Here is a 57,671-nt window from a genome sequence, read left to right as displayed (position 1 = left end):
CTTCCTGAGAGGCTTCCTGCGCCAGACGCTGATCTTTCTGCTCCAGCCAGGAGGAGTAGTTGCCTTCCCACGGAATACCTTCGCCGCGGTCAAGTTCGAGGATCCAACCGGCGACGTTATCGAGGAAGTAACGGTCGTGGGTAATTGCCACCACGGTGCCTTCGAAGTCGTGCAGGAAGCGTTCCAGCCAGGCGACGGACTCGGCGTCCAGGTGGTTGGTCGGTTCGTCGAGCAGCAGCATGTCTGGTTTTTCCAGCAGCAGGCGGCACAGCGCGACGCGGCGGCGTTCACCACCGGAAAGATTGGCGATTTTCGCATCCCAGTCCGGCAGGCGCAGGGCGTCGGCCGCGCGCTCCAGCTGTACGTTCAGATTGTGGCCGTCGTGCGCCTGGATAATCTCTTCGAACTTGCCTTGCTGTGCGGCAAGCTTATCGAAGTCTGCATCCGGCTCGGCGTACTTGGCATAGACTTCGTCCAGACCCTTCAGCGCGTTAACCACTTCGGCGACCGCTTCTTCAACGGACTCGCGCACGGTGTGCTCCGGGTTGAGCTGCGGCTCCTGCGGCAGGTAGCCGATTTTAATGCCAGGCTGCGGACGCGCTTCACCTTCGATCTCGGTGTCGATACCGGCCATGATGCGCAGCAGGGTAGATTTACCGGCGCCGTTCAGACCGAGCACACCGATTTTTGCGCCAGGGAAAAAGCTGAGGGAGATATTTTTCAAAATATGACGTTTCGGCGGAACCACTTTGCCGACACGATGCATGGTATAAACGAATTGAGCCACGTTGGACTTCGCCTCTTTCTATTTTGATAGATAGTTCAAAGCCGAAGTGTAGCCTTTTTCGCGCGCTAATCCCAGCGAGGCGACAGGATTCACAGAAGCGTAAAAAAATGTTCAGGACATGGCGCGTTTAGCGTTGTCTGATTAGCATAAGTAAAGCCGCCTGCCGAACCGGCAGGGGCTTTTAAGCGGCACGATGCTGCGAAAATGCACCTGAAAGAGGAAGAGCTTGTGGAAAAAGCCAAAAAAATGGCGTGGCATCTTTTGGCTGCCAGCGTTGGTCTGTTGGCGTTGAGTCAGCTGGCGCATGCGGATTCACTGGATGAACAGCGCAGCCGCTACGCACAAATTAAGCAGGCGTGGGATAACCGGCAGATGGATGTGGTTGACCAGCTGATGCCCACGTTAAGCACCTATCCCCTGTATCCCTATTTGCAGTACCGGCAGATTACCGACGATCTGATGAACCAGCCGGCGCTGGTGGTGAAAAACTTTATTGACGCCAACCCGACGCTGCCCCCCGCGCGTTCATTACGTTCGCGCTTCGTGAATGAACTGGCCCGGCGCAGCGACTGGCGCGGCTTGCTGGCGTTTAGTCCCGATAAGCCGACCAGCACCGAGGCGCAGTGCAACTACTACTACGCCAAACTGAGCGTGGGGCAGTCGCAGGAGGCCTGGAGCGGAGCGAAAGACCTCTGGCTGACGGGCAAGAACCAGCCCGGCGCCTGTGAACCGCTGTTCAGCGCCTGGCGCGACTCCGGCCAGCAGGATCCGCTGGCTTATCTCGAACGGATCCGCCTGGCGATGAAGGCCGGCAATATCGGGCTGGTGAAATCGCTGGCCCAGCAGATGCCCGCCAACTACCAGAGCATCGCCAGCGCCGTGGTCGCTCTGGCTAACGATCCTAACAGCGTCCTGACCTTTGCCCGCACCACCGGGGCGACGGACTTTACCCGCCAGATGGCCGCCGTCGCCTTCGCCAGCGTCGCCCGTCAGGATGTGGAAAATGCCCGTTTGATGATCCCTTCGCTGGTGCAGGCCCAGCAGCTCAATGAGGATCAGACCCAGGAGCTACGCGATATTGTCGCCTGGCGCCTGATGGGGAACGATGTGACCGAAGAGCAGGCCATCTGGCGCGACGATGCGATTATGCGATCGCAGTCCACGCCGCTGGTGGAGCGGCGGGTGCGGATGGCGCTGGGGACGGGCGATCGCCATGGCCTGAATACCTGGCTGGCGCGCCTGCCGATGGAGGCGAAAGAGAAAGACGAATGGCGCTACTGGCAGGCGGATCTGTTGCTGGAGCGCGGCAGGGACGAGGAGGCGCAGGCGATCCTCCGGTCGTTGATGCAGCAGCGCGGTTTCTACCCGATGGTCGCCGCACAGCGTCTCGGCGAGGAGTATACCTTCCGCATCGATAAAGCGACTGGCACGCTCGATCCGGCGCTGGCTTCCGGTCCGGAGATGGCCCGGGTACGCGAGCTGATGTACTGGAATATGGATAACACCGCGCGCACCGAATGGGCGAATCTGGTCACCAGCCGCACGAAATCTCAGCAGGCGCAGCTGGCGCGCTATGCCTTCGATCAACACTGGTGGGATCTGAGCGTGCAGGCGACGATCGCCGGCAAGCTGTGGGATCAGCTGGAGGAGCGCTTCCCGCTGGCCTATAACGATCTGTTTGCCCGCTATATCAGCGGTAAAGATATTCCGCAGAGCTACGCGATGGCCATTGCCCGCCAGGAGAGCGCCTGGAACCCGAAAGTGCGTTCGCCGGTCGGCGCCAGCGGGCTGATGCAGATTATGCCGGGCACCGCGACGCATACCGTCAGCATGTTCCGCATTCCCGGCTACAGCGGCCCGTCGCAGCTATTGGATCCGGAAACCAACATCAACATCGGCACCAGCTATCTGCAGTACGTTTACCAGCAGTTCGGCAATAACCGCATCTACGCCTCGGCGGCCTATAACGCCGGGCCGGGTCGGGTACGCACCTGGCAGGGGAACAGCGCCGGACGGATCGACGCCGTGGCGTTTGTCGAGAGTATTCCGTTCTCGGAAACCCGCGGCTACGTGAAGAATGTCCTCTCCTATGACGCCTACTACCGCTACTTTATGGGACAGCAGGATAAGCTCTTCAGCGATGCGGAGTGGCGGCAGCGTTACTGATCGCCGGGAAGTATGTTATGCTTTGTACTCGTTGAAGAGTACATTCGACGGGCAGCGTAAGCTGCCCGTCTCAATATGGTGGCGCGATATGACCCAACAATCTCCCTATTCCGCGGCCGTTGCCGAACAACGTCATCAGGAGTGGCTGCGCTTTGTGGCGCTGCTACAGCAGGCCTATGCGCAGGATCTGCATCTGCCGCTGCTGCAGCTAATGCTAACCCCTGATGAGCGCGAAGCGCTGGGAACCCGGGTGCGCATTATCGAAGAGCTGCTGCGCGGCGAGATGAGCCAGCGCGAGCTGAAAAATGAGCTCGGCGCCGGCATTGCGACCATTACCCGCGGGTCGAACAGCCTGAAGTCGGCGCCGGTTGAGCTGCGCCAGTGGCTGGAGCAGACGCTGCTGGCTAGCGATAAATAGCGTTGTGGAACGGGCTTAACGCCAGCACGACCGCCTGATGGTAAACGCTGCTGCGGGTTAATTTGCCGCCGGTGAAAACCCCAATCGCCCCCTCTTTACGACCGATCTGATCGATGCCGGTATACTGCGACATGACCGGCCCGAGGGCTTCGCCAGCGCGAACCTGCTCAAGAATAACGTCAGGCAACGGCAGCGTGGCTGAGCGCGCTTCTCCGCGCTGGCAGGCGCTTTCGATGACCACCCAGCTAAAGGTACTGCCATCGTCAATTCCGGCTTCGATGGCGACCCAGAAATCGGCATGGGGCTGGGCGAGGCGCGCATTGGCGACGCGATTTCGTGCGCCAGCGCGCGTTTCCTCGCTGCCGAAGGGCTGTTCCGGCACGCCGCTCTCGACGGATACGGACTCAATGTGGCAGGATCCTTCGCCGAAAATCTCGTCAAAAGCCTGCAGAATTGCCTGAATTTTGGCGGGATTAGTGGTCGCTGAGACAACATGGTGCATAATCAAAACAACTCAGAATAAACTAACGTCATCGCAGTATACTCTAAATCACCCCCAGGGCAGGCGGTAATGCCCGAAAGCGGTCGATAACGAGTTCAGAACGGAAAAAAAGCATGTTACAGGTATACCTTGTTCGCCACGGTGAAACGCAGTGGAACGCCGAGCGACGTATTCAGGGTCAGTCCGACAGCCCGCTGACCGCACACGGTGAGCGCCAGGCCTGGCAGGTTGGCGAGCGCGCCAGAACGCTGGGGATCACCCATATCATTACCAGCGATCTGGGACGAACCCGCCGCACAGCAGAGATTATCGCCGAAGTCTGCGGCTGCAGCGTGATCGCCGATGCGCGCCTGCGCGAGCTGGATATGGGGGTGCTGGAGAAGCGCCATATCGACTCGCTCAGCGAAGAAGAAGAGGGCTGGCGCCGCCAGCTGGTCAACGGCACGCCGGATGGTCGTATTCCTCAGGGCGAATCGATGCAGGAGCTTAGCGAACGTATGCATGCGGCGCTGGCAGCCTGTCTGGAATTACCGGCCGGTAGTCGACCGCTGCTGGTGAGTCATGGTATCGCGCTGGGCTGCCTGGTGAGCACGATTTTAGGGCTGCCGGCGTACGCAGAGCGTCGGCTGCGTCTGCGCAACTGCTCTATCTCGCGCGTCGATTATCAGCAGAGCCCGTGGCTGGCTTCCGGCTGGGTGGTGGAAACGGCGGGCGACGTCTCGCATCTTGACGCCCCCGCGATGGACGAGCTGCAGCGTTAACGGCGGATCGGGATCAGATATTCGCAGCGCAACTGAATCGGCGTGGCCTGATCCCGGCTTTCATCTTCAGGATAGAAGCGTTCAATATCCAGCCCCTTGCGACGCGTCAGGTTCAGCATCGGCATGCAGGTGCCGTAGACCGTCAGGATGAATTCCTGCAGGCCGGTACCCAGCCCTTCATATGTAAACATGACATACTCGCCGCCCTCCAGCGTCACCGGATGGGCGTTCTGCAGGTGGCCGTTAGCCATCTCCGGCGTCAGCGCGGTGGTATAGAACACTTCCTGTTCATCGTCTTTCTCCAGGCTCGGACGCGGTTCATGCAGCCCATAGAGCACCGGGGGGATCGACGGCGAGTTGCCGAGGAAATCGCGCCAGAACTGGACCCGCATCTGGTTGCGGAAGTCGGAGATTTCCTCCAGCTTACAGGTATAGCTCTGGGTTACCCCCAGCAGTTGAGTCGTGGGCAGGGCGACAAATTCATGTTTCGGCAGGGTAAACTCGCCAAGACGCAGCGGCGGACGCATACCGAACGAGCTCCAGTCCGGCGAGCGGCGGTAGAGCGCCGGCGTCAGCGAGAACTGCTTCTTAAACGCCCGGGTGAAGGTCTGCTGGGAGTCGAAACGGTACTGCAGCGCAATATCAAGGATTGGACGGGCGGTAAGGCGTAATGCGACAGCTGATTTCGACAACCGGCGCGCGCGAATATAGGCACCGATGGCATGGCCGGTGACATCCTTAAACATTCGCTGCAAATGCCACTTGGAATAACCCGCCTTCGCCGCCACATTGTCCAGAGAAAGCGGCTGATCCAGGTGACCTTCCAGCCAGCTAAGGAGATCGCGAATAATCCCTGCTTGATCCATAAAATGTCCCCATCCTTAAACACAGGTGCCTGATATTAAAGTAGCGGATAATAGCATTTTTTGATGTTTTAGCATTCAGTGTTTTTTTTGCTTTTAAATGCGGTAGGTCCGTGGATCTGAACGAAAATTTTGTAAAGCTGTGATCTATAAACCTTTTCCGCAAAGTGCGTGATAATCACTCAGCTATATTTTTTAAGAATGGTAACAATATGAAATACAAGAAGTTTGCGATGGGCCTGCTGCTGCTGGCCGGCTGCCAGGTCGCTCAGGCGGAGCAGATTGGTTCCGTGGATACGGTCTTCAAATGGTTAGGGCCGGATCACAAAATTGTCGTCGAAGCCTTTGACGATCCGGATGTGCAGAACGTGACCTGCTATATCAGCCGGGCGAAGACCGGCGGGATCAAAGGCGGGCTGGGTCTGGCGGAAGATACCTCCGACGCGGCCATCTCCTGCCAGCAGGTCGGGCCGATTGAGCTGACGGACAAAATCAAAAATGGCAAAAGCCAGGGCGACGTGGTGTTCCAGAAGCGCACCTCGCTGGTGTTTAAAAAGCTACAGGTCGTTCGCTTCTATGATGCGAAACGCAATGCGCTGGTCTACCTGACCTATTCGGATAAAGTGGTTGATGGTTCGCCGAAGAACGCCATCAGCGCCGTGCCGATTATGCCCTGGAATAAATAAACGGGAGCGCGCATGCAGCAGCCACGGATTTGGTTAGTTGAGGATGAACAGAGTATCGCCGATACCCTGGTTTATATGCTCCAGCAGGAGGGCTTCCAGATCACCGTCTTTGACCGCGGGTTGCCCGCGCTGGAGGCGGCGGCGCATCAGGCGCCCGATGTGGCCATCCTCGACGTCGGCTTGCCGGATATCAGCGGCTTCGAGCTCTGTCGGCGCCTGCTGACGCGCTTTCCGGCGCTGCCGGTGCTGTTTCTGACGGCGCGGAGCGACGAGGTCGATAAGCTGCTGGGGCTGGAAATCGGCGCTGACGATTACATAGCCAAGCCGTTTTCGCCGCGCGAAGTCTGCGCGCGGGTGCGCAGCGTGCTGCGGCGGCTGAAAAAATTCGCCGCGCCTTCGTCGGTAGTTCGCGTCGGCGAGTTTGTGCTTGACGAGCAGGCGGCGTCGATAAGCTGGTTCGGCCAGCCGCTGAACCTGACGCGCTATGAATTTCTGCTGTTGAAAACGCTGCTTCACGCGCCCGGTCGCGTCTTCTCCCGCCAGCAGCTGATGGAGCTGGTGTGGAGCGATGCCTGGGAAAGCCTTGACCGCACCGTCGACACCCACATCAAAACCCTGCGCGCTAAATTGCGGGTCGTTAATCCTGAGGTGGCGCCAATCAATACCCATCGCGGGATGGGCTACAGCCTGGGGCGCGGCTGATGCGCATCGGCATGCGCCTGCTGCTGGGCTATTTTCTTATCGTCGCGATCGCCGCGTGGTTTGTACTGTCGATCTTTGTCCAGGAAGTCAAGCCGGGCGTGCGCCGGGCCACGGAGGGGACCCTCAACGATACCGCCACCCTGCTGGCGGCGCTGGCGCGTGAGGACCTGCTGGCGGCAAACCCGCAGCAGGGCAGGCTGGCGCAGGCCTTTCACCAGCTCAACCAGCAGCGGCTCAACGCCAATATTGGCGGAATTAAAAAGGTGCGGAATGAGTACCGCGTCTATCTGACCGATGCCCGGGGCAAGGTGGTGTTTGACTCGAGCGGAGAGGCGACAGGGCAGGACTATTCACGCTGGAACGACGTCTGGCTCACCCTGCGCGGCCAGTACGGCGCGCGCAGTACGCGCAGCGATCCGCATGATGAAGCCAGCTCGGTGATGTATATCGCCGCGCCGGTGATGGATAAGGGACGGATTATCGGCGTGCTGAGCGTCGGTAAACCCAACCTGGCGATGACGCCGGTCATTCAGCGCAGCGAGCGGAGGATCCTTTGGGCCGGCGGCGCTCTGCTGGGCATTGCCCTGTTGATTGGCTGCGGCGTCGTCTGGTGGATCAATTTCTCTATCGGCAAGCTGGTGCGCTATGCGGACTCGGTGACCGCTGACCGCCCGCTGCCGCTGCCGGAGGTCGGCAGCAGCGAACTGCGTAAGCTGGCCCAGGCGCTGGAGAGCATGCGGGTGAAACTCGAAGGCAAAAACGCCATCGAAAACTATGTCTATGACCTGACTCACGAGCTGAAAAGTCCGCTGGCGGCCATCCGCGGTGCGGCGGAGATCCTGCGCGAAGAGCCGCCGCCTGCGGTGGCGGCGCGGTTTACTGAGAATATCCTCGCGCAAAATACTCGCATGCAGCTGTTGGTGGAGCGGTTGCTCCAGCAGGCGCGACTGGAAAGCCGGCTGGAGATAAAGCCGCAGCCGGTGTCGATAGATGCGCTATACCAACGCCTGGCGGAAGAGCGCGACATCGCCCTGGCGGCGAAAGCCATCACCCTGCGCTGGCAGGAAAGTGGGATGCTGGTCAATGGCGATGGCGAACTGCTGTCCCAGGCGCTGGGCAATCTGCTCGACAACGCGATTGATTTTACCCCCCAGGGGGGCGAGATCGCCCTGGCAGTAGAGAAACGAAATGCAGAGGTGCGACTGAGCGTAACGGATAACGGATGCGGTATTCCGGAGTATGCCCTGACGCGGATCTTTGATCGGTTCTACTCGCTGCCGCGTGAAGACGGCCATAAGAGCAGCGGCCTTGGGCTGGCCTTCGTTCGTGAAGTCGCGCGCCTGCATCACGGCGATATCCGTCTACACAATCGGCCCGAAGGCGGCGTGGTTGCCACGTTGAGACTTCACCGTCCCTTCACATAGCTTCAAATTCCCCCCACACAACCGCCCTATTGTGAGGCCATCACGATAGGGAGAAAGCTATGTTGAAATCACCGTTATTCTGGAAAATCACCACGTTAATAGGCTGTATTGTGCTGTTATCTCTGCCTTTGATGATAGTCAGGGAGCTCATCAATGAGCGGGCTGATTATCGCAGCGAGGTTGTGGATGCCATTGAACAGAGCACCAGCGGCCCGCAAAAACTCGCCGGGCCGCTGATCGCTATTCCGGTAACCGAGACGCTGACCCGCAGGGAGAACCAAAAAGAGGTCGAATATCAGCGGAGCTGGGAGTACTACTGGCTGCCGGAGTCGCTGGCGGTCACCGGCAAACAGACCGTGGAGTCGAGGAGGGTGGGCATCTACAGCGGACAGGTCTGGCATAACGCCCTGCAGATCAAGGCCACCTTCGATCCGCTGCGTCTGGCGTCATTGCGAAAAACGAATATCTCCCTGGGCCAGCCGCGGCTGGTGGTGAGCGTCGGCGATGCCCGCGGCATTGGCGCCATCCATGCCCCGGAAGTTAACGGCAGCGTATTAAGCGTGGAGCCTGGGCTGGGGATCAGCGGCGATGGGGCGGGCATCCATATGCCGATGCCTGCGCTGGCGGAGGACAACAAGCCGCTTGAGATCGCTTTTTCGCTCGATCTGAACGGGACGGGCGCATTTTCACTGGTGCCGCTCGGGCGCAACAGCGAGCTGCAGCTGACCAGTAACTGGCCGCATCCCGGCTTTCTCGGCAGCTTCCTGCCAACGAAACGCGAAGTGAATGCTGCCGGCTATCGCGCCCACTGGCAAAGCAGCTGGTTCGCCAACGATATGGGCAGCTATTTCAAGGATGATATGGAAATCCCGTGGTCGCGCCTGCCTGCGTTCAGTGCCGATGTCATGTCGCTTGCCGACCAGTATCAGCTAACCGACCGGGCGACAAAATATGCCATCCTGTTAATTGGGTTGACGTTTATGGCCTTTTTCGCTTTCGAAAGCCTGACCCATCGCCCCCTGCATCCGATGCAATATTTGCTGGTGGGCCTATCGCTGGTGCTGTTTTACCTGGTGCTGCTGGCGCTTTCGGAGCACATTGGCTTTACCGCCGCCTGGCTGGCCGCCAGCCTGTCCGGCGCGGTGATGAACGGGATCTACCTCCAGGCGGTGCTCAGGGGATGGCGTAACAGCCTACTGTTTGTCGCGGCGCTGCTGCTGCTGGACGGGGTGATGTGGTTTCTGCTGCATTCCGAGGACAGCGCGCTGCTGTTGGGTACCGGGGTGCTGGTGCTGGCGCTAAGCAGTCTGATGTTTTTGACCCGGCGAGTGGACTGGTATGCGTTATCGTTACCGAAAGGCAGTGTGCCTCCGCCGCCGTCTGCCGATGACGACAAACTGCGCCTCTGGAAAGAGTGACGGCATAAAAAAACGGCGCCCTCGGGGCGCCGTTTTCACATCATGGCTGCGGAATAAATCGCATTATTCCTGCAGATCGCCACAGAAACGGTAACCTTCACCGTGAATGGTAGCGATGATTTCCGGGGTATCCGGAGTGGATTCGAAGTGTTTACGAATCCGACGAATGGTCACGTCAACGGTACGGTCATGCGGCTTCAGCTCGCGACCGGTCATTTTCTTCAGCAGCTCGGCACGAGACTGAATTTTGCCCGGGTTTTCGCAGAAGTGCAGCATCGCGCGGAATTCACTGCGCGGCAGCTTGTACTGTTCGCCGTTCGGGCTGACCAGGGAACGGCTGTTGATATCGAGTTCCCAGCCGTTGAACTTGTAGCTTTCAACGCTGCGACGCTCTTCGCTCACGGTACCGAGGTTCATGGTACGGGAGAGCAGGTTGCGCGCGCGGATAGTCAGTTCACGCGGGTTAAACGGTTTAGTGATATAGTCGTCAGCGCCGATTTCGAGGCCAAGGATCTTATCCACTTCGTTGTCGCGACCGGTTAAGAACATCAGCGCGACGTCAGCCTGCTCGCGCAGCTCGCGCGCCAGCAGAAGACCATTTTTACCCGGCAGGTTGATATCCATGATCACCAGGTTGATATCATTTTCAGACAGGATCTGATGCATTTCCGCGCCATCGGTCGCTTCGAATACATCGTAACCTTCTGCTTCGAAAATACTTTTTAACGTGTTGCGTGTTACCAACTCGTCTTCAACGATAAGAATGTGCGGGGTCTGCATGTTTGCTACCTAAATTGCCAACTAAATCGAAACAGGAAGTACCAAAGTCCCTGACCTGCCTGCTGCATGTCGCAAATTAACATGCGCGGCGTAACATGACTAAAGTACGTAATTGCGTTCTTGATGCACTTTCCATCAACGTCAACAACATCATTAGCTTGGTCGTGGGTACTTTCCCTCTGGACCCGACGGTGTCAAAAACGGCTGACATCCTAACCATTTTAACAGCAACATAACAGGCTAAGAGAGGCCGAACACCCAATAAAACTACGCTTCGTTGACATATATCAAGTTCAATTGTAGCACGTTAACAGTCTTGTGAAATCATTGCATCGCCATGCTCTTTATAGTCACAATCTTTACCCGGCTCAACTAGTTGCGTGGATAAATTAATAAATACAGTGAATCCAATGCCTGGAACGATGCGTCAGGTGAAATTTCATTGCCCATCATATGGATAAATGGGTTCTGTTAACATACTCCTTGTCATGGCCTCCTGAGAACAGTTTAGATTTTTTTATGGGTAAGAAAACGCAATTTTAGTGATTTTTGTTGCAAATTTGTAAATTTTCACCGCGTAAAATGGGGGGCTCCGCGCCTCGACAACGCCTGAGAGAGAGAAAAAAACCGCAATGCGTTTAACGATTATTTTAGTCGGTCCTGCCCGGGCCGAGAACGTCGGCGCCGCCGCCAGGGCGATGAAAACCATGGGATTTCGCGATCTGCGGATCGTGGACAGTGAAGCCCATCTGGCGCCGGCGGCACGCTGGGTGGCGCACGGCTCAGGCGACATCCTCGATGGCATCACCACCTATTCCACCCTTGCCGAGGCGCTGCACGACGTCGATTTTACCGTCGCCACCACCGCCCGCAGTCGCGCGCGGTTTCACTATTACGCCACGCCGCAGCAGCTGTTGCCGCTGCTGGAGGAGAAGGCGAACTGGATGACCCATACCGCGCTGGTATTTGGCCGTGAAGACGCCGGATTGACCAATGAGGAGCTGGCCCTGGCCGATGTGCTGACCGGCGTGCCGATGGCCGCGGATTATCCTTCGCTAAACCTCGGTCAGTCGGTGATGGTCTACTGCTATCAATTAGCATCGCTTATGCAACAACCGGCGCCCGCCGCCGCCGCGGCAGACCATCATCAGCTGCAGGCGTTGCGCCTGCGCGCCCTGGCCTTGCTTTCGCGTCTGGGCGTGGATGATGATGCCAAACTGGCCGACTGGCTGTCGCAACGAATGGGGCTGCTGCAGCAGCGCGACACGGCAATGTTGCATCGTTTGCTGCATGATATTGAAAAAAACCTGCCAGAATAAAGCTCTGCCATATATTTTAATTTTGGTTGTATGTGCTGTTTTTGCGGGAGGTACTCCGCCGATCTGGATGTTTTTCCTTGTCGGGGTGGCGCAATACGTAAGCTCGCTGAAATGGGGTTAATTGAGAAATTCATTGACTTAAGAGGGCAGATACTTTAACCAATATAGGCAGGACACACAGACAGATAAAAATACAGAGTACACAACATCCATGAATCGCATCGGCATGATTACCACCATTATCACCACCATCATTACCACAGGTAACGGTGCGGGCTGACGCGTACAGGAAACACAGAAAAAAGCCCGCACCTGAACAGTGCGGGCTTTTTTTTTGACAAGAGATCAAGGGGTAAGAACCATGCGAGTGTTGAAGTTCGGCGGTACATCAGTGGCAAATGCGGAACGGTTTCTGCGGGTTGCCGATATTCTGGAGAGTAATGCCAGGCAGGGGCAGGTAGCGACCGTCCTGTCTGCCCCGGCGAAGATCACCAACCATCTGGTAGCGATGATTGAAAAGACCATTGGCGGCCAGGATGCCCTCCCCAATATTGCCGACGCTGAACGCATTTTTACCGAACTTCTTCAGGGCCTTGCCGACGCCCAGCCCGCTTTCCCGCTCGCCCAGCTGAAAGCCTTTGTTGAGCAGGAGTTTGCTCAGATTAAGCATGTCCTGCACGGTATCAGCCTGCTGGGTCAGTGCCCGGACAGCGTCAATGCCGCGCTGATCTGCCGAGGCGAAAAGCTCTCCATCGCCATCATGGCGGGTCTGCTGGAAGCCCGTGGTCATAAAGTCAGTGTGATTAACCCGGTGGAAAAACTGCTCGCGGTGGGCCACTATCTGGAATCCACGGTCGATATCGCCGAATCCACCCGCCGCATCGCCGCCAGCCAGATCCCGGCAGACCATATGATCCTGATGGCCGGGTTTACCGCCGGCAATGAGAAGGGGGAGCTGGTGGTGCTGGGGCGCAACGGCTCCGACTATTCGGCTGCGGTACTGGCCGCCTGCCTGCGCGCCGACTGCTGCGAAATCTGGACCGATGTCGACGGCGTGTACACTTGCGACCCGCGCCAGGTGCCGGATGCGCGTCTGCTGAAATCGATGTCTTATCAGGAGGCGATGGAGCTCTCCTACTTTGGCGCGAAAGTGCTGCACCCGCGCACCATCGCCCCTATCGCCCAGTTCCAAATCCCATGTCTGATTAAAAATACTGGCAACCCGCAGGCGCCGGGAACGCTCATCGGCGCCAGCCGCGACGAGGACGATCTGCCGGTCAAAGGCATCTCTAACCTCAACAACATGGCGATGTTCAACGTCTCCGGGCCGGGGATGAAAGGCATGGTCGGCATGGCGGCCCGCGTCTTCGCCACGATGTCCCGCGCCGGCATCTCGGTCGTGCTGATCACCCAATCCTCTTCCGAGTACAGCATCAGTTTCTGCGTGCCGCAGAGCGACTGTGCGCGTGCTAAACGGGCGATGGAAGATGAGTTTTATCTCGAGCTGAAAGAGGGGCTGCTGGAGCCGCTGGCCATTATGGAGCGTCTGGCTATTATCTCGGTGGTGGGCGACGGAATGCGCACCCTGCGCGGTATCTCGGCAAAGTTTTTTGCCGCGCTGGCCCGCGCCAATATCAATATCGTGGCGATTGCCCAGGGTTCATCCGAGCGCTCCATTTCGGTGGTGGTCAGCAATGACGACGCCACCACCGGCGTGCGCGTGACCCATCAGATGCTGTTCAACACCGACCAGGTGATCGAAGTGTTCGTCATCGGCGTCGGCGGCGTCGGCGGCGCGCTGCTGGAGCAAATCAAACGCCAGCAGAGTTGGCTGAAGAGCAAACATATCGATCTGCGCGTTTGCGGCGTGGCCAACTCTCAGGCGCTGCTGACCAGCGTGCATGGTCTGAATCTGGAAAACTGGAGTGAGTCGCTGGCGGAGGCGAAAGAACCCTTTAATCTTGGCCGCCTGATCCGCCTGGTAAAAGAGTACCACCTGCTGAATCCGGTGATCGTCGACTGTACCTCCAGCCAGGCGGTCGCCGATCAGTACGCCGACTTCCTGCGCGAAGGTTTCCATGTGGTCACGCCGAATAAAAAGGCCAATACCTCTTCGCTGGATTATTATCATCAGCTGCGCCATGCCGCGAGCAGCTCGCGCCGCAAGTTCCTCTATGACACTAACGTTGGCGCTGGCCTGCCGGTGATTGAGAACCTGCAGAACCTGCTCAACGCCGGCGATGAACTGCGCCATTTCTCCGGGATCCTCTCCGGCTCTCTGTCGTTTATCTTCGGCAAGCTGGATGAGGGCGTGAGTTTCTCGGCGGCGACGGCGATGGCCCGTGAGATGGGGTATACCGAGCCGGATCCGCGCGACGATTTATCCGGGGTGGATGTCGCGCGTAAGCTGCTGATTCTGGCCCGTGAGACCGGACGTGAACTGGAGCTGTCGGACATTATCGTCGAGTCGGCGCTGCCGGCGGACTTCGACGCCAGCGGTGATGTTGAGACCTTTATGGCCCGCCTGCCGTCGCTGGATGATGCGTTCGCCTCGCGGATCGCTAAGGCGCGCGATGAAGGTAAAGTCTTGCGCTATGTCGGTAATATCGAAGAGGATGGTACCTGCCGGGTGAAAATTGCCGCCGTTGACGGCAACGATCCGCTGTTCAAAGTCAAAAATGGCGAGAACGCGCTGGCCTTTTACAGCCACTATTATCAGCCATTGCCGCTGGTGCTGCGCGGCTATGGTGCCGGGAACGACGTCACGGCGGCCGGTGTTTTCGCCGACCTGCTGCGCACCCTTTCCTGGAAGTTAGGAGTTTAAGATGGTCAAAGTATATGCCCCGGCTTCCAGTGCCAATATGAGCGTCGGGTTTGATGTGTTGGGCGCGGCGGTCACGCCGGTCGATGGCACGCTGCTGGGCGACAACGTTACTGTCGAAGCGGCGGAGCAATTCAGCCTGCAGAATCTGGGACGCTTCGCCAGCAAACTGCCGACGGCGCCGCAGGAGAACATTGTTTACCAGTGCTGGGAAAGCTTTTGCCGGGAGATCGGTAAAACGGTGCCGGTGGCGATGACCCTGGAAAAAAACATGCCGATTGGCTCCGGGCTGGGCTCCAGCGCCTGCTCGGTGGTCGCCGCGCTGGTGGCGATGAACGAGTTTTGCGGTAAGCCGCTGAACGAGACGCGCATGCTGGCGCTGATGGGGGAGATGGAAGGGCGTATCTCCGGCAGCATTCACTACGACAACGTGGCGCCGTGCTATCTTGGCGGTATGCAGTTGATGATCGAAGAGAACGGGATTATCAGCCAGCAGGTGCCCGGGTTTGATGAGTGGCTGTGGGTGCTGGCCTATCCGGGGATTAAAGTATCCACCGCCGAAGCGCGGGCGATTCTGCCGGCGCAGTACCGCCGTCAGGATTGTATCGCCCATGGTCGCCACCTCGCGGGCTTTATTCACGCCTGCTACACCCGCCAGCCGCAGCTGGCGGCAAAATTGATGAAAGATGTGATTGCCGAACCGTACCGAACCAAACTGCTGCCGGGCTTTAGCGAAGCGCGTCAGGCGGCCATGGAGATGGGCGCCCAGGCTTGCGGCATCTCCGGCTCTGGCCCAACGCTGTTCGCGTTGTGCGATAAGCCGGACACCGCACAGCGCGTCGCCGACTGGCTTGGCGCGCACTATCTGCAGAATCAGGAAGGCTTTGTTCATATTTGCCGGCTGGACACGGCGGGCGCACGCGTAGTGGGATAACCAATGAAACTGTATAACTTAAAAGATCACAATGAGCAGGTCAGCTTTGCGCAGGCCGTTACCCAGGGACTTGGCAAGCATCAGGGCCTGTTCTTTCCGCACGATCTGCCGGAATTCAGCCTGACTGAAATCGACGACATGCTGGCGCAGGATTTTGTCACCCGCAGCGCCAAAATTTTATCCGCCTTTATCGGCGATGAGATCCCGCAGGATGTCCTGCAGCAGCGGGTCCGCGCGGCGTTTGCGTTTCCGGCGCCGGTGAGCAAGGTTCAGGAGGATGTCGGCTGTCTGGAGCTGTTCCATGGCCCCACGCTGGCCTTCAAGGATTTCGGCGGCCGCTTTATGGCGCAGATGCTGACCCATATCGCAGGCGATAAGCCGGTCACCATCCTCACGGCAACCTCTGGCGATACCGGGGCGGCGGTGGCGCATGCTTTCTACGGACTGCCGAACGTTAAGGTAGTGATCCTCTACCCGCGCGGCAAGATCAGCCCGCTGCAGGAGAAGCTGTTCTGTACTCTCGGCGGCAACATTGAAACCGTGGCGATTGACGGCGACTTCGACGCCTGCCAGGCGCTGGTGAAGCAGGCGTTTGACGATGAAGAACTGAAGGCGACGCTGGGGCTCAACTCGGCTAACTCCATTAACATCAGCCGCTTGCTGGCGCAGATCTGCTACTACTTCGAAGCGGCGGCGCAGCTGCCGCAGGAAGCCCGCAATCAGCTGGTGATTTCCGTGCCGAGCGGCAACTTCGGCGATCTGACCGCCGGTCTGCTGGCGAAGTCGCTGGGTCTGCCGATCAAACGCTTTATCGCTGCCACCAATGCCAACGACACCGTTCCGCGCTATCTGCAGGGCGGCGAGTGGGCGCCAAAAGCCACCCAGGCGACGCTGTCCAACGCCATGGACGTCAGCCAGCCGAACAACTGGCCGCGTGTCGAAGAGCTGTTCCGCCGTAAAATCTGGCGTCTCAGCGAGCTGGGCTATGCCGCGGTCGATGATGAGACCACCAAAGCGGCAATGCGCGAGCTGAAGGCCATCGGCTACATCTCTGAGCCGCACGCGGCGATTGCCTGGCGCGCGCTGCGCGATCAGCTGCAGCCGGGAGAGTACGGTCTGTTCCTCGGCACCGCCCATCCGGCGAAGTTCAAAGAGAGCGTGGAGGAGATCCTGCAGGAGACCCTGCCGCTGCCGAAAGAGCTGGCCGACCGCGCCGACCTGCCGCTGCTGTCTCACAACCTGCCGGCGGATTTCGCCGCGCTGCGTAAGCTGATGATGGGCTAAATCCTTACCGTCCCCCTGTTGCGTCGATCGCCGTAGGGGGACCGTTTACTTACTGCTCGTGGCGTTTAAACACCAGTTCGCCTTTCTCCGACGCCTCCGCATCAAAGAAATAGCCTTCGCTATTAAAGGATTTCAGCTGTTCCGGCTGGGTTAAGCGGTTTTCAATAATGTAGCGACTCATCAGGCCACGGGCCTTCTTGGCATAGAAGCTGATCACTTTGAATTTGCCGTTCTTCTCATCGAGGAATACCGGCTTGATCAGCTGGCCCTGCAATTTTTGCGTTTTCACCGATTTAAAATATTCATCGGAAGCCAGGTTGATGACGATATCGTCGCCCTGAGCCTGCAGCGCCTGATTCAGCTTCTCGGTAATGGTCTCGCCCCAGAACTGGTACAGATCTTTGCCGCGGGGGTTTTCCAGACGGATCCCCATCTCAAGGCGGTAGGGCTGCATCAGGTCCAGCGGACGCAGCACGCCATACAGGCCGGAGAGCATGCGCAGGTGTCGCTGGGCGAAGTCAAAGTCGTCCTCCGTGAGCGTCTCTGCCTGCAGGCCGGTGTAGACATCGCCCTTAAAGGCGAGGATCGCCTGACGGGCATTTTGCGGCGTAAAGTCAGGGTGCCAGTCGTGGAAACGGGTGGCGTTCAGATCCGCCAGCTTGTCGCTGATGCTCATCAGCTTGCCGATTTGCGGCGCGGTCAGCTGACGGGCGATGCTGATAAGCTGTTGAGAATACTCGAGGAGTTCGGGCTGGGTATAGCGAGTCGTTGCCAGCGGGCTTTGATAATCGAGCGTTTTAGCAGGTGAAATCAGAATCAGCATATCCAGTCCTTGCAGGTAATTTCGACGAATTTTAACAAAAAAAGTGCATGGTGGGATCGATAGCTGCGATTGCCGCGCTATTCGCGCGGCAGTTCATTCCACGCGCCCGGGGCCAGCTGTTGGTGAATCTCAGGATAGCGCGACGCATCGAAAGTAGGCTGAATGCCCAGCTGGCGCTGACGCAGATAATCACTGACGATAATCCGCACCGTCGGGGAGAGCAGCAGGATGGCCGTCAGGTTGGTCATCGCCATCAGCGCCATAATGATATCCGCGCTCTGCCAGACGACCGGCAGGCTAACCAGGGTTCCCAGCAGCACCATCAGGACGGTAAGTATCCGCAGCGCCCAGATATAGCGCGGCTTATCCAGACGCAGAAAGACCAGATTATTTTCCGCGTACAGGTAGTTGGCGACGATAGAGCTAAAGGCGAACAGCAGCACGATGAAAGCGATAAAACCCGCCCCCCAGCCCCCGACCAGCATGCTCATCGCGTGCTGCAGGGCCTGGATGCCGTTGAGCGTATACTCATTGTCAGGGTGGGGCGCCAGCATGACGATAATCGCGCTGGCGGTACAGATGACGATGGTATCGATAAACACGCCAATCATCTGCACGATACCCTGCGCCGCCGGGTGCGGCGGCCAGGAGGCGGCGGCTGCGGCGGCGTTAGGCGAAGAGCCCATTCCTGCTTCATTGGAGAACATGCCGCGCTGAAAGCCGCTGGTCAGCGCCTGGCTGATGGTGTAGCCCACCGCGCCGGCGGCGGCTTCCTGCCAGCCGAAGGCGCAGCGAAAGATGGTGGCGAAAATCGTCGGCAGGGCGGTGATATGCCACAGGCCGATAAGCAGGCTGGTGGCGATCCACAGCAGCGCCATGATGGGGACGATCCACTGCATCAGGCGCGCCACGCCGCGTAAACCACGGCGGATAGCCAGCAGAACGACAACGGCCAGCACGCCGCCGCTGACTGCCGCCGGCAGATCGAACGCATAGCGCAGGGCATGGGCCACGGAGTTGGCCTGTACGGTATTGAAGATAAAGCCATAGGCCAGCAGCAGGAGGATCGAAAACAGAACGCCCATCCAGCGCATGCCGAGCCCGCGCGCCATATACCAGGCTGGGCCGCCGCGAAACTGACCGCGGCTATCGCGCTCTTTATACAGCTGGGCAAGGGAACATTCGGCGAAGCTGCTGGCCATGCCGAGCAGGGCGGAGACCCACATCCAGAATACGGCGCCGGGCCCGCCGGCGGCGATAGCCAGCGTGACGCCGGCAAGATTGCCGCTGCCGACTCGCGCAGCAAGGCTGGTACAGAGCGCCTGAAAGGAGGTTAAACCGCCCGGCTGCGGGTGCAGGCTTTTTTTCAGGCTGCGGCCAAATTTGCGCACGTAACGGAACTGAATACCCCGGGTTTGCCAGCTAAACCAGATACCGGCGCCCAGTAGCAGATAAATCATCACTGAGCCCCAGAGTATTTCATTGATAAATGAGAGAAAATCAGGCATTAAACATCCTCTTGTCCATGCCGGCACGCCAGTGTAAGCGTTACCAATTAAGTGACAATCCTTGCGCTTTCAGCAAATTAATCTGCATAGTTTATCACACTCTGCGCTCTTCTCTCGTCGGCGGTTGCGCTGACCCGGCAGCGTGTTATCATCTGGGCAGACCGGTTACATCCCCTTAACTGCTGTTTAAGAGAAATATATCATGACGGATAAATTAACTTCTCTGCGTCAGTACACCACTGTCGTCGCTGACACCGGAGATATTGCGGCAATGAAGCTGTATCAGCCTCAGGATGCCACCACCAACCCTTCCCTGATCCTCGGCGCGGCTCAGATCCCTGAGTACCGTAAGCTGATTGACGACGCTGTGGCCTGGGCTCGTAGCCAGAGCAGCGATCGCGCGCAGCAGATCCTCGATGCTTCCGACAAGCTGGCGGTGAACATCGGTCTCGAAATTCTGAAACTGATCCCGGGCCGTATCTCCACCGAAGTGGATGCGCGTCTCTCCTACGACACCGAAGCGTCTATCGCTAAAGCCAAGCGCATCATCAAGCTGTATAACGACGCGGGCATCAGCAACGATCGTATTCTGATTAAGCTGGCTTCCACCTGGCAGGGCATTCGCGCCGCTGAACAGCTGGAAAAAGAGGGCATCAACTGCAACCTGACGCTGCTGTTCTCCTTCGCTCAGGCTCGCGCTTGCGCCGAAGCGGGCGTCTTCCTGATTTCGCCGTTCGTTGGCCGTATCCTCGACTGGTACAAAGCCAACACCGATAAGAAAGAGTACGCGCCGGCTGAAGATCCGGGCGTGGTGTCCGTCAGTGAAATCTACGAGTACTACAAGCAGCACGGTTATGAAACCGTGGTGATGGGCGCCAGCTTCCGTAACGTTGGCGAAATTCTGGAACTGGCTGGCTGTGACCGCCTGACCATCGCCCCGGCACTGCTGAAAGAGCTGTCCGAAAGCGAAGGCGCCGTTGAGCGTAAACTGGTGTATACCGGTGAAGTGAAAGCGCGTCCGGAGCGTATTACCGAATCTGAGTTCCTGTGGCAGCATAACCAGGATCCGATGGCGGTAGACAAACTGGCGGAAGGTATCCGTAAGTTTGCGATCGACCAGGAAAAACTGGAAAAAATGATCGGCGAACTGCTGTAATCCCGCAGGTGGCCGACGCCCGTCGGCCACATTACACTGTCTGTCCCGCCAGCAGCAGTGTATCATTTCGTTTAACGCCACAGTTTGAACGGAATAACCATGAATACCTTACGAATCGGCTTAGTTTCCATTTCCGATCGCGCCTCCAGCGGCGTCTATCAGGACAAAGGCATCCCGGCACTGGAAGAGTGGCTGGCGCGTGCCCTTACCACCCCTTTTGAACTGCAGACTCGCCTGATTCCTGATGAGCAGATCATTATTGAGCAAACGCTGTGCGAACTGGTTGACGAGATGGGGTGCCATCTGGTGCTGACTACCGGCGGCACCGGCCCGGCGCGTCGCGATGTGACGCCCGACGCCACGCTGGCTGTTGCCGATCGCGAGATGCCGGGCTTCGGCGAGCAAATGCGTCAGGTTAGCCTACACTTTGTGCCGACGGCGATCCTTTCCCGGCAGGTCGGGGTGATCCGCAAGCAGGCGCTGATCCTCAATCTTCCCGGACAACCGAAAGCGATTCAGGAGACCCTGGAAGGGGTGAAAGATGCTGACGGCAACGTGCTGGTGCACGGTATTTTCGCAAGTGTACCTTATTGTGTACAGTTGCTGGAGGGGCCTTATGTGGAAACCGATGGCCGTGTGGTAGAAGCATTTCGTCCCAAAAGTGCCCGACGCGAAACTTTATCCTGAATTTGATGCATTTGTGACATAACATGCATCACTGATGGTGTGCCGTTTTATTTACGATATAGTGCTGTTTACTTTACACACTATAAAATACGCTGCACGCCTCAGGATGAAATCGCGTTATGTCATATGCAAACCGACCGCTCAACCGCCAGGATTATAAAACGCTGACGCTGGCCGCCCTTGGCGGCGCGCTGGAGTTTTATGACTTTATCATCTTCGTTTTCTTCGCCGCCGTCGTCGGCGAGCTCTTCTTCCCCGCAGATATTCCGGAATGGCTTCGCCAGGTACAGACCTTTGGGATTTTCGCCGCCGGTTACCTGGCGCGTCCGCTGGGAGGGATCATCATGGCCCATTTTGGCGATCTGGTTGGCCGCAAGAAAATGTTTACCCTCAGCATCCTGCTGATGGCGCTGCCGACCCTGGCGATTGGTCTGTTGCCGACCTACAGCTCGGTGGGCATCGTCGCGCCGCTGCTGTTGCTGCTGATGCGTATTCTGCAGGGGGCGGCGATCGGCGGCGAGGTGCCTGGCGCCTGGGTGTTTGTCGCCGAGCATGTTCCGGAAAAACGCATTGGTATCGCCTGCGGCACGCTGACGGCCGGCCTGACCGTAGGCATCCTGCTGGGATCGGTGGTAGCGACGCTTATCAACACCAGCCTGACGCCGCAGGGGATCCACGACGTCGGCTGGCGGATCCCCTTCCTGCTGGGAGGCGTATTTGGTCTGGTGGCGATGTATCTGCGCCGCTGGCTGCAGGAGACGCCGATTTTTCTTGAGATGCAGCAGCGCAAAGCGCTGGCGCAGGAGCTGCCGGTAAAAGCGGTCGTCCTCAAGCACCAGAAGGCGGTGGCGGTCTCTATGCTGCTGACCTGGCTGCTGTCGGCAGGCGTGGTGGTGGTGATCCTGATGTCGCCGGTCTGGCTGCAGAAACACTATGGCTTCGCCCCGGCGATAACCCTGCAGGCCAACAGCATTGCCACGATTATGTTGTGCATCGGCTGTCTGCTCGCCGGGCTGGCGGCGGACCGCTTCGGCGCCAGCCGCACCTTTATCGTCGGCAGCCTGCTGCTGGCGGTTGCCAGCTGGGCGTTTTACCACCTGTCTGGCGCCAGCCCGCAGCGGCTGTTTCTGCTCTACGGCACGGTGGGACTCTGTGTGGGCGTGGTGGGGGCGGTGCCTTATGTTATGGTGCGGGCCTTCCCGGCGGAAGTGCGCTTCACCGGCATCTCCTTTTCCTACAATCTGTCGTACGCGATTTTTGGCGGCCTGACGCCAATTGCCGTCACGATGCTGATGGGGGTGTCGCCGATGGCCCCGGCCTGGTATGTGCTGGCCTTGTCGCTGATGGGGCTGGGATTAGGTATCTGGCTGCGTCAGGGGCTGACGGCGGCGAGGTTGCCGGAAGGGGAGCTGCAGCGCTAAGCAGGTTTGCCGATGATGACCAGCCGCCGCCCTGTTACAGGGCGGCGGCGGAAGATTAACGCGGTTCGCCGATCGGCAGCACGGTGCGGCCGAACTGCTCGTTCAGCACTTCGCCCATCGCCAGGTAAATGGCGCTGGCGCCGCAAACCAGGCCGATCCAGCCAGCAACTTTCACGATGCCTTCGTTATCCACCAGATGACCAATCGCCAGCAGCGCAAACAGCACCGTCAGGCTCAGGAACACGAACTGCAGCATGCGTGCGGCTTTCAGCGTACCGAAGAACATGAACAACGTAAAAATACCCCACAGGCCGAGATACATGCCGAGGAAGTGCGCGTTCGGCGCATCAGCCAGGCCCATTTTCGGCATCAGGAGAATAGCAACCAGCGTCAGCCAGAAGCTGCCGTAGGAGGTAAAAGCGGTCAAGCCAAAGGTGTTGCCTTTTTTGTATTCCAGCAGGCCGGCAAAAATTTGCGCAATGCCGCCGTAAAAAATGCCCATCGCCAGGATAGCTACATCGAATGCGAACAGGCCGCTATTCGCCAGGTTAAGCAGAATAGTGGTCATGCCGAAGCCCATAAGGCCCAGCGGTGCCGGATTAGCCAACTTAGTGTTGCCCATAATTCCTCAAAATTATCATTAAAAGGGAAGCATTACCCCGCGACTTGGCGGCGGGGCGCGGCATAATAATGAGGCGCGGAAAGGCTGTCTATGATCTGGCGGGGTATTTTTCACCAATTTCAGTTGTGCCCGACGACGAGTGGAGCATTTGTCGTAAACAGGCAATATGCAGAACCGCGGGGATGGTGACCCGATAAGCGCTGCCGCTTACCGCTTTCACGCTGTTCAGCGCGGCGCCAAGCGGCCCCCCCAGCCCGGCGCCGCGTACCAGGCCATGGCCGATGACGCTCACGGCGGCGTGCGTGCGCAGAATGGCGGTTAACCGCTCATCGAGTAGCAGGGCAACGCCTTCACTCAGCTTGCGGCGCCTCAACAGATGGGGCAGCAGGCTTTCCAGCTCATGACTCCGGCACTCCACCGCGGCGAGAAACTGCGTTTTTTGTTCCTCATCCAGCTTATTCCAGCTGTGCTGCAGAAAATGCGTCAACAACTGTTGCTCGATCTGCGGCGTCGTCATCTGTTTATCGACCTTCGCCTTTAGCCTTTTACACACATCCAGCAGGATGGCGCGATAAAATTTGCCATGGCGGCGCAGCGTATTGGCGATGCTGTCGCCGCCGAAATGCTGTAGCTCGCCGGCGATCAACTGCCAGTTGCGGCGATAGCGCTCCGGGTGGCCCTCCATAGACAGAAAGGTCTCGTTGCGCAGCAGCGTACTGGAGAGACGGGGTTTGCCATTTTCCCCGTGGGTCAGAATACGGGTAAACGCTTCCAGATGCGCCTCGCTGCACTCAGGCAGAAAGGCGAGATCGTCATCATCCAGATAGTTAATATGCATAACGTTTTCTCTCGGGCAGGGGACGACGTTAGTCGTCGCCGATAATTTTCAGTGAGGCCATATCTGAGGAGTTGACCGTGTGGCCGGAGAAGGCGATTTTTTTTCACACAGCGCTTGTTGTCGTTATCGCTGTTGAGGGAGATCCAGCCGGTGGTGTGGCCCTCTTTGATCCCGGCGGGCACGTTCAGGGTGTGGCTGGCGCCGAGGCTGGCCTTAAAGTAGACCGTTGCTCCGGAGAGCTGAATGTCGCCGCGTTCGGCGCTGAGCTGAATACGTTTGACCACCCGGCAGACGGGAAGCTTCAGCGTCAGATCGTTGGTCTCATTGCGCGGCATGGCTATCACGCCGAGGATCTTATGGTCGTTGGCGGCCGCCGAGGTGATAACTGACACGCTAAGGATAAGCCCCGCTGAAAGCCGGAATAGTGATTTCATTAATCTGTCCCCTGAATAAGTAAAGTGCGAGGGCGGGGATCTTATCACTGTGAAAACGGGGCTTTTAGCGCACAAGTATTGCGTTTTATGTCAATGATATTATGAATATATTCGGTTTTTTTATTCGTTACTTGTATGGGCGTTTCGCCATCTTTTTTGCCGCCCGGCAACATCGTTTGCCAGGCCATCGACGGCAGCGGGCGAGGGCGTCGGCTGGCCTCCGACAAAAAATTTTTCTGCTTGCCCCTTGATGCCGGGGTGGGCGACCCCATCTTGTAGTCAACCGCAGTGAAGAACCTGAAAAAAAATGATGTCTGGGCAGTTGAAACCGCACGTTTCGCCCTTATTACAGGTTCACAACCACATGTTGATCGAATTTTTAGTGGAGACGTTTAGATGGGTAAAATTATTGGTATCGACCTGGGTACTACCAACTCTTGTGTAGCGATTATGGATGGCACTACTGCACGCGTGCTGGAGAACGCCGAAGGCGATCGCACCACGCCTTCTATCATTGCCTATACCCAGGATGGTGAAACTCTGGTTGGTCAGCCGGCTAAACGTCAGGCAGTGACAAACCCGCAAAACACCCTGTTTGCGATTAAACGCCTGATTGGCCGCCGCTTCCAGGACGAAGAAGTTCAGCGTGACGTTTCTATCATGCCATACAAAATTGTTGCCGCAGACAATGGCGACGCATGGCTGGATGTGAAGGGCACCAAAACTGCACCGCCGCAGATCTCTGCTGAAGTGCTGAAAAAAATGAAGAAAACGGCTGAAGATTACCTGGGTGAACCGGTAACTGAAGCGGTTATCACCGTACCGGCTTACTTCAACGATGCGCAGCGTCAGGCAACCAAAGATGCTGGCCGTATCGCCGGTCTGGAAGTCAAACGTATCATCAACGAACCGACCGCGGCCGCGCTGGCGTACGGTCTGGATAAAGAAGTGGGCAACCGCACGATCGCGGTTTACGACCTCGGTGGTGGTACTTTCGATATCTCTATTATCGAAATCGACGAAGTTGATGGCGAAAAAACCTTCGAAGTACTGGCGACCAACGGTGATACTCACCTGGGCGGCGAAGACTTCGATACCCGTCTGATCAACTACCTCGTTGATGAATTTAAGAAAGATCAGGGCATTGACCTGCGCAACGACCCGCTGGCGATGCAGCGCCTGAAAGAAGCCGCTGAGAAAGCGAAGATTGAACTGTCTTCTGCTCAGCAGACCGACGTTAACCTGCCTTACATCACGGCAGACGCGACCGGTCCGAAACACATGAACATCAAAGTGACGCGTGCGAAACTGGAAAGCCTGGTAGAAGACCTGGTTAACCGTTCCATCGAGCCGCTGAAAGTAGCCCTGCAGGATGCCGGTCTGTCCGTTTCCGATATCAACGACGTCATCCTCGTTGGTGGTCAGACTCGTATGCCGATGGTGCAGAAGAAAGTGGCCGAGTTCTTTGGTAAAGAACCGCGTAAAGACGTTAACCCGGACGAAGCTGTGGCGATCGGCGCTGCCGTTCAGGGCGGTGTACTGACCGGTGATGTGAAAGACGTTCTGCTGCTCGACGTGACCCCGCTGTCGCTGGGTATCGAAACCATGGGCGGCGTGATGACTGCGCTGATCAGCAAAAACACCACTATCCCGACCAAGCACAGCCAGGTGTTCTCTACCGCTGAAGACAACCAGTCCGCGGTTACCATCCATGTGCTGCAGGGTGAGCGTAAACGCGCGTCTGATAACAAATCTCTGGGTCAGTTCAACCTGGATGGCATTAACCCGGCGCCGCGTGGCATGCCGCAGATCGAAGTGACCTTTGACATCGATGCTGACGGTATCCTGCACGTCTCCGCGAAAGACAAAAACAGCGGTAAAGAGCAGAAGATCACCATCAAAGCGTCTTCCGGTCTGAATGAAGAAGAAATTCAGAAAATGGTTCGCGAAGCGGAAGCTAACGCCGAATCTGACCGTAAGTTCGAAGAGCTGGTACAGACCCGTAACCAGGGCGACCATCTGCTGCACAGCACTCGCAAGCAGGTTGAAGAAGCAGGCGATAAACTGCCGGCTGACGACAAAACTGCCATCGAGTCTGCGCTGACCGCGCTGGAAACTTCGCTGAAAGGTGAAGACAAAGCGGACATCGAAGCGAAAATGCAGGCGCTGGCGCAGGTTTCCCAGAAGCTGATGGAAATCGCCCAGCAGCAGCATGCTCAGCAGCAGGCGGGTTCCGCTGACGCTCAGGCGAGCAACGCGAAAGACGACGATGTTGTCGACGCTGAGTTCGAAGAAGTGAAAGATAAAAAATAATCGCCCTTTGAACGGGTAAAACACTGGCACGGGCGAAGAGGTTTCCTCTCCGCCCGTGCACGCATGTTAAGGGGCTGAAAAACACCGATGGCAAAGCAAGATTACTACGAGATTTTAGGCGTCTCCAAAACAGCGGAAGAGCGTGAAATCAAAAAGGCTTATAAGCGCCTGGCCATGAAGTATCACCCGGACCGCAACCAGGGTGATAAAGAGGCCGAAGCCAAATTTAAAGAAATCAAAGAAGCGTATGAAATCCTGACTGATGCCCAGAAGCGTGCGGCCTACGATCAGTACGGCCATGCGGCCTTTGAGCAGGGCGGCATGGGCGGCGGCGGCGGTTTTGGCGGCGGTGCGGACTTCAGCGATATCTTTGGCGATGTTTTCGGCGATATCTTTGGCGGCGGACGTGGCCGGCAGCGCGCGGCGCGCGGCGCCGATCTCCGTTACAACATGGAGCTGACGCTGGAAGAAGCGGTTCGTGGCGTCACCAAAGAGATCCGTATTCCGACGCTGGAAGAGTGCGACGTCTGCCACGGCAGCGGCGCCAAAGCAGGCAGCAAACCGCAGACCTGTCCGACCTGTCATGGCGCGGGCCAGGTACAGATGCGTCAGGGCTTCTTTGCAGTACAGCAGACCTGTCCGCACTGTCAGGGACGCGGTACGCTGATTAAAGATCCGTGCAATAAATGTCATGGTCACGGCCGCGTTGAGAAGACCAAAACCCTGTCGGTTAAAATCCCGGCGGGCGTGGATACCGGCGACCGGATCCGTCTGGCGGGCGAAGGCGAAGCCGGCGAGCATGGCGCACCGGCAGGGGATCTGTACGTTCAGGTTCAGGTGAAGCAGCACGCTATCTTTGAGCGTGAAGGTAATAACCTGTACTGCGAAGTGCCGATCAACTTCACCATGGCTGCGCTGGGCGGTGAGATTGAGGTCCCGACGCTCGACGGTCGCGTCAACCTGAAAATTCCGGGTGAAACCCAGACCGGCAAGCTGTTCCGCATGCGTGGGAAAGGCGTGAAATCCGTTCGCGGCGGCGCGCAGGGCGATCTGCTGTGCCGGGTGGTGGTGGAGACGCCGGTGGGGCTGAACGAGAAGCAGAAACAGCTGCTGAAAGAGCTGCAGGAAAGCTTCGGCGGCCCGACCGGGGAAAACAACAGCCCGCGTTCGAAAAGCTTCTTTGACGGTGTGAAGAAGTTTTTTGATGATTTGACTCGTTAATCATTTCCGTCATTGCTGATAAAAAGCCTGAGATTGAGAAATCCCAGGCTTTTTTATTTCTTCTTGATGCATCCATTAATTTAACTCTTTGATTCAGAATCTTTATTTTATTGAATCAGGAGTATTAACAGCGTTCTTCCCATTGATTTATTTTTCCCTCATGGCATAACCTACATGCATTTAATATATGTGCAGTTAATCTCAATAGGGCTTTATTATTTATAACATGAATAATTGATGGTCTGGTCATTTCGATGTTGCTGGGGCATTATGTCTTAATCATCAGGATAAAGCCCGAACGTTTCATCTGTGGTTGCCCAAATGGGTATTGTCGGACGTCGCTCAAATCAATAACGTCCTTGCGCGCCAGTTATGACAAAAATAGGTAACAGACAAGTGCGTTATGATCGTGCCGGATATTTATAAATAATAACTTACCCTAACTAAAACAACATATTTTGACACATGCCTGATAATACCCATCGTCCCTTTTGATATGAGATTTTCATCACTATTTTGACGGTGTGTTTCGCTAACAATAAGCGCCGCAGAAAAGTAGTGTATGTCTATGGACGAATTATAACTTTGGGAAATACTTTCAATGCCTCGGATAAAAAATACGCTATTGGCTTGTACGATACTTGCAGCATCCTTGGGCTTTAGTCACTCCGTACAAGCATCTTTGGACTACCAATATTCTTTTGGATCGATTAATGCAGGTTATGCTGACTGGAACAGCGGCTTTGTCGATGTTGGTCGTGGTGAAGTCTGGAAAGCCACAGCTGATTTTGGCGTCAATTTTAAAGAAGCTGAATTCTATTCTTTTTTTGAAAGTAATGTACTCAACCATTCTGTCGCGGGACGTAACCATACGGTTTCAGCGATGACGCATGTTCGCCTTTTTGGCTCTGACTATACGCTCTTTGGCAAGATTTATGGTCAGTGGGAAAATACGTGGGGGGATGATCTGGACATGTTTTATGGTCTTGGTTATCTGGGATGGTCCGGGAAATGGGGATTCTTTAAACCTTACCTCGGACTCCACAATGAGTCGGGTGATTATGTTTCGCCAAAATATGGACAAACAAGCGGCTGGAACGGGTATGTGCTGGGCTGGACGGCAGCTTATAACTTCACACTGTTTGACGAGAAATTTGTTCTGTCAGACTGGAATGAAATTGAATTTGAGCGAAATGACGCCTACGCGGAACAGCAACACGGTGATTATGGCATTAATGGCGGTTTAACGCTGGCCTGGAAGTTTTATCCTCGCTGGAAGGCAACGGTAACCTGGCGTTATTTTAAAAACAAATTAGGTTATGACGGCTTTGGCGATCAAATGATTTATATGGTTGGGTATGAATTTTAAAAAATGTCAAAGGAGTTAAAATGAAAAGAACAGTTGTTGCCAGTATGATTGGGCTGGCGCTATGTGCCGGGAGCGCGCTGTCAACAGCACATGCCGCAACAGAAAAGCGTCCTAATTTGGTTATTATTCTGGCTGATGATTTAGGGTATGGCGATCTTGCAACTTATGGACATCCCATTGTCAAAACCCCGAATATCGACAAACTGGCGCAGGAAGGGGTGAAATTCACCGATTATTATGCGCCTGCGCCGCTGTGCTCCCCCTCCCGTGCGGGTCTGTTAACCGGTCGTATGCCATTTCGCACCGGTATTCGCTCATGGATCCCGGAAGGCAAAGATGTTGCATTAGGGCGTAATGAACTGACCATCGCCAATCTGTTGAAACAGCAGGGCTATGACACGGCGATGATGGGCAAACTGCACCTGAATGCAGGTGGAGATCGTACCGATCAGCCCCAGGCAAAAGATATGGGGTTTGATTACAGTCTGGTGAATCCGGCGGGATTTGTCACGGATTCCACGCTGGATAATGCCAAAGAGCGTCCTCGCTACGGGGTGGTGCATCCGACAGGATGGCTACGCAATGGGCAACGAATTGGTCGCGCAGATAAAATGAGCGGTGAATTTGTCAGCTCTGAAGTGGTGAACTGGCTGGATAATAAGAAAGATGATAAGCCGTTCTTCTTATATGTCGCGTTTACTGAGGTGCACAGCCCGCTGGCTTCGCCGAAGAAATATCTCGATATGTACTCGCAATATATGAGCGCGTACCAAAAACAGCACCCGGATCTGTTTTATGGCGACTGGGCTGATAAACCGTGGCGTGGCACGGGGGAGTACTACGCGAACATCAGTTACATGGATGCTCAGGTCGGTAAAGTGCTGGATAAAATTAAGGCAATGGGCGAAGAAGACAACACCATCGTGATTTTCACCAGTGACAATGGCCCGGTAACGCGTGAGGCGCGTAAGGTGTATGAGCTGAACCTGGCGGGTGAGACCGATGGTTTGCGTGGCCGTAAAGATAATCTGTGGGAAGGCGGCATCCGCGTTCCGGCGATTATTAAATATGGCAAACATCTGCCGCAGGGGATGGTGACGGATACGCCGGTTTCCGGTCTTGACTGGATGCCGACGCTGGCGAAGATGATGGATTTTACACTCCCGAACGATCGCACGTACGATGGCCAGTCTTTGGTTCCGCTGCTGGAACAGAAGCCGCTGGAGCGTAATAAGCCGTTGATCTTCGGCGTTGATATGCCATTCCAGGACGATCCAACCGATGAGTGGGCGATCAGGGATGGCGACTGGAAGATGATCATCGATCGTGAAAATAAACCGAAATATCTCTACAACCTGAAGACCGACCGTTACGAAACGCTCAATCAGATTGGCAAACGGCCGGATATTGAGAAACAACTGTACGATAAGTTCCTGAAGTATAAAGCAGACATCGATAACGATTCGTTAATGAAAGCCCGTGGCGATAAGCCGACGCCGGTCACCTGGGGCTAACCGAATAACCATAAAACCGTAGTATGCCACTTAGGGCGATGCCCGCCTGATTCGGTGTTTAAACTGAATCAGGTTCTTTTTATTGGGATGGATATAGCGATCATGCGAAGAAAGAGCTGTCAGGTCATGATTAAACCGACAGGTTCAGTATGCAATCTTGATTGTAAGTACTGCTTCTATCTGGAAAAGGAAAAGCTCTACCCGGAGCGAAAGCGCAACTACAGAATGTCAGACGAGATGCTGGAACGCTTCATTAAACAACATATTGCCGCACAAGAGATTGATGAGGTGATTTTTGCCTGGCAGGGCGGAGAACCAACGTTGATGGGGCTGCCTTTTTATCGCCGGGCGATCGAACTCCAGCAGCGTTATGCTGCGGGAAAAACGATTGTGAATACCTTCCAGACGAACGGCATTTTGATCGACGACCAATGGGCTGAGTTTTTTCGGGCCAATCAATTCCTGGTCGGTATTTCCATTGACGGCGATGCAGCCTTGCATGACGAATGGCGCGTTACGCGCTCGGGAAAAGCGACGCATGCGAAAGTTGAACAGGCCATACAATGTCTGCACCGCCACGGCGTCGAATTTAATACGCTGACGGTTGTTAATCAGAGCAATATGCGCCATCCGCTTCAGGTATATCGCTATCTGAAGAGCATCGGCAGCCGTTATATGCAATTTATCCCTTTGGTGGAAAGATGCAGCGAAAAGAGCGGCCTTGGGCTGGCGCACCCTGAGGACAGGCAAACAAAAATGATGCCGTGGTCGGTTGATCCGCTACAGTTTGGCCATTTTCTTAACGCTATTTTTGATGTATGGGTCCGCGAAGACATTGGCGACATAGGCATACAGATGTTTGAACAGACGCTTGCCGCCTGGTGTGGGTTGCCTCCCCAGGTATGCGTATTCGCGCCAACCTGCGGCAGCGCGTTTGCGATGGAGATGAACGGCGACGTTTATAACTGCGATCATTTTGTTTATCCGCAGTACAGGCTGGGAAATATTCAGGATACAACGCTACATGCGATGAATAATAGCGCGCAAAACCAGCAGTTTGGTGATGATAAAAGCCACTCAATGGCGCAGGAGTGTCGCTCTTGTCAGTGGAAATTTGCCTGCTACGGCGGCTGCCCCAAGCACCGCTTCTTGCAATCCGCGACGGGCGAGAGAAACCACAACTATTTGTGCGCAGGCTATAAAGCGTTTTTCTCTCATAGCGCGGTGACTATGAGCGCGATGAAAACACTCCATCAGAATGGTTTTTCACCGGCAGAGATAAAATCAATATTTGTTTGAAAATTATACCGTCACAGGGAGTTAATCATGTTTTCTCAGGTTAATGTCGATAGCTGCAAAACGCCAGGCTGCAAAAATCTGGGCGTGCTGAACAGCCCGGATTACCAGAACCAGGGGAAAAATGTGTTATGCAGGGCATGTGGTTTTCATTTTCCTGTGATTTCGGCAAGATCGCTGAATCTTTTTCGCCAGTCGGTAAATCGGGTATGGAAAGGGTTGATAAAATCCTGCCCCGGATGCGGCGGCGTCTCACTAAAAAAGTATGGCTTTTCCGCGCAGGGAGAGCCACGCGTCTGCTGCCAGCAGTGCCATAAAACATTTCTTTATCCCGTCAGATATAAAACCGATCCGCGCCAGGATTATCTTGCCGCACTCATCCAGGAAGGGGCTTCGCTGGCGGATATCCGATCCGCCCTTGCGTTAGACAGTACCGGACTAAGCCGTGAATTACAGAAGTTATCCCGCAGGGCAAATCAGGCGGAACGCGAGTTTGCCTTTCCCGCTTTCGACATTACCCTGAGCACCCGCGCTTTTCGGGTTAAATTTAACGGCGGTGACAATTTTCTGTATGTGCTGGTCACCGCCGAGGAGACTACCGGTCGGATTATATCCGTAACAACCAATTATTCACTCCAGCCCGTTGAAACGGAGTATCAATACCACTCTTATTACGAAGAGCGCCTGCCGCCCGGTACGCTGGTACATCTTGTGCAACGGAAAGAAGCGATAACGATGCGGCGCGCAACGCTTTTTGATGTGGATTACGGACCGGCTGCGTTATACAAAAACGATCCGGGAATGCTGGTCAAACCCGTATTGCCGGCTTATCGCCATTTTGAATTAGTCAAAACACTGACAGATGCACGTTCCCTCAATATTCAACACTACATCGATCAGGAATGTTTTATATTAGGTGGCTGCCTGATGGCGAATTTGCAGCAGGTTCAACAGGGGCGATGCCATATCTCATTTGTCAGAGAGCGAGGCATGACGCCGCCGCTGCATGATATCCCGCCGCGCCTGTTTATGGGCGGAGGGAACCGCAACAATGTCTGGCGGACCTTCTCTACACGGGACTATGCGATGGCGGTTTGTAACCTAACCGGCAATAAAAAAACGGCCAATCTGCGGCACGCCACGTTAAATGGCGCGACGAAATTTATTCAATACCTGCACGCGCATCCTTTTTTGCCGCAGCTAAATCGCCTGTCTCCGGCGAACGTGACCGTGACGCTGGATTGTCTGAAATATGAATATAATAAAAGACAGAAAATGTGGGACGATCTGCGCGGTTAATTCTGCTTTCGTCAACGCCTGGCCTTTTGCTGCCCAGTCTATCATTGTCTTATCCCTCCTCTTTAACTCGTAAAAATCGAGCATTAGCGCAACTTAAATCTGATTTTTTCGAGTTATCAGTCTGTGTATTATACTTTTATCGAGTTATTCACCAACAGGATGAAAGTAAAAGTGAAACATCTGCAACGATTCTTCAGTAGCGATGCTTCCGGCGGCATTGTCTTAATCATCGCCGCGGTGCTGGCGATGGTCATGGCCAATACCAGCGTGACCAGCGGTCTGTATCACTCCTTCCTTGATACGCCTGTACAGCTGCGGGTGGGGGCGCTGGAGATCAACAAGAATATGCTGCTATGGATCAATGATGCCCTGATGGCGGTGTTCTTCTTGCTGATTGGCCTGGAGGTCAAACGCGAGCTGATTCAGGGCTCGCTGGCGAGTCGCCGTCAGGCGGTCTTTCCGGTGATTGCCGCGCTCGGCGGGATGATCGTCCCGGCGCTGGTCTATCTGGCCTTTAACGCTCAGGATCCTGTCGCCAGAGAGGGATGGGCGATCCCGGCGGCGACGGATATTGCCTTTGCCCTCGGCGTGCTGGCGCTGTTAGGCAGCCGCGTCCCGACGGCGCTGAAGATTTTCCTGATGGCGCTGGCGATTATTGATGACCTTGGGGCTATCGTGATTATCGCGCTGTTTTATACCCACGACCTGTCAATGCTCTCGCTGGGCGTGGCGGCGGCGGCGATTGCGGTGCTGGTGGTTCTGAATCTGAGCGGCGTGCGACGCACCGGGATCTATATTCTGGTCGGTGCGGTGCTGTGGACCGCGGTGCTGAAGTCCGGCGTTCACGCGACGCTTGCCGGGGTCATCGTCGGCTTTATGATCCCGCTCCAGGAGAAGCAGGGTCAGTCACCGGCTAAAGTGCTTGAGCATGTCCTGCATCCGTGGGTGGCGTTTATGATCCTGCCGCTGTTTGCCTTCGCCAACGCGGGCGTCTCGCTGCGGGGGGTTACGCTTGATGGACTGACGTCGCTGCTGCCCCTGGGTATCATGGCCGGCCTGTTTATCGGTAAGCCGCTGGGGATCAGCCTGTTCTGCTGGCTGGCCCTGAAGCTGAAGTGGGCCTCGCTACCGGAGGGGACCACCTGCCGGCAGATTATGGCGGTGGGCATTCTGTGCGGGATTGGCTTTACGATGTCGATTTTTATCGCCACGCTGGCCTTCGGCAATGTCGATCCCGCGTTAATCAACTGGGCCAAGCTTGGCATCTTAATTGGATCGGTGGTATCAGCTGTTACCGGCTACCTCATACTGCGTCAGCGCGTAACGGATACTCGCCTCGCGGTATAACCTTTCTGCAGGAGGGCCTGCCAGGCTCTCCTGGACATTATCAGGGAGAGAAGCATGTCACATATCAACTACAACCATCTGTACTACTTCTGGCACGTCTATAAAGAAGGGTCTGTCGTGGGCGCGGCGGAGGCGCTGTTTCTGACGCCGCAAACCATTACCGGGCAGATCAAAGCGCTGGAGGAGCGTCTGCAGGGAAAGTTATTTAAGCGCAAGGGAAGAGGGCTGGAGCCGAGCGAGCTCGGGGAGCTGGTCTTTCGCTACGCCGACCGGATGTTTACCCTGAGCCAGGAGATGCTCGACATCGTCAACTACCGCAAAGAGTCGAATTTGCTGTTTGACGTCGGCGTGGCCGATGCGCTATCGAAACGGCTGGTCAGCGGCGTACTGGATGCCGCCGTTGTCGAAAGCGAGCAGATCCATCTGCGCTGTTTTGAATCCACCCATGAGCTGCTGCTGGAGCAACTGAGCCAGCATAAGCTCGATATGATTATCTCTGACTGCCCGATCGACTCGACGCAGCAGGAAGGGCTGTTTTCGGTGAAGATTGGCGAGTGCAGCGTCAGCTTCTGGTGCATGAACCCGGCGCCAATGAAGCCGTTCCCGGCCTGTCTTGAAGAGCGACGGCTGCTGATCCCTGGTCGACGCTCGATGCTGGGACGTAAGCTGCTGAACTGGATTAACGTGCAGGGGTTGAAGGTGGAGATCCTCGGCGAGTTTGACGACGCGGCGCTCATGAAAGCCTTCGGCGCCGCGCATAATGCGATTTTTGTCGCGCCGACGCTCTACGCGCATGATTTCTACCATGATGAATCGATTGTCGAAATTGGCCGCATGGATAGCGTGATGGAGGAGTATCACGCCATTTTCGCCGAACGGATGATTCAGCATCCGGCGGTACAGCGCATCTGCAATCGCGATTATTCGTCGCTGTTTACTGAACCCAGATAGCCGGAAAGCGTGGGCTGGCGTGGCTCAGGTCGCGCCAGGACGGGAAAGATGACAGGCATAAAAAAACCCGCTTTCGCGGGTTTTTTCACAAAGCGACAACAAGCAGCGATTAAGCCAGTTTGTTGATCTGAGCGGTCAGGTTAGCCTTATGACGCGCAGCTTTGTTTTTGTGGATCAGACCTTTAGCAGCCTGACGGTCCACGATCGGTTGCATTTCGTTAAATGCTTTTTGTGCAGCAGCTTTGTCGCCAGCTTCGATAGCTGCGTATACTTTCTTGATGAAAGTACGCATCATAGAGCGACGGCTAGCGTTGTGCTTGCGAGCCTTTTCAGACTGAACGGCGCGCTTCTTAGCTGATTTGATATTAGCCAAGGTCCAACTCCCAAATGTGTTCTATATGGACAATTCAAAGGCCGAGGAATATGCCCGTTTAGCCTTCTTTTGTCAATGGATTTGTGCAAATAAGCGCCGTTTAACACCACAGCGCTTCATTACGTAGTGATGGCGCAAGATTCTACCAGCTTGTTGCAGGCGAATACAGCTTTTCCACCATAAAAATCGCCGGGGGCGGGCGGTTTTCCGGCTGACTCGCGCTGAGTGAATGAATTCCTGAGAACTTTCGTTGCCGAGGAGCAATCGCTGGTTAACGTTGACAGTTGTACAAGGTATACTCGGACGATTTTCACTGTTTTGAGCCAGACATGAAGCTGATACGCGGCATACATAATCTCAGTCAGGCCCCGCACGGGTGCGTGCTGACCATTGGCAATTTTGACGGCGTGCATCGTGGGCATCAGGCGCTGCTGCAGCGCTTGCGCGAAGAGGGCCGCCAGCGCGGTTTACCGGTGGTGGTGATGATTTTCGAACCCCAGCCGCTCGAGCTCTTTGCCGCCGATAAAGCCCCGGCGCGGTTGACCCGCCTGCGTGAAAAGCTGAGCTATCTGGCTGAAAGCGGGGTCGACTATGTGCTGTGCGTTCGCTTCGACCGCCGGTTCGCCGCGCTGACGGCGCAGGATTTTATCAGTGAACTGCTGGTGCGCCGCCTGGGCGTGCAGTTCCTTGCCGTCGGTGACGATTTCCGCTTTGGCGCTGGTCGCCAGGGGGATTTCTTGTTATTACAAAAGGCGGGGGCGGAATACGGCTTCGACGTCACCAGCACCCAAACCTTCTGCGAAGGCGGGGTGCGGATCAGCAGCACGGCGGTGCGTCAGGCGCTGGCTGATGACGATCTCCTGTTGGCGGAGACGCTGCTCGGCCATCCGTTTAGCATTTCCGGACGCGTCGTGCATGGCGACGAACTGGGCCGTACCATAGGTTTTCCGACGGCGAACTTACCGCTGCGTCGTCAGGTTTCCCCGGTTAAAGGGGTCTATGCGGTAGAAGTGACAGGGCTGGGCGACAAGCCGATCGCCGGCGTCGCCAATATTGGCACCCGTCCAACGGTAGCGGGCGTGCGTCAGCAGCTCGAAGTGCATCTGTTGGACGTTGTAATGGACCTCTACGGTCGCCATATCAATGTAGTACTGCGTAAAAAGATACGTAATGAGCAGCGGTTTGCGTCGCTCGACGAGCTGAAGGCGCAAATCGCACGTGATGAGTTAACGGCCCGCGAATTATTTGGGCTGACCAGCCAGGCCTGAGCCACTGGTGTTTATCAAACCGAAATACGGAACCGAGAATCTGATGAGTGACTATAAATCGACCCTGAATTTGCCGGAAACAGGGTTCCCTATGCGTGGCGACCTCGCCAAACGCGAACCGGGAATGCTGGCGCGTTGGACCGATGATGACCTGTACGGCATCATTCGTGCAGCCAAAAAAGGCAAAAAAACCTTCATTCTGCATGATGGCCCTCCTTATGCGAATGGCAGTATTCATATTGGTCACTCGGTTAACAAGATTCTGAAAGACATTATCGTTAAGTCCAAAGGACTGACGGGCTATGACTCGCCTTACGTTCCGGGCTGGGACTGCCACGGTCTGCCGATCGAGCTGAAAGTAGAGCAGGAATACGGCAAGCCGGGCGAGAAGTTCACCGCCGCAGAATTCCGCGCCAAGTGCCGCGAATATGCCGCTCTGCAGATCGAGGGTCAGCGTAAAGATTTCATCCGTCTCGGCGTGCTGGGCGACTGGTCGCATCCGTATCTGACCATGGACTTCAAAACCGAAGCCAACATCATTCGCGCGCTGGGTAAAATCATCGGCAACGGCCACCTGCATAAAGGCGCCAAGCCGGTGCACTGGTGCGTAGACTGCCGTTCCGCGCTGGCGGAAGCGGAAGTGGAGTATTACGACAAGACTTCTCCATCCATCGACGTGGCATTCCACGCGGTAGATAAAGCCGCGGTGCTGGCGAAATTCGGCGTCGCCGACGTCAACGGCCCGGTGTCGCTGGTTATCTGGACCACCACCCCGTGGACCCTGCCGGCTAACCGCGCCATCTCCCTGTCGCCAGAGTTCGACTATGCGCTGGTGCAGGTGGACGGCCAGGCGCTGATCCTGGCGAAAGACCTCGTTGAGAGCGTGATGAAGCGCGTTGGCGCGGCCGATTACACCATCCTGGCGGCGGTGAACGGCGCCGAGCTTGAACTGATGCGTTTCCAGCATCCGTTCCTCGATTTCGACGTGCCGGCGATCCTTGGCGACCACGTGACGCTGGATGCCGGTACCGGTGCGGTGCATACCGCCGGCGGCCACGGTCCGGACGATTACACGATCAGCCAGAAATACGGTCTGGAAATCGCTAACCCGGTTGGCCCGGACGGGGCTTATCTGCCAGGCACCTATCCGTCTCTGGACGGTATCAACGTCTTTAAAGCCAACGATATCATCGTTGAGATGCTGCGTGAGCGCGGCGCGCTGCTGCATGTGGAAAAAATGCAGCACAGCTATCCGTGCTGCTGGCGCCACAAGTCGCCAATCATCTTCCGCGCCACCCCGCAGTGGTTCGTGAGCATGGATCAGAAAGGTCTGCGCGCGCAGTCGCTGAAAGAGATCAAAGGCGTGCAGTGGATCCCGGACTGGGGCCAGGCGCGTATCGAATCGATGGTCGCCAACCGTCCTGACTGGTGCATCTCCCGTCAGCGTACCTGGGGCGTGCCGATGTCGCTGTTCGTGCATAAAGAAACTCACGAACTGCACCCGCGTACCCTTGAGCTGATGGAAGAAGTCGCGAAGCGTGTTGAAGTCGACGGCATCCAGGCGTGGTGGGATCTCGATTCCCGCGACATCCTTGGCGATGACGCTGACAGCTACGAGAAAGTGCCGGATACCCTCGACGTCTGGTTTGACTCCGGGTCGACCCACTCTTCCGTGGTTGACGTGCGTCCGGAATTCGCCGGTCACGCCGCCGATATGTATCTGGAAGGCTCCGACCAGCATCGCGGCTGGTTCATGTCCTCTCTGATGATTTCCACGGCGATGAAAGGCAAAGCGCCATATCGTCAGGTACTGACCCACGGCTTCACCGTCGATGGTCAGGGCCGCAAAATGTCCAAGTCTATCGGCAACACCGTTAGCCCGCAGGACGTGATGAACAAGTTGGGCGCCGATATCCTGCGCCTGTGGGTGGCTTCCACCGACTACACTGGCGAAATGGCGGTCTCTGACGAGATCCTCAAACGCGCCGCGGACAGCTATCGTCGTATCCGTAACACCGCGCGCTTCCTGCTGGCCAACCTGAACGGTTTCGATCCGGCAAAAGACATGGTCAAACCGGAAGAGATGGTGGTGCTGGATCGCTGGGCGGTCGGCTGCGCGCAGGCGGCACAGGAAGATATCCTGAAAGCCTACGAATCCTACGACTTCCACGAAGTGGTGCAGCGCCTGATGCGCTTCTGCTCCATTGAGATGGGCTCGTTCTACCTCGACATCATCAAAGACCGTCAGTACACCGCCAGGGCGGACAGCGTGGCGCGTCGCAGTTGCCAGACCGCGCTGTTCCACATCGTGGAAGCGCTGGTGCGCTGGATGGCGCCGATCATGTCCTTCACCGCGGACGAAATCTGGGGTTACCTGCCGGGCGAGCGTGAGAAATACGTCTTTACCGGCGAATGGTATCAAGGTCTCTTCGGTCTGGCCGACAACGAAGCGATGAATGACGGCTTCTGGGATGAGCTGCTGAAAGTCCGTGGCGAAGTCAACAAAGTGATTGAACAGGCGCGTGCGGATAAGAAAGTCGGCGGCTCGCTGGAAGCCTCGGTGACGCTGTATGCTGATGCCGATCTGGCCGCTAAGCTCAACGCGCTGGGCGATGAATTGCGATTTGTCCTGTTGACCTCCGGGGCGAACGTCGCAGACTATGCGAGCGCGCCTGCTGATGCCCAGCAGAGCGAACTGCTCAAAGGGCTGAAAGTCGCATTGAGCAAAGCTGAAGGTGAGAAATGCCCGCGCTGCTGGCATTACACCACCGATATCGGCAAGGTGGCGGAACACGCGGAAATCTGCGGACGCTGTGTGAGCAACGTCGCCGGTGACGGCGAGCAACGTAAATTCGCCTGATGAGTAAATCGATCTGTTCAACGGGGCTACGCTGGCTGTGGGTGGTCGTAGCCGTGCTGATTATCGATCTGGGTAGCAAATTCCTGATCCTCCAGAACTTCGCTCTGGGGGAGACGGTGCCGCTGTTCCCGTCGCTTAATCTGCATTATGCCCGCAACTATGGCGCGGCCTTTAGCTTCCTCGCCGACAGCGGCGGCTGGCAGCGCTGGTTCTTTTCCGGGATCGCCATCGGCATTTGCGTGGTGCTGACGGTGCTGATGTACCGTTCGAAGGCGACGCAAAAGCTGAACAATATTGCCTACGCCCTGATTATCGGCGGCGCGCTGGGCAACTTGTTCGATCGCCTGTGGCACGGCTTTGTGGTCGATATGATCGACTTCTACGTCGGCGACTGGCACTTCGCCACTTTCAACCTCGCCGATAGCGCTATCTGCATCGGCGCGGCGATGATTGTGCTGGAAGGCTTCCTGCCGAAACCGACCGCAAAAGAGCAGGCGTAAATGTTAATGCCGGGTGGCGCCACGCCTGCCCGGCCTACAGAATGTGTGGTCTCCCGTCGCCCGGTAAGCGTAGCGCCTCCGGGCAACAGGTGACCGAAAACAAGCGAGCAATTTGCATGTCTAAATCCGTACAGAGCAACAGCGCGGTTCTCGTTCACTTCACGCTGAAGCTGGACGATGGATCCACCGCCGAGTCCACCCGTAACAATGGCAAACCGGCGCTGTTTCGCCTCGGCGACACCTCCCTGTCTGAGGGGCTGGAGCAACAGCTTCTTGGTCTGAAAGAGGGCGAGAAAAAGGCCTTTTCGCTGGAGCCTGACGCCGCATTTGGCGTCCCGAGCCCGGACCTGATTCAGTATTTCTCTCGCCGCGAGTTTATCGACGCCGGCGAGCCGGAGATCGGCGCGATTATGCTCTTTACCGCAATGGATGGCAGCGAAATGCCTGGCGTGATCCGTGAAGTGAACGGCGATTCCATCACCGTCGACTTCAACCATCCGCTGGCCGGGCGCACCGTTCATTTTGATATTGAAGTGCTGGAGATCGATCCGGCGCTGGAGGATTAACATGCAGATCCTGTTGGCTAACCCGCGCGGCTTTTGCGCTGGCGTTGACCGCGCTATCAGCATTGTAGAAAACGCGCTGACGCTGTACGGCGCGCCGATCTATGTTCGTCATGAAGTGGTGCATAACCGCTATGTGGTGGATAGCCTGCGCAAGCGCGGCGCCATTTTTATCGAACAGATCAGCGAAGTACCGGATGGCGCGATCCTGATCTTCTCCGCTCACGGCGTATCGCAGGCGGTACGGAATGAAGCGAAGAGCCGCGATCTGACGGTGTTCGACGCCACCTGTCCGCTGGTGACGAAAGTGCATATGGAAGTCGCCCGCGCCAGCCGCCGTGGCGAAGAGTCGATTCTGATCGGCCATGCCGGGCACCCGGAAGTCGAAGGCACGATGGGGCAGTACAATAACCCGCAAGGGGGCATGTACCTGGTCGAGTCGCCGGAAGACGTTCTCAAGCTGGAAGTCAAAAACGACGCCCGGCTGTCGTTTATGACCCAGACCACCCTCTCGGTGGATGATACCTCGGATGTGATTGACGCGCTGCGCGCGCGTTTCCCGAAAATCGTCGGCCCGCGCAAAGACGACATTTGCTATGCCACCACTAACCGTCAGGAAGCGGTGCGCGCGCTGGCGGAGCAGGCTGACGTGGTGCTGGTGGTTGGTTCGAAAAACTCCTCCAACTCAAACCGCCTCGCCGAACTGGCGCAGCGGATGGGTAAGGCGGCTTACCTGATTGACGATGCCTCCGATATTCAGGAAGCGTGGGTCAAGGACGCGGCCTGCGTCGGCGTGACGGCGGGCGCGTCGGCGCCGGATATTCTGGTGCAGAACGTCATTACCCGCCTGCAGGAGCTGGGCGGCGGCGAAGCCGTACCGCTGGAAGGCCGGGAAGAGAATATCGTCTTTGAAGTGCCGAAAGAGCTGCGTGTGGATGTCCGTGAAGTAGAGTAAGTTCTTTCCGTCAGCAGTATGAGAAGATGCCAGACTTAACGTCTGGCATTTTTTTTAGGGAGAAACCATGCGCTTACCGATCATTCTTGATACAGACCCGGGCATCGACGATGCTGCTGCTATTGCCGCGGCGCTGTTCGCCCCTGAGCTGGATCTGCAGCTGATGACCACCGTGGCGGGCAATGTCTCGGTGGAGAAGACGACCCGTAACGCGCTGCAGCTGCTGCACTTCTGGCATGCCGATGTGCCGCTGGCGCAGGGCGCCTCGATGCCGCTGGTGCGTCCCCTGCGCGATGCCGCCTCGGTGCATGGCGAATCCGGTATGGAAGGGTATGACTTTGTTGAGCATCACCGGCAGCCGCTGGCGAAGCCGGCCTTCCAGGCGATCCGCGATGCGCTGATGCATGCTGCCGAGCCGATCACTCTGGTGGCGATTGGCCCATTGACCAATATTGCGCTGTTGCTGACCCAGTATCCGGAATGCGTGTTCAACATTCGCCGGCTGGTGATCATGGGCGGCTCGGCGGGCCGGGGCAACTTTACGCCGAATGCCGAATTCAATATTGCCATCGACCCGGAAGCCGCCGCGAAAGTCTTCCACAGCGGGCTGGAGATTGTCATGTGCGGGCTGGACGTCACCAATCGGGCGCTGCTGACGGCGGATTATCTGGCGACCCTGCCGACGCTGAATCAGACCGGTAAAATGCTCCATGCGCTGTTTAGCCACTATCGCAGCGGCAGCATGAGTAGTGGTCTGAGAATGCACGATCTCTGCGCTATCGCATGGCTGGTCCGCCCGGAACTGTTCACCCTACAGCCGTGTTTTGTGGCGGTGGAGACGCAGGGAACCTGGACCGCCGGCGCCACGGTGGTGGATATCGAAGGGCGACTGGGCCAGCCGGCCAATGCCCAGGTGGCGCTGGATATCGATGTCGAAGGGTTTCAGCGCTGGGCGGCGGAGGTGATCGCCCTGGCGCCGTGATCGTTGATGGCGTGCGGTTCATACCTGTTGATGCGGATCCACCACGTTACACCACAGTTCGCTCGCTTCATCCGTCCACATCAGGAGTAACAACGAAGCGAAGCGTTCTGCGGCGGCGGAAAGTGGGCGATTTTTTACACGGATCATGCCAAGCGTTCGTCTGATGACGGGTTCCACGAGCGGTACGCTTACCACTGTGCCCTTAGTATTTTGCGGCATAGCCAGACAGGGTAGTGCCGATACGCCAAGTCCCGCTTCCACCAGACCCAGGGAGGTGGATAAATGTCTCACTTCATAAAACCAGTCCAGCTTCCACGGCTTATCCGCCAGGCAACTTTCAATCAGCTGCCGATTACCGCTCGAACGCCTGACGCCAATTAACCTTTGCGAGGTGAGCTCCCGCCATTCCACCAGTTTTTTACTGGCCAGCGGATGATCCATTCTGCAGGCCAGGACAAAGGGTTCGTTGACCAGTGGACTAAATTCGATATCGGGATGTGTGATGAAGTTCATATTTATACCAAAATCGACTTCCCCCTTTCTCACCGAAGCCATGCAATTTTCTATACCTTGTTCATAAATTTGTACTTTGATATGCGGATAGCGCTGATTAAATTGAACGATAGCGCGAGGTAAAAAATAAAAGACGGCGGTGGGAATACAGGAAAGTGTAATCGTATCCTGGACATGAGAAGTCAGGTTGCTGACGTCAAAGATGGCGGCATCCAGACTGGCAATCAGCGATTTTGCTTTCGGTAACAACATTGCTCCCGCCTGCGTAAGCTGGATTTTTCGGGTGGTACGCTGGAACAGGGCAGTATTGAGATTGCTTTCTAATTTTTTTATTTTTCGCGTCAATGCTGGCTGTGTCAGATTAAGGATCTCGGCGGCTTTACTAAACGAGCCAAGTTCAGCCACGGTAACAAAGGCTTTCATACCGGATAGTTCATTGTGCATTATGACTCCCTAAGCGTAAAGAGGCTTTAAACCTTATAGTAAGGCAGCGTTAATTATCATAGTGGTGATATTTGTTATTCATGTTTTGTAGGAATAAATCTTATTTTTTAATGTTATCAATCACCAAAACCCTTGCAAGTAGAATTCTCGAGTAAACGGTTTGGCGAACAATGAAATAATAAAGTTAATAAAAAACTTTAAATTCATTAAGTGTATTAAATACGCGCCTGACGTTTATTTGATTTCATCTTCTCTATTTGTAAGGAGCGTGTTATGAAAAAAATTCCGTGCGCACTCATGCGTGGCGGCACATCAAAAGGGGCCTTTCTGTTAGCGGACGATCTCCCGCAGGATACGCAGCAACGTGACGAGGCGTTATTAACCATTATGGGTTCTGGCCATGAGCTGGAAATCGATGGTATTGGCGGCGGGAGCCCGCAAACCAGTAAGGTGGCGATTGTCAGTCAATCAGCCAGTCAGCAGGCGGATGTGGATTACCTGTTTGTTCAGGTCATTGTCAATGAGCGGCGAGTGGATACTACGCCAAATTGCGGCAATATGCTCTGCGCCGTGGGGGGATTTGCCATCGAAAAAGGACTTGTCGCGGCAACCTCTCCGATAACACGGGTGCGCATTAGGAACGTGAACACCAATACCTTTGTTGACGCAGATATTCAGACCCCGAATGGACAGGTGGTTTATGAAGGAAGCACGCATATTGATGGCGTGCCGGGACACGCCGCGCCCGTTAGCCTGACTTTTCTGAACGCTGCAGGGGCAAAGTCCGGCCAGCTTTTCCCCACCGGCAATCGGGTGGATATTTTTGATAATATTCGCGTGACGTGTATCGATATGGCTATGCCGATGGTGATTATTCCGGCGCATAGCCTGGGCAAAACAGGATATGAGTCAGCAAATGAATTAGATCAGGATAAAGACTTTTTTCAACGTCTTGAATCAATCCGTAAACAAGCCGGCGCGGCAATGGGATTTGGCGACGTATCAAATATGGTAATCCCTAAACCTGTGCTGGTGGCGCCGCCACTGCAGGGCGGAACCTTAAGCGTGCGTTATTTTATGCCGCATAGTTGCCATAAATCGTTAGCGATCACCGGCGCCATCGGCCTGGCGAGCGCCTGCATTATTGTGGATACCGTGGTTAACGAAATGACCCGCATGGCGGGGGATGGCTTAATTAAAGTTGAGCATCCCAGCGGGAGCATTGATGTGAGTCTGAGTAATACTGATGGGCAGCCAGAAAGCATTCGCGCATCGGTTATTCGTACGGCCCGTAAGATCCTTTCGGGAATGGTTTACCTGCCTGATTAATCATCTTTCCAGACAATTTACAGGTTATTTGAACGGGAAACTCTCTCTTCACTGACGTTTTATCAATGTCTTAATATGATTAATTCTGGGATGGAATTAAAATGGATAAAAAATCGTTATGGAAGTTAGTCGTTATTATAGCCATACCGCTACTCATTAGTTTATTTCCCGCGCCAGAAGGGTTGACCGAGCTGGCCTGGATACTGTCAGGTATTTATCTGGCAGCGATCGTTGGGTTAGTGATTAAACCCTTTTCCGAACCGGTTGTCTTGTTAATCGCCGTTGCGGCCTCCATGGTGGTAATCGGTAATTTAGGTGATGGCACCATAAAAACATCGAGTGTCTTAAGCGGCTATGCTTCCGGCACCACCTGGCTGGTTTTCTCGGCTTTCACTCTCAGTGCTGCATTTGTCATTACCGGTCTGGGCAAACGCATCGCCTATATTCTCATTGGCAAGATAGGCAGCACCACGCTGGGATTAGGCTATGTCACCGCTTTTTTGGATCTGATCCTGTCGCCCGCGACGCCATCAAATACCGCGCGCGCCGGCGGTATCGTTTTACCGATCATAAATAGCGTGGCCGTGGCTCTGGGCTCGGAACCTGAACATAGTGCGAAGCGCGTTGGTCATTATCTGATGATGAACGTCTATATGGTCACCAAAACCACCAGCTATATGTTTTTTACGGCGATGGCCGGCAATATTCTGGCGCTCAAGATGATTGAAGATATTTGTCATATCAAATTAAGCTGGGGCGGATGGGCGCTGGCCGGCGTGTTGCCAGGCATCATAATGCTGTTAGTGACGCCGCTGATTATCTATAAGCTTTATCCACCTGAGCTGAAGAAGGTCGATAACAAAGCGATAGCCAAAGCCGGGATTGAAGCCTTAGGGCCGATGACGTTACGGGAGAAAATGCTCTCCCTCCTGTTTGTCATGGCGCTGGGCGGTTGGGTATTCAGTAAATCGCTGGGCGTGAACGAATCAACGGTCGCGATTTGTGTGATGGCCTTGATGTTGGTGTTAAAAATCGTCAGCTGGGATGACGTGATTAAGAACAAAGGTGGCTGGAACACCTTAATTTGGTACGGCGGGATTATCGGCTTAAGCTCATTGTTGTCCAGCGTGGGTTTTTTCTTATGGCTGGCGGATTTGCTGAAAAATAACATTTCTTTTGGCACACACAGCACGCTTGCCTTCATCATCATCGTTGCGTTGAGCATTGTGGTCCGTTATTTCTTTGCTTCCGGTAGCGCCTATATTGTGGCGATGGTGCCGGTTTTCGCTATGCTGGCTAATGTCTCTGGTGCGCCGATTATGCTCACAGCTCTTGCCCTGCTGTTTAGTAATTCATATGGCGGAATGGTCACTCATTATGGCGGTGCGGCAGGTCCGGTTATTTTTGGCGTGGGATACAATGATATTAAGTCGTGGTGGATTATTGGCGGCATATTGACCCTGCTGACTTTCCTCTTACATATCACCGTAGGCGTGTGGTGGTGGGAGATATTAATGTACTGGAAAATAATCTAATTTGGATTTGAAGCGTTAAGCACCTGTGAGTTATTTGCATCACCTGCTTTTAATAATGTATATCTTTTGAATAAGGAATTATCTATTGATGTCACCAGTCGCAATTACCTTGTCACTGCTGTTATTTTCAATTGTGATGTTTATTTGGGAAAAGATTCCGCTGGCTGTCACGGCAATGATTGTGTGCATTGCTTTAGTCGTAACCGGCATTTTTGATGTGAAAATGGCGTTTGCCGGATTTATTAATCAAAACGTCATTTTATTTGTGGCGATGTTCGTGGTCGGTGGCGCCCTGTTTGAAACCGGGGTCACCGATAAGATTGGCGGCATAGTGACGCGTTACGCCAGGTCTGAGAGGCAGCTCATCGTTATTATTATGCTGGTGTGTGGCATTCTTTCCGGGTTTTTATCCAATACCGGAACGGCTGCGGTACTGATACCGGTGGTCATCGGTACCGCTATCAAATCTGGCTATGCGCAATCTCGTCTGCTTATGCCGCTGGCGTTCGCTTCGGCGCTGGGGGGAAACTTATCCCTGATCGGCTCGCCGGGAAATTTGATTGCGCAGTCGGCGCTTGAGCAAGTTGGGCAACGCTTTGATTTTTTCGAGTATGCCAAACTCGGTATTCCCATGCTGCTTTGCGGGATCATCTACTTTTTGACTATCGGCTATAAACTGCTACCGGCAAAATCGGGCCATAGTAGTGCAAATGCCAGCAAGAGCAAAAAAGTTAGCTGCCCAAAACATAAGCAAGTGATTGCCGTGCTGGTCCTGGTATTTACCGTGCTGGGAATGATTTTCGAAAATATCATCGGCTTACCCATTGCGGTTATTGGCTCCGTTGGCGCTTTACTGCTGGTGATCAGCGGTGTGATTACGGAAAAGCAGGCTTATCAGTCTATCGACTCGCAGACTATTTTTCTGTTCGGCGGAACCTTAGCGTTAGCGAAAGCGCTTGAAACCACCGGCGCTGGAGAAATCATGGCGCGCTCTGTTATCGATCTGCTTGGCCAGCAGGCTTCGCCATTCTTACTGTTAAGCGCAGTATTGATTATCTCCTGCCTGTTAACCAATTTTATGTCAAATATGGCAACGGCCGCCTTACTTATCCCGATTGGTTTGTCTATCGCCAATTCAATGGGGGCTGACTCGCGGGCGGTGCTGATGGCCATCGTGATCGGCTGTTCATGTGCCTATGCGACGCCAGTAGGCACCCCGGCGAATATGATGATTTTTTCCGCAGGAGGCTATCGGTTTATCGATTATGTACGGGTTGGTCTGCCGCTAATAGTCATATCGATTATTGTGAGTTTTATTTTACTCCCCCTCTTTTTCCCCTTCTATCCGTAGGCGTAGAGAGGTAGGGAAAGTTTATCATTTTATCTACAGCAAAGGACGCAAGTCATGATTACATTACATGAGCATGGGGTTTATTTATCCCAGCAGCACGGTATTATTGCGGAAGAATCATGTTCATTTCCCGTCGAAAAGGAAATTGCACGCAAGGGAACTATTTCCTGGTCAATTTTGTCATCCCACAGTCGTTCAGGTGACGAACGGAAGTTAAAAATTAAATTTGATTCCATGGCCTCCCATGATCTTACCTTCGTTGGCATTATTCAGACAGCGAAAGCGTCCGGGATGACGCGCTTTCCGCTGCCATATGTTTTAACCAATTGCCATAATTCACTTTGCGCGGTGGGCGGCACAATAAACAGTGATGATCATATTTTTGGCTTAACGTCGGCACAGAAATACGGCGGAATTTATGTTCCGCCACATATTTCCGTTATTCACCAGTATATGCGTGAGATGATGGCTGGCTGCGGTCAAATGATACTGGGGTCGGATAGTCATACCCGCTACGGCGCTCTGGGCACGATGGCGGTGGGCGAAGGGGGCGGGGAGTTAGTCAAACAGCTGCTCGGCAGTACCTGGGATATTGATTACCCTGAGGTTGTCGCAGTGTATTTAACCGGCAAACCGGCGGCTGGGGTCGGGCCGCAGGATATTGCATTAGCGATTATCGGCGCGGTGTTCAAGAGCGGCTATGTCAAGAATAAGGTCATGGAGTTCGTCGGCCCCGGCGTGGGCAGTATGTCGACTGATTTCCGAAACAGCATTGATGTGATGACCACCGAGACCACCTGTCTGTCCTCTATCTGGCAGACGGATGATGAGACGCACCATTTCTTACGCCTTCATGGCAGGGAGAAAGACTATCGGGCGCTGTCGGCAAAAGATATGGCGTACTACGATGGTTGCATTGAGGTCGATCTAAGCGCCATTAAGCCGATGATCGCGTTACCGTTTCATCCTGCCAATGTTTATGAAATCGCCACGCTTAATGAAAACCTGACGGACATTTTACGTGAAGTGGAAGTGGAGTCGGAGAAAATTTCTCTTGGCCGCGCAAAGCTGTCGCTGTTAAACAAAATTGAGAACGGCAAATTACGCGTCCAGCAGGGGATCATTGCCGGTTGCGCCGGAGGTAACTATGTCAACGTGGCCCAGGCGGCTCAAGCTCTGAAGCACCACGCCTGTGGGGATAATATTTTCTCGCTCTCTGTTTATCCCTCCTCGCAACCGGTGCTGATGGCGTTAAATAAAAAGGGGTTAATTAACGATTTAATGAGCTCAGGGGCAATTGTTCGCACGGCATTCTGCGGCCCTTGCTTTGGCGCCGGCGACACGCCGATGAATAATGGCTTAAGTATCCGGCACACGACGCGTAATTTTCCCAACCGTGAAGGCTCTAAACCGGGCAATGGCCAAATGTCCGCGGTGGCATTAATGGATGCCCGCTCGATTGCCGCTACGGCCATCAACGGCGGGTTGTTGACGTCTGCAGCAGAGCTCGATTGCTGGCAGGACGCGCCAGAATATGAATTTGATGCTTCGTCCTACAAGAGCCGGGTTTATCAGGGCTTTGTAAAAGGGGTGACGGATCAGCCAATGATCTATGGCCCGAATATTAAAGACTGGCCGGAAATGAATGCGCTAACGGAAAATATTCTGCTGGTGGTGGCGTCAAAGATAATGGATCCAGTGACCACCACTGACGAACTGATCCCATCCGGTGAAACGTCATCGTTTCGTTCTAATCCGTTAGGGCTGGCTGAATTTACGCTGTCCCGTCGCGATCCTGACTATGTTGGGCGCAGCAAAGCTATTGCCGCTATGGAGCAACAGCGCGTTAACGGTGAGGATCTGTATAGCAGCTGTCCGCAGCTGGGCAATATTTTCTCACAACTGCGACTGCTACCTGGCCAGGAACAGATTTCCGTTGAACAGACGGAGATTGGTAGCATGGTCTATGCCGTCAAACCCGGCGATGGCTCGGCGCGCGAACAAGCCGCGAGCTGCCAGCGGGTACTCGGGGGCCTGGCCAATATCTGTCAGGAATATGCGACCAAGCGCTATCGCTCGAATATCATTAACTGGGGAATGCTGCCGCTGCAGATGAAGCAGGCGCCAGACTTCGAGGTCGGCGACTTTATCTTCATTCCGGGAATAAAAAGCGCGCTGGCGGGCGAGCTGAGCGATATCACCGCTTATGTCGTCAGTGAGAAAAAGCCGATTCAGCAGATTAGCCTCTATATGGAGAAATTAACTGCCGACGAGCAGGCGATTATTCAAGCCGGCGGACTCATTAATTATAATAAAAAACAATTAACTACTGGTCATTAATTGGTTTTCTCCCGTGCTGGCAGCCTGCTCGCTGCCAGCCATTCTTTGTCGCCAAAACCCGCTTTTTTGTGCCAGCACAGGAATCGCAGCTGGATAATCATTTAATCTGCCTTTTATTTCGTGGGGCTAAGGCGCTCAATCAGGCCTGCGACCAGTGACGTTATTCTCATGGAGAGAGGCAATGACCTATGGACAGGCGTATTTAAGCGGCTGGAAAGAGACCTTTAATTTTAGCGGCCGGGCCAGCCGACAGCAGTTCTGGACGTTTTTTCTTATCAATCTACTGATCGCCAGCGCGCCGCTGGCCGTCTGGTGGCTGGCAACCAGCTTTAACCCTCAATACGGCATCCTCAGTTTTGTTGTTATTCCCTTTGCTGCGCTGTGGTTGCTGCTGATGACTCTCCCTCTGCTGGCGATCGGCTGCCGGCGGATGCATGATATCGGCCGCTCCGGGCTCTGGTTCGTGCTGGGGGGTATCATTCCGTGGTTTGCGGTTATTTCGCTGGCGCTATGCTGCCTGCGTTCAGCGCCGGCACCGTCTCGCTGAGATAATCAATCATCGCCCGCATTCTGGCGGGCATATGCTTATCTCCCGCCCAGAGCAGCCACAGATCGCCGGAGTAGCTGCTGATAAATTCCCATTCGGGCAGCACCTGCACGATATCGCCATTCGCCAGCGCCTCGCGGGCGGTGAACAGCGGCAGGCTGCCGATCCCTAAATGCTGCCTGACCGCGTCGAGGCGCACGGCGGTATGGTTGGCGGCGTACCGCCCGTATGTTTGCACCGTTTCGGTTTTCCCTTCCCGACGGAACTTCCAGCGCGCGTCGGCGGGCGTTTCGCCAAGGCTGATGCAGCTGTGCGCGCGCAGTTCCTGCGGCGTGCGCGGCATACCGTGGCGCTGTAAATAGACCTCAGTGGCGCAGATAACGTGCGTGACTGGCATCAACGGTTTGCCATGCAGACCGGGCGAGGGGGTATCGGTGATGCGTAACGCCAGATCGATACCGTCATCGATAAAATCCAGAGGGCGATCTTCCAGCCGCAGGCAGACGTCAACCTGCGGGTAACGCTGAAAAAACGCTATCATCAGCGGATGGATCACGAAGCGGCCGACGGCTTTCGGCACGCTGAGCGTCAGCTTTCCCTGGGCGACCGTTTGGCGACTGCCGGCGGAATCCATCGCCTGTCGCGCCGCTTCCAGCATCTGCTGGGCATGCTGATACACCGTTTCCCCGGCATCGCTCAGACGCAGCTTGCGGGTGGTACGCTGCAGCAGTTTGCAGCCCATCTCTCGCTCCAGCCGCGACACGCTGCGGCTAACGGCGGAAGGGGTAATGCCGCTCTGGCGGGCGACGGCGGAGAAGCTGCCCTGGTCGACGATCTGGACGAAAAGGGCAAGGTCGGGCAGGAGGCTGAGATTCATTTGTGCTCCCGGAGCAAGAGTGCATTGGCTGGTGATAGGATTATCGCTGTCGGTATTAATAATATACTGGGCGGACAGAGAGGAGAATCACTATGACTGAACGGGTTTATTACACCAGCGACGCTACCGATGGGCGCGCCCAGATCATCGCCTGCACTGCGGAAGCGGATGGCCGCTACGCCATCGAACTGGATCGGACGCTGTTTCACCCGCAAGGGGGCGGTCAACCGGCGGATCGCGGCTGGATAGCTGGTCAGGCCATTGAGACGGTTATTGTGCGTGGCGACAGCGTGCTGCATATTCTGTCGCAACCGCTTCCCCTCGGTGAAGTGGAGATGAGAATAGATGCCTCCGCGAGACAACTGCATGCCCGCCTGCATTCCGCCGGCCACCTGCTTGGCCTGGCGGGCGAACAGCTTGGCTGGCAACCGGTGAAAGCGCACCACTGGCCTGGCGAGGGGCGGATCGCTTTCACCGGCGGGAACCACGCCGTGATACCCGACGCCAGCGCGCTGCTGAGCCAGGTGAAGGCATGGCAGGCGCAGGACCTCCCGCGTCAGGTGATCTTCGCTGAGGGTTTGCGCATGGTGGGGTTTGGCGAACTGCCCGCCTATCCCTGCGGTGGCACACATGTCGCCCGCCTGGCGGAGCTGGGCGACATTCTTATCAGTGAGATTAAGATGAAGAAGGGGCAGCTGGTGGTCAGCTATTCCCTGGCGTAAACGTTTCAGACCTGCTCAGGGGAGGTCTGTTTGCCGCGATAAATACGCTCCGGTCGACCAACCTTGCCGTAGCTGATTTCCGCTTCCAGAAAGTCGTTCTTCACCCCTTGTTCCAGATAACGGCGGGCGGTGGTTTTGCTGCTGCCAAGGATACGCGCCAGCGAGTCGGCGGTATGCACCACCGCCGGGTCGGCAAACAGCTGGAGTACGCGCTGAAAGGTGCTTTCATCGATTCCGCGTAGCGGCGCGCTGGCCGGTTCCGTCTGTTCCCGAGCCTGAATATTAAACAGCGCATCGACGTGGATCTGGCTGGCCTGTTCGCTGGAACGCAGCGAGCTGCGATAGCGAGCGAAACGCTCCAGGGTGTGCTGCAGGCGCTGATAGTGCACCGGCTTAATCAGATAGTCGAACACCCCCAGGCGCAGTGCTTCGCTGATGGTATCCATATGATTATCAGCGGTAATAAAGATAATCCGCCCCTTGTAATGGGTACTGACCGCATGGCGGATCAGGTCGATACCTTTGCCGTCAGGTAAGAAATTATCCAGCAGGATCAGCTGCGGTTGATACAGTCTGAGTTGTTTCCTGGCGCTCTCGAGTTTATCCGCAATGCCAATGACGTCGAACTGGGGAAACTGTTTGATGTTATCCACCAGGATCTCCGCCAGCATAGGTTCGTCTTCAACGATAAGAGTGGTGATGCTATCCATGATGTTCATCTCGGGTCAGGGGAATATAAAGAGTAAAGATGGTGCCAAAAGGTATGTTATTTTCGACGACGATGCTGCCGCCTGCCTGTTCCACGTAGCTGCGAACCAGCCAGAGTCCGATGCCATGATCTTTGCTGACGCTGCTGGTGACGCCGCGCTCGAAGATCCGATCGCGCAGCGTCTCGTCAATGCCGCATCCCTGATCGGCGACCTCGATAATCACCTCGTGGCCGTCACTGTTGATCAGGCACTCTATCTGCCTTGAGCCCTGCGGCTGTTGCAGGCTGGCATTGTAGGCGTTATCAAGCAGATTCCCCACGATCGAGATCCATTCGTTGTGAGAAAGGGCGGTGGGTAATCTGTCGACGAAGCAGGCCGGATCGAAAATCAGCTCAAGTCCAAGCTCTTTGGCCCGGTAATATTTGCCGATCAACAGCCCGGCCAGGTGGTTGTCCTGGAAATTACGCGCGATAAAATCGATGACCTTCTGGTGACTTTCCGACTGCTGTTGGATCAGATCCAGCGCATGATCGTAGCGTTTAAGAAACAGCAGGCCGGCGATGGTGGAGATCAGATTGCGATGCTCATGCTGCACGGCGCGCAGGTTATCGGCATATTGTTGTACCTGGCTAAGCTGCAGGCTGAGGGTGTTGATATCGTCTTTACTACGAAAGCTGATCACCCAGCCCTGTGGCTCATTATTTAAGATCACCGCCATCCGGCTGGCGATCACTTTGATCTGATTGAAGGTGACGATCTCGTCTTTTTTATTGGTCTGCGGCGCATCGTAGAAGAAAGCCTCCTGCGAAATCACGCTGCTGATCCCTTTACCAATAAGCGTTGTTTCCGGTTGGCTCAGGTTGAGCAGCCGGCGGGCAGTCTGATTAATCGCGGTGATCTTGTAACGGGAGTCGATGGCGATAAGCCCTTCGAACACGGATTCAAACAATACGCTTTGCTGGATCAACAGCTGCGACAGCTGTTGGGGTTCCATATTCAGCATCTGCTTTTTGATATGCAACGAGAAGCGGCGGGCGCAGTAGAGCAGGAGCAGTAACATGATCGCCATCGGGATCAGCAGCGAGCTTATCTGCAGGCTGAGCCAGTTCTCTAACTGTTCAATGGTATAGCCTACCGACACAATGCCGATCACCTTGCCGGTCTCGTCCTGAATCGGTGATTTACCGCGCAGCGAGGAGCCCAGCGAGCCTTTGCGCACTGACACGTAGCTTTTCGCGTTTAATAGTGCTTCATCGCTATCGCCGCCCTCCATCGATTTGCCGATTTCATCAGGGTTGACGTGATAGAGGCGCTGGCCGTTAGCATCACCGACGGTGATATAGGTGGCGTCGGAGAACGAACGCATGGGGTCGATAAGCGCTTTGATTCTGGCGAGGTCGCGTTTCTGAACCGCCTCAACCAGCTCCGGCATCGCCGAAATCTGCATTGCCTGAATCAGCGCCCGCTGCCCGACCTGGTAATGCAGACGCTCTTCGGTAATGTCGGTCAGATACCATGACATCGCCAGCATAACGATCGTCGAGGTGAATAAGATCAGCAGGAAGATGCGATTCTGAAACGATCGCCTGGCAAACCAGTGGGTGATTTTTCGGGTATACATAGCGCCAATAGACATTAAATGATTAGTTTCCCCGTTTCGCGGCCCGAGAACCCGCAGATGGCGCACAGAACCGCTAATTTCAGAAAAGTGATCGATGGCAAAGGGGCGTTGTTAATCCTGACCCGGAGGCGGGGCAACGGCCACGCCTCCGGGGAGGACGCCGGCCTACATCGCCAGCACGTACTTGAGCATCACCCCGGCGGCGATCGCCGAGCCGATCACCCCCGCCACGTTCGGGCCCATCGCGTGCATCAGCAGGAAGTTCTGCCCGTCCGCTTCCAGACCCACCTTGTTCGACACCCTGGCCGCCATCGGCACCGCCGACACCCCGGCTGAACCGATCAGCGGGTTGATCGGGTTCTTACTGAACCTGTTCAGCAGCTTCGCCATCAGCACCCCGGCGGCGGTCCCCACGCAGAAGGCGATCACCCCCAGCAGCAGGATCCCCAGGGTCTGCGGCTGCAGGAACTTGTCCGCCACCAGCTTGGCCCCCACCGACAGCCCGAGGAAGATGGTCACGATGTTGATCAGCGCGTTCTGCACCGTATCGCTCAGCCGCTCCACCACCCCGCTCTCGCGCATCAGGTTGCCGAAGCAGAACATCCCCAGCAGCGGCGCGGCGTCCGGCAGCAGGAGCGCCACCAGCAGCAACAGCACCGCCGGGAAGAGGATCTTCTCCCGCTTACTCACCGTGCGCAGCTGCACCATGCGGATCTTCCGCTCCTTATCCGTGGTCAGCGCCTTCATGATCGGCGGCTGGATCAGCGGTACCAGCGCCATGTAGGAGTAGGCGGCCACCGCGATGGCCCCCAGCAGCTCCGGCGCCAGCTTGCCCGACAGGTAGATCGCCGTCGGGCCGTCGGCGCCGCCGATGATGCCGATGGCTGCCGCCTGCGGCAGGGTGAACGAAATCAGGCCGAAGTAGTTCAGCGTCAGCGCCCCGAGGACGGTGGCGAAGATACCGAACTGCGCCGCCGCCCCCAGCAGCAGGGTGCGCGGGTTGGCCAGCAGCGGGCCGAAGTCGGTCATCGCCCCGACGCCCATAAAAATCACCAGCGGCGCGATGCCCGAGCCAATCGCCACCTTATAGAAGATGGCCAGCACCCCGGCGGAGTAGCCCATGTCCACCGCCAGGCTCTCCATCTGCCCCTGCACCGACGGCAGGGCCAGGGCCAGCGCCTCCTTAATGGCGTGGACGTCCGGCGCGCAGTGGAGCTTCGCGGCAATCACCGCCAGCTGCGCCGGGTCGTGGTGGGCCAGCAGGCTCTCCAGGGCGCTCAGCGCCAGGCCGGCCTCCGGGATGTTCGACAGCAGGCCGCCGAAGCCAATCGGCAGCAGCAGCAGCGGCTCGAACTTCTTCGCAATCGCCAGCCACAGCAGCAGCAGGCTGACCAGCAGCATCACCGCCTGGCCGAACCCCAGGTGCATCAGCCCCATCCCCTGAATCAGGGCGTTCAGACTTTCCATTTCCGCTCCTCGTCGTTACGCCAGCTGCAGCAGGGTGTCGCCGACCGCCACCGCATCGCCGGCTTTCACCGCGATACCGCGCACGGTCCCGGCCTGCGCGGCGCGGATTTCGGTCTCCATCTTCATGGCTTCCAGAATCAGCAGCACCTCGCCTTCGGCCACCGTCTGGCCTTCCGCGGCAATGACCTTCCAGATAGTGCCCGCCAGCGGCGCGGTGACCGGGGTGCCGGCGCCGGCCGGGGCGGCGGCAGGAACCGGTGCGGAAGACGGGGTGGCCGCCGTCAGCTGGCTGACGTCGCCGCCGTCGCTGACCTTCACCACAAAGGCTTTGCCTTCCACTTCCACGGTGTAGATACCGGAGGCGGCAGGCTGCCCGACTTTTGCCACCGGCTGCGCGGCTTCCAGCTGCGGCAGCGGTTCAAAGGCCGCCGGGTTATGGCGGTTTTCGAGGAACTTCAGGCCGGGCTGCGGGAACAGGGCCACGGTGAGCACATCGTCGATGGCGTTCTCCGCCAGCTGAATATTCTTCTCCTGCGCCTGGTGCTTCACATCGGCTTCCAGCTGCGCCAGCTCCGGCTTCAGCAGGTCCGCCGGGCGGCAGGTGATGGCTTCTGCCCCTTCCAGCACCCGCGCCTGCAGGGCGGCGTTCACCGGCGCCGGCGTGTGGCCGTACTCACCTTTCAGAATGCCCGCCGTTTCTTTAGCGATGGTTTTGTAGCGCTCGCCGGTCAGGACGTTGAGCACCGCCTGGGTGCCGACAATCTGCGAGGTCGGGGTGACCAGCGGGATGAAGCCGAGGTCCTCGCGCACGCGGGGGATTTCCGCCAGCACCTGGTCGAGTTTGTCCGCGGCGTTCTGCTGCTTCAGCTGGCTTTCGAGGTTGGTGAGCATCCCGCCTGGCACCTGGGCCACCAGAATGCGGCTGTCGGTGCCCTTCAGCTGGCCCTCGAAGGCATGGTACTTCTTACGCACTTCGCGGAAGTACGCCGCGATGCTCTCCAGCTTGTGGATATCCAGCCCGGTGTCGTGCTCAGTACCCGCGAGGGTGGC

The 57,671-nt window shown here is 56.0% G+C and carries 51 protein-coding genes, 1 pseudogene and 1 other annotated feature (1 of these 53 running past the window's edge); of the genes and pseudogenes, 36 read left to right on the top strand and 16 right to left on the bottom strand.

All coding sequences use genetic code 11. The features are described 5' to 3' along the window. On the bottom strand, positions 1-787 hold the start of the coding sequence (ettA, locus tag QLG03_RS15945) for an energy-dependent translational throttle protein EttA (RefSeq protein ID WP_023291900.1). The gene continues 881 nt to the left of window position 1, outside the view; 787 of the gene's 1,668 nt are visible here — the first part of the coding sequence; the start codon lies at positions 785-787; the stop codon falls past the left edge of the window. Positions 788-1,015: 228 nt separating this feature from the next. Between ettA and sltY the strand changes: the two genes are divergently transcribed. Continuing rightward, a complete protein-coding gene (sltY, locus tag QLG03_RS15940; RefSeq protein ID WP_044525328.1) occupies positions 1,016-2,953 on the top strand; it encodes a murein transglycosylase in 1,938 nt (645 codons plus the stop codon). Positions 2,954-3,041: 88 nt separating this feature from the next. Continuing rightward, positions 3,042-3,371: a trp operon repressor gene (gene trpR / locus QLG03_RS15935; RefSeq protein ID WP_004204213.1), complete on the top strand. Its 330-nt coding sequence runs from the start codon at positions 3,042-3,044 to the stop codon at positions 3,369-3,371. Here the strand turns inward: trpR and yjjX are convergent. Continuing rightward, positions 3,358-3,873, bottom strand: coding sequence for an inosine/xanthosine triphosphatase (gene yjjX, locus QLG03_RS15930; RefSeq protein WP_048296626.1), 516 nt, complete (start codon positions 3,871-3,873; stop codon positions 3,358-3,360). The genes trpR and yjjX overlap by 14 nt on opposite strands. Positions 3,874-3,986: 113 nt before the next feature. Here yjjX and gpmB point away from each other — a divergent pair, with 113 nt between their 5' ends. Then, positions 3,987-4,634, top strand: coding sequence for a 2,3-diphosphoglycerate-dependent phosphoglycerate mutase GpmB (gene gpmB / locus QLG03_RS15925; RefSeq protein ID WP_282473657.1), 648 nt, complete (start codon positions 3,987-3,989; stop codon positions 4,632-4,634). Here gpmB and robA read toward each other — a convergent pair. After that, positions 4,631-5,500: an MDR efflux pump AcrAB transcriptional activator RobA gene (gene robA, locus QLG03_RS15920; RefSeq protein ID WP_004204217.1), complete on the bottom strand. Its 870-nt coding sequence runs from the start codon at positions 5,498-5,500 to the stop codon at positions 4,631-4,633. The genes gpmB and robA overlap by 4 nt on opposite strands. A gap of 209 nt (positions 5,501-5,709) precedes the next feature. Between robA and creA the strand changes: the two genes are divergently transcribed. From creA to creD, 4 genes are read left to right on the top strand one after another with little or no spacing between them, the layout of a single operon-like run. Further along, the gene (creA, locus tag QLG03_RS15915; RefSeq protein ID WP_009309170.1) at positions 5,710-6,183 is read left to right on the top strand and encodes a protein CreA; all 474 of its coding nucleotides are present in this window, start codon (positions 5,710-5,712) and stop codon (positions 6,181-6,183) included. Between the two features lie 12 nt (positions 6,184-6,195). Continuing rightward, positions 6,196-6,885: a two-component system response regulator CreB gene (gene creB, locus QLG03_RS15910; RefSeq protein WP_282473656.1), complete on the top strand. Its 690-nt coding sequence runs from the start codon at positions 6,196-6,198 to the stop codon at positions 6,883-6,885. Continuing rightward, positions 6,885-8,309 carry a two-component system sensor histidine kinase CreC gene (gene creC, locus QLG03_RS15905; protein ID WP_044525307.1) on the top strand — a complete coding sequence of 475 codons (1,425 nt, stop codon included), beginning with the start codon at positions 6,885-6,887 and terminating at the stop codon, positions 8,307-8,309. Before creB ends, creC begins: the two co-directional genes overlap by 1 nt. Positions 8,310-8,368: 59 nt before the next feature. After that, positions 8,369-9,727 carry a cell envelope integrity protein CreD gene (gene creD / locus QLG03_RS15900; RefSeq protein WP_255989570.1) on the top strand — a complete coding sequence of 453 codons (1,359 nt, stop codon included), beginning with the start codon at positions 8,369-8,371 and terminating at the stop codon, positions 9,725-9,727. Between the two features lie 63 nt (positions 9,728-9,790). Here the strand turns inward: creD and arcA are convergent, their stop codons facing one another. After that, positions 9,791-10,507 carry a two-component system response regulator ArcA gene (arcA, locus tag QLG03_RS15895; protein WP_002887843.1) on the bottom strand — a complete coding sequence of 239 codons (717 nt, stop codon included), beginning with the start codon at positions 10,505-10,507 and terminating at the stop codon, positions 9,791-9,793. Between the two features lie 95 nt (positions 10,508-10,602). Between arcA and yjjY the strand changes: the two genes are divergently transcribed. The 6 genes from yjjY (at position 10,603) to thrC (ending at position 16,865) form a co-directional block, all read left to right on the top strand. Then, complete coding sequence (gene yjjY, locus QLG03_RS15890; RefSeq protein WP_004146984.1) at positions 10,603-10,743, top strand: protein YjjY; 141 nt, start codon at positions 10,603-10,605, stop codon at positions 10,741-10,743. A 396-nt stretch (positions 10,744-11,139) separates the two neighbouring features. Beyond that, the gene (locus QLG03_RS15885; protein ID WP_255989568.1) at positions 11,140-11,826 is read left to right on the top strand and encodes a tRNA/rRNA methyltransferase; all 687 of its coding nucleotides are present in this window, start codon (positions 11,140-11,142) and stop codon (positions 11,824-11,826) included. 211 nt (positions 11,827-12,037) lie between these two features. Next, positions 12,038-12,106 carry a thr operon leader peptide gene (thrL, locus tag QLG03_RS15880; RefSeq protein ID WP_282473658.1) on the top strand — a complete coding sequence of 23 codons (69 nt, stop codon included), beginning with the start codon at positions 12,038-12,040 and terminating at the stop codon, positions 12,104-12,106. Continuing rightward, positions 12,045-12,162: a sequence feature (Thr leader region), on the top strand. Its footprint overlaps the gene before it by 62 nt. A gap of 25 nt (positions 12,163-12,187) precedes the next feature. Continuing rightward, on the top strand, positions 12,188-14,650 hold the full coding sequence (gene thrA / locus QLG03_RS15875) for a bifunctional aspartate kinase/homoserine dehydrogenase I (RefSeq protein WP_023291908.1): 2,463 nt from the start codon (positions 12,188-12,190) through the stop codon (positions 14,648-14,650). Between the two features lies 1 nt (position 14,651). After that, positions 14,652-15,581: a homoserine kinase gene (gene thrB / locus QLG03_RS15870; RefSeq protein ID WP_002887853.1), complete on the top strand. Its 930-nt coding sequence runs from the start codon at positions 14,652-14,654 to the stop codon at positions 15,579-15,581. Positions 15,582-15,584: 3 nt separating this feature from the next. Continuing rightward, the gene (gene thrC / locus QLG03_RS15865; protein ID WP_002887863.1) at positions 15,585-16,865 is read left to right on the top strand and encodes a threonine synthase; all 1,281 of its coding nucleotides are present in this window, start codon (positions 15,585-15,587) and stop codon (positions 16,863-16,865) included. Positions 16,866-16,914: 49 nt separating this feature from the next. Here the strand turns inward: thrC and yaaA are convergent, their stop codons facing one another. Next, positions 16,915-17,688, bottom strand: coding sequence for a peroxide stress protein YaaA (gene yaaA / locus QLG03_RS15860; RefSeq protein ID WP_032452393.1), 774 nt, complete (start codon positions 17,686-17,688; stop codon positions 16,915-16,917). A 77-nt stretch (positions 17,689-17,765) separates the two neighbouring features. Further along, positions 17,766-19,196 (bottom strand): sodium:alanine symporter family protein, encoded by a 1,431-nt coding sequence (locus tag QLG03_RS15855; RefSeq protein ID WP_255989565.1) that lies wholly within the window; start codon positions 19,194-19,196, stop codon positions 17,766-17,768. A gap of 202 nt (positions 19,197-19,398) precedes the next feature. Here QLG03_RS15855 and tal point away from each other — a divergent pair, with 202 nt between their 5' ends. From tal to QLG03_RS15840, 3 genes are all read left to right on the top strand, one after another. After that, complete coding sequence (tal, locus tag QLG03_RS15850; RefSeq protein ID WP_004204228.1) at positions 19,399-20,352, top strand: transaldolase; 954 nt, start codon at positions 19,399-19,401, stop codon at positions 20,350-20,352. Positions 20,353-20,451: 99 nt separating this feature from the next. Further along, complete coding sequence (mog, locus tag QLG03_RS15845; protein WP_233673090.1) at positions 20,452-21,039, top strand: molybdopterin adenylyltransferase; 588 nt, start codon at positions 20,452-20,454, stop codon at positions 21,037-21,039. 119 nt (positions 21,040-21,158) lie between these two features. Next, positions 21,159-22,460 (top strand): MFS transporter, encoded by a 1,302-nt coding sequence (locus QLG03_RS15840; protein WP_255989562.1) that lies wholly within the window; start codon positions 21,159-21,161, stop codon positions 22,458-22,460. A gap of 55 nt (positions 22,461-22,515) precedes the next feature. Here QLG03_RS15840 and satP read toward each other — a convergent pair whose 3' ends face one another. The 3 genes and pseudogenes from satP to QLG03_RS15825 all read right to left on the bottom strand — a co-directional run bounded on the left by satP (position 22,516) and on the right by QLG03_RS15825 (position 24,354). Then, positions 22,516-23,082 carry an acetate uptake transporter gene (satP, locus tag QLG03_RS15835; protein ID WP_050534024.1) on the bottom strand — a complete coding sequence of 189 codons (567 nt, stop codon included), beginning with the start codon at positions 23,080-23,082 and terminating at the stop codon, positions 22,516-22,518. 88 nt (positions 23,083-23,170) lie between these two features. Continuing rightward, on the bottom strand, positions 23,171-23,920 hold the full coding sequence (gene msyB, locus QLG03_RS15830) for an acidic protein MsyB (protein WP_050534023.1): 750 nt from the start codon (positions 23,918-23,920) through the stop codon (positions 23,171-23,173). Positions 23,921-23,948: 28 nt separating this feature from the next. Further along, positions 23,949-24,354, bottom strand: a pseudogene (locus QLG03_RS15825) (DUF2541 family protein). 396 nt (positions 24,355-24,750) lie between these two features. On the opposite strand from QLG03_RS15825, the gene dnaK reads away from it, so the two are divergent. The 8 genes from dnaK (at position 24,751) to nhaR (ending at position 35,664) form a co-directional block, all read left to right on the top strand. Beyond that, on the top strand, positions 24,751-26,667 hold the full coding sequence (gene dnaK / locus QLG03_RS15820; RefSeq protein ID WP_023291917.1) for a molecular chaperone DnaK: 1,917 nt from the start codon (positions 24,751-24,753) through the stop codon (positions 26,665-26,667). A gap of 87 nt (positions 26,668-26,754) precedes the next feature. Further along, the gene (gene dnaJ / locus QLG03_RS15815) at positions 26,755-27,888 is read left to right on the top strand and encodes a molecular chaperone DnaJ (RefSeq protein ID WP_002887955.1); all 1,134 of its coding nucleotides are present in this window, start codon (positions 26,755-26,757) and stop codon (positions 27,886-27,888) included. Between the two features lie 601 nt (positions 27,889-28,489). After that, on the top strand, positions 28,490-29,257 hold the full coding sequence (locus tag QLG03_RS15810) for an outer membrane protein OmpK (RefSeq protein ID WP_023291918.1): 768 nt from the start codon (positions 28,490-28,492) through the stop codon (positions 29,255-29,257). Between the two features lie 20 nt (positions 29,258-29,277). Further along, on the top strand, positions 29,278-30,771 hold the full coding sequence (locus tag QLG03_RS15805; RefSeq protein WP_049014573.1) for a sulfatase-like hydrolase/transferase: 1,494 nt from the start codon (positions 29,278-29,280) through the stop codon (positions 30,769-30,771). A 99-nt stretch (positions 30,772-30,870) separates the two neighbouring features. Next, on the top strand, positions 30,871-32,070 hold the full coding sequence (locus tag QLG03_RS15800; protein ID WP_132134888.1) for an anaerobic sulfatase maturase: 1,200 nt from the start codon (positions 30,871-30,873) through the stop codon (positions 32,068-32,070). A 27-nt stretch (positions 32,071-32,097) separates the two neighbouring features. Continuing rightward, a complete protein-coding gene (locus tag QLG03_RS15795; protein WP_132134783.1) occupies positions 32,098-33,366 on the top strand; it encodes an IS1 family transposase in 1,269 nt (422 codons plus the stop codon). A 171-nt stretch (positions 33,367-33,537) separates the two neighbouring features. Further along, the gene (gene nhaA, locus QLG03_RS15790) at positions 33,538-34,713 is read left to right on the top strand and encodes a Na+/H+ antiporter NhaA (RefSeq protein ID WP_182962258.1); all 1,176 of its coding nucleotides are present in this window, start codon (positions 33,538-33,540) and stop codon (positions 34,711-34,713) included. Between the two features lie 54 nt (positions 34,714-34,767). Beyond that, positions 34,768-35,664, top strand: a complete 897-nt coding sequence (gene nhaR / locus QLG03_RS15785) for a transcriptional activator NhaR (RefSeq protein ID WP_023291923.1) — start codon at positions 34,768-34,770, stop codon at positions 35,662-35,664. Positions 35,665-35,773: 109 nt separating this feature from the next. On the opposite strand, the gene rpsT is transcribed toward nhaR, so the two are convergent. Further along, positions 35,774-36,037, bottom strand: coding sequence for a 30S ribosomal protein S20 (gene rpsT, locus QLG03_RS15780; protein ID WP_002887965.1), 264 nt, complete (start codon positions 36,035-36,037; stop codon positions 35,774-35,776). 329 nt (positions 36,038-36,366) lie between these two features. Here rpsT and ribF point away from each other — a divergent pair, with 329 nt between their 5' ends. The 6 genes from ribF (at position 36,367) to rihC (ending at position 43,165) form a co-directional block, all read left to right on the top strand. Next, the gene (gene ribF, locus QLG03_RS15775; protein WP_004204236.1) at positions 36,367-37,305 is read left to right on the top strand and encodes a bifunctional riboflavin kinase/FAD synthetase; all 939 of its coding nucleotides are present in this window, start codon (positions 36,367-36,369) and stop codon (positions 37,303-37,305) included. A 43-nt stretch (positions 37,306-37,348) separates the two neighbouring features. Next, on the top strand, positions 37,349-40,165 hold the full coding sequence (ileS, locus tag QLG03_RS15770) for an isoleucine--tRNA ligase (RefSeq protein WP_032429278.1): 2,817 nt from the start codon (positions 37,349-37,351) through the stop codon (positions 40,163-40,165). Beyond that, positions 40,165-40,665: a signal peptidase II gene (gene lspA, locus QLG03_RS15765; RefSeq protein WP_023291926.1), complete on the top strand. Its 501-nt coding sequence runs from the start codon at positions 40,165-40,167 to the stop codon at positions 40,663-40,665. The genes ileS and lspA overlap by 1 nt, the downstream gene beginning before the upstream one ends. Before the next feature lie 116 nt (positions 40,666-40,781). Then, entirely contained in the window at positions 40,782-41,231 is a 450-nt protein-coding gene (gene fkpB / locus QLG03_RS15760) for an FKBP-type peptidyl-prolyl cis-trans isomerase (RefSeq protein ID WP_023291927.1), read from the top strand. Position 41,232: 1 nt separating this feature from the next. Continuing rightward, a complete protein-coding gene (ispH, locus tag QLG03_RS15755; protein ID WP_002887979.1) occupies positions 41,233-42,183 on the top strand; it encodes a 4-hydroxy-3-methylbut-2-enyl diphosphate reductase in 951 nt (316 codons plus the stop codon). 67 nt (positions 42,184-42,250) lie between these two features. Then, positions 42,251-43,165, top strand: a complete 915-nt coding sequence (gene rihC / locus QLG03_RS15750; protein WP_065882784.1) for a ribonucleoside hydrolase RihC — start codon at positions 42,251-42,253, stop codon at positions 43,163-43,165. A gap of 18 nt (positions 43,166-43,183) precedes the next feature. Here rihC and QLG03_RS15745 read toward each other — a convergent pair whose 3' ends face one another. Further along, the gene (locus QLG03_RS15745; protein WP_048336374.1) at positions 43,184-44,122 is read right to left on the bottom strand and encodes a LysR family transcriptional regulator; all 939 of its coding nucleotides are present in this window, start codon (positions 44,120-44,122) and stop codon (positions 43,184-43,186) included. A gap of 273 nt (positions 44,123-44,395) precedes the next feature. On the opposite strand from QLG03_RS15745, the gene QLG03_RS15740 reads away from it, so the two are divergent. From QLG03_RS15740 to QLG03_RS15720, 5 genes are all read left to right on the top strand, one after another. Beyond that, positions 44,396-45,451 (top strand): 4-oxalomesaconate tautomerase, encoded by a 1,056-nt coding sequence (locus QLG03_RS15740; RefSeq protein WP_117136456.1) that lies wholly within the window; start codon positions 44,396-44,398, stop codon positions 45,449-45,451. Positions 45,452-45,552: 101 nt separating this feature from the next. Beyond that, the gene (locus tag QLG03_RS15735; protein ID WP_048336376.1) at positions 45,553-46,986 is read left to right on the top strand and encodes an anion permease; all 1,434 of its coding nucleotides are present in this window, start codon (positions 45,553-45,555) and stop codon (positions 46,984-46,986) included. A gap of 88 nt (positions 46,987-47,074) precedes the next feature. After that, on the top strand, positions 47,075-48,337 hold the full coding sequence (locus QLG03_RS15730; protein ID WP_255989551.1) for an SLC13 family permease: 1,263 nt from the start codon (positions 47,075-47,077) through the stop codon (positions 48,335-48,337). Positions 48,338-48,391: 54 nt separating this feature from the next. Beyond that, entirely contained in the window at positions 48,392-50,677 is a 2,286-nt protein-coding gene (locus QLG03_RS15725) for a hydratase (protein ID WP_255989549.1), read from the top strand. A 181-nt stretch (positions 50,678-50,858) separates the two neighbouring features. After that, on the top strand, positions 50,859-51,224 hold the full coding sequence (locus QLG03_RS15720) for a DUF805 domain-containing protein (RefSeq protein ID WP_048336379.1): 366 nt from the start codon (positions 50,859-50,861) through the stop codon (positions 51,222-51,224). Here the strand turns inward: QLG03_RS15720 and QLG03_RS15715 are convergent. After that, the gene (locus tag QLG03_RS15715) at positions 51,172-52,101 is read right to left on the bottom strand and encodes a LysR family transcriptional regulator (protein ID WP_048336380.1); all 930 of its coding nucleotides are present in this window, start codon (positions 52,099-52,101) and stop codon (positions 51,172-51,174) included. The two genes, QLG03_RS15720 and QLG03_RS15715, sit on opposite strands and share 53 nt — an antisense overlap. A gap of 92 nt (positions 52,102-52,193) precedes the next feature. Here QLG03_RS15715 and QLG03_RS15710 point away from each other — a divergent pair, with 92 nt between their 5' ends. After that, entirely contained in the window at positions 52,194-52,823 is a 630-nt protein-coding gene (locus QLG03_RS15710; RefSeq protein WP_110238206.1) for an alanyl-tRNA editing protein, read from the top strand. A gap of 5 nt (positions 52,824-52,828) precedes the next feature. Here the strand turns inward: QLG03_RS15710 and QLG03_RS15705 are convergent, their stop codons facing one another. From QLG03_RS15705 to QLG03_RS15690, 4 genes are all read right to left on the bottom strand, one after another. Then, a complete protein-coding gene (locus tag QLG03_RS15705) occupies positions 52,829-53,533 on the bottom strand; it encodes a response regulator (RefSeq protein ID WP_048296651.1) in 705 nt (234 codons plus the stop codon). Continuing rightward, positions 53,526-55,154: a sensor histidine kinase gene (locus tag QLG03_RS15700; RefSeq protein ID WP_086075196.1), complete on the bottom strand. Its 1,629-nt coding sequence runs from the start codon at positions 55,152-55,154 to the stop codon at positions 53,526-53,528. Before QLG03_RS15700 ends, QLG03_RS15705 begins: the two co-directional genes overlap by 8 nt. A gap of 165 nt (positions 55,155-55,319) precedes the next feature. Next, positions 55,320-56,621 (bottom strand): oxaloacetate decarboxylase subunit beta, encoded by a 1,302-nt coding sequence (locus QLG03_RS15695; protein ID WP_023291143.1) that lies wholly within the window; start codon positions 56,619-56,621, stop codon positions 55,320-55,322. Between the two features lie 15 nt (positions 56,622-56,636). Next, positions 56,637-57,671 (bottom strand): biotin/lipoyl-containing protein (locus QLG03_RS15690; RefSeq protein ID WP_349017250.1); only part of this gene is annotated, 1,035 nt, incomplete at its 5' end.

This window comes from Klebsiella sp. V115_8 (assembly GCF_029967715.1).
GTDB lineage: Bacteria > Pseudomonadota > Gammaproteobacteria > Enterobacterales > Enterobacteriaceae > Klebsiella > Klebsiella quasipneumoniae.
This window is presented reverse-complemented; position numbering and strand designations above follow the sequence as displayed.

Coding starts and splice junctions, on each gene's coding strand:
- trpR (WP_004204213.1), top strand. CDS start 3,042: ATGACCCAACAATCTCCCTATTCCGCGGCCGTTGCCGAACAACGTCAT.
- yjjX (WP_048296626.1), bottom strand. CDS start 3,873: ATGCACCATGTTGTCTCAGCGACCACTAATCCCGCCAAAATTCAGGCA.
- gpmB (WP_282473657.1), top strand. CDS start 3,987: ATGTTACAGGTATACCTTGTTCGCCACGGTGAAACGCAGTGGAACGCC.
- robA (WP_004204217.1), bottom strand. CDS start 5,500: ATGGATCAAGCAGGGATTATTCGCGATCTCCTTAGCTGGCTGGAAGGT.
- creA (WP_009309170.1), top strand. CDS start 5,710: ATGAAATACAAGAAGTTTGCGATGGGCCTGCTGCTGCTGGCCGGCTGC.
- creB (WP_282473656.1), top strand. CDS start 6,196: ATGCAGCAGCCACGGATTTGGTTAGTTGAGGATGAACAGAGTATCGCC.
- creC (WP_044525307.1), top strand. CDS start 6,885: ATGCGCATCGGCATGCGCCTGCTGCTGGGCTATTTTCTTATCGTCGCG.
- creD (WP_255989570.1), top strand. CDS start 8,369: ATGTTGAAATCACCGTTATTCTGGAAAATCACCACGTTAATAGGCTGT.
- arcA (WP_002887843.1), bottom strand. CDS start 10,507: ATGCAGACCCCGCACATTCTTATCGTTGAAGACGAGTTGGTAACACGC.
- yjjY (WP_004146984.1), top strand. CDS start 10,603: ATGACTAAAGTACGTAATTGCGTTCTTGATGCACTTTCCATCAACGTC.
- QLG03_RS15885 (WP_255989568.1), top strand. CDS start 11,140: ATGCGTTTAACGATTATTTTAGTCGGTCCTGCCCGGGCCGAGAACGTC.
- thrA (WP_023291908.1), top strand. CDS start 12,188: ATGCGAGTGTTGAAGTTCGGCGGTACATCAGTGGCAAATGCGGAACGG.
- thrB (WP_002887853.1), top strand. CDS start 14,652: ATGGTCAAAGTATATGCCCCGGCTTCCAGTGCCAATATGAGCGTCGGG.
- thrC (WP_002887863.1), top strand. CDS start 15,585: ATGAAACTGTATAACTTAAAAGATCACAATGAGCAGGTCAGCTTTGCG.
- yaaA (WP_032452393.1), bottom strand. CDS start 17,688: ATGCTGATTCTGATTTCACCTGCTAAAACGCTCGATTATCAAAGCCCG.
- QLG03_RS15855 (WP_255989565.1), bottom strand. CDS start 19,196: ATGCCTGATTTTCTCTCATTTATCAATGAAATACTCTGGGGCTCAGTG.
- tal (WP_004204228.1), top strand. CDS start 19,399: ATGACGGATAAATTAACTTCTCTGCGTCAGTACACCACTGTCGTCGCT.
- mog (WP_233673090.1), top strand. CDS start 20,452: ATGAATACCTTACGAATCGGCTTAGTTTCCATTTCCGATCGCGCCTCC.
- QLG03_RS15840 (WP_255989562.1), top strand. CDS start 21,159: ATGTCATATGCAAACCGACCGCTCAACCGCCAGGATTATAAAACGCTG.
- satP (WP_050534024.1), bottom strand. CDS start 23,082: ATGGGCAACACTAAGTTGGCTAATCCGGCACCGCTGGGCCTTATGGGC.
- msyB (WP_050534023.1), bottom strand. CDS start 23,920: ATGCATATTAACTATCTGGATGATGACGATCTCGCCTTTCTGCCTGAG.
- dnaK (WP_023291917.1), top strand. CDS start 24,751: ATGGGTAAAATTATTGGTATCGACCTGGGTACTACCAACTCTTGTGTA.
- dnaJ (WP_002887955.1), top strand. CDS start 26,755: ATGGCAAAGCAAGATTACTACGAGATTTTAGGCGTCTCCAAAACAGCG.
- QLG03_RS15810 (WP_023291918.1), top strand. CDS start 28,490: ATGCCTCGGATAAAAAATACGCTATTGGCTTGTACGATACTTGCAGCA.
- QLG03_RS15805 (WP_049014573.1), top strand. CDS start 29,278: ATGAAAAGAACAGTTGTTGCCAGTATGATTGGGCTGGCGCTATGTGCC.
- QLG03_RS15795 (WP_132134783.1), top strand. CDS start 32,098: ATGTTTTCTCAGGTTAATGTCGATAGCTGCAAAACGCCAGGCTGCAAA.
- nhaR (WP_023291923.1), top strand. CDS start 34,768: ATGTCACATATCAACTACAACCATCTGTACTACTTCTGGCACGTCTAT.
- ribF (WP_004204236.1), top strand. CDS start 36,367: ATGAAGCTGATACGCGGCATACATAATCTCAGTCAGGCCCCGCACGGG.
- ileS (WP_032429278.1), top strand. CDS start 37,349: ATGAGTGACTATAAATCGACCCTGAATTTGCCGGAAACAGGGTTCCCT.
- lspA (WP_023291926.1), top strand. CDS start 40,165: ATGAGTAAATCGATCTGTTCAACGGGGCTACGCTGGCTGTGGGTGGTC.
- fkpB (WP_023291927.1), top strand. CDS start 40,782: ATGTCTAAATCCGTACAGAGCAACAGCGCGGTTCTCGTTCACTTCACG.
- ispH (WP_002887979.1), top strand. CDS start 41,233: ATGCAGATCCTGTTGGCTAACCCGCGCGGCTTTTGCGCTGGCGTTGAC.
- rihC (WP_065882784.1), top strand. CDS start 42,251: ATGCGCTTACCGATCATTCTTGATACAGACCCGGGCATCGACGATGCT.
- QLG03_RS15745 (WP_048336374.1), bottom strand. CDS start 44,122: ATGCACAATGAACTATCCGGTATGAAAGCCTTTGTTACCGTGGCTGAA.
- QLG03_RS15740 (WP_117136456.1), top strand. CDS start 44,396: ATGAAAAAAATTCCGTGCGCACTCATGCGTGGCGGCACATCAAAAGGG.
- QLG03_RS15735 (WP_048336376.1), top strand. CDS start 45,553: ATGGATAAAAAATCGTTATGGAAGTTAGTCGTTATTATAGCCATACCG.
- QLG03_RS15730 (WP_255989551.1), top strand. CDS start 47,075: ATGTCACCAGTCGCAATTACCTTGTCACTGCTGTTATTTTCAATTGTG.
- QLG03_RS15725 (WP_255989549.1), top strand. CDS start 48,392: ATGATTACATTACATGAGCATGGGGTTTATTTATCCCAGCAGCACGGT.
- QLG03_RS15720 (WP_048336379.1), top strand. CDS start 50,859: ATGACCTATGGACAGGCGTATTTAAGCGGCTGGAAAGAGACCTTTAAT.
- QLG03_RS15715 (WP_048336380.1), bottom strand. CDS start 52,101: ATGAATCTCAGCCTCCTGCCCGACCTTGCCCTTTTCGTCCAGATCGTC.
- QLG03_RS15710 (WP_110238206.1), top strand. CDS start 52,194: ATGACTGAACGGGTTTATTACACCAGCGACGCTACCGATGGGCGCGCC.
- QLG03_RS15705 (WP_048296651.1), bottom strand. CDS start 53,533: ATGGATAGCATCACCACTCTTATCGTTGAAGACGAACCTATGCTGGCG.
- QLG03_RS15700 (WP_086075196.1), bottom strand. CDS start 55,154: ATGTATACCCGAAAAATCACCCACTGGTTTGCCAGGCGATCGTTTCAG.
- QLG03_RS15695 (WP_023291143.1), bottom strand. CDS start 56,621: ATGGAAAGTCTGAACGCCCTGATTCAGGGGATGGGGCTGATGCACCTG.